61 protein-coding genes (2 of these 61 cut by a window edge) are annotated in these 54,168 nt (G+C 58.0%); 26 read left to right on the top strand and 35 right to left on the bottom strand.

All coding sequences use genetic code 11. The features are described 5' to 3' along the window. The 3 genes in view from ACR0M9_RS16190 to ACR0M9_RS16200 are tightly spaced (each overlapping or abutting the next) and all read right to left on the bottom strand, a layout consistent with a single transcriptional unit that may run on beyond the window. Positions 1-705 carry the 5' portion of a VOC family protein gene (locus tag ACR0M9_RS16190; RefSeq protein WP_480493885.1) on the bottom strand. Its footprint begins 33 nt before the window's first position, so only the first 705 of its 738 coding nucleotides appear in the window; its start codon is at positions 703-705; its stop codon lies beyond the left edge, outside the window. Further along, entirely contained in the window at positions 702-1,310 is a 609-nt protein-coding gene (locus ACR0M9_RS16195) for an enoyl-CoA hydratase/isomerase family protein (RefSeq protein WP_480774099.1), read from the bottom strand. Before ACR0M9_RS16195 ends, ACR0M9_RS16190 begins: the two co-directional genes overlap by 4 nt. Further along, positions 1,307-2,050, bottom strand: a complete 744-nt coding sequence (locus ACR0M9_RS16200; RefSeq protein ID WP_480539630.1) for an SDR family oxidoreductase — start codon at positions 2,048-2,050, stop codon at positions 1,307-1,309. The genes ACR0M9_RS16195 and ACR0M9_RS16200 overlap by 4 nt, the downstream gene beginning before the upstream one ends. Before the next feature lie 107 nt (positions 2,051-2,157). Between ACR0M9_RS16200 and ACR0M9_RS16205 the strand changes: the two genes are divergently transcribed. From ACR0M9_RS16205 to lpxK, 5 genes are all read left to right on the top strand, one after another. Next, on the top strand, positions 2,158-3,705 hold the full coding sequence (locus ACR0M9_RS16205) for a DUF2125 domain-containing protein (RefSeq protein WP_480774100.1): 1,548 nt from the start codon (positions 2,158-2,160) through the stop codon (positions 3,703-3,705). A 168-nt stretch (positions 3,706-3,873) separates the two neighbouring features. Then, positions 3,874-5,220: a TldD/PmbA family protein gene (locus ACR0M9_RS16210; protein ID WP_480774101.1), complete on the top strand. Its 1,347-nt coding sequence runs from the start codon at positions 3,874-3,876 to the stop codon at positions 5,218-5,220. Further along, entirely contained in the window at positions 5,207-6,007 is an 801-nt protein-coding gene (locus tag ACR0M9_RS16215; protein ID WP_480774102.1) for an inositol monophosphatase family protein, read from the top strand. The genes ACR0M9_RS16210 and ACR0M9_RS16215 overlap by 14 nt, the downstream gene beginning before the upstream one ends. Continuing rightward, complete coding sequence (locus ACR0M9_RS16220) at positions 6,004-7,242, top strand: 3-deoxy-D-manno-octulosonic acid transferase (RefSeq protein ID WP_480774103.1); 1,239 nt, start codon at positions 6,004-6,006, stop codon at positions 7,240-7,242. Before ACR0M9_RS16215 ends, ACR0M9_RS16220 begins: the two co-directional genes overlap by 4 nt. Beyond that, complete coding sequence (gene lpxK / locus ACR0M9_RS16225) at positions 7,229-8,230, top strand: tetraacyldisaccharide 4'-kinase (protein ID WP_480506434.1); 1,002 nt, start codon at positions 7,229-7,231, stop codon at positions 8,228-8,230. Before ACR0M9_RS16220 ends, lpxK begins: the two co-directional genes overlap by 14 nt. A 37-nt stretch (positions 8,231-8,267) precedes the next feature. Here lpxK and ACR0M9_RS16230 read toward each other — a convergent pair whose 3' ends face one another. Then, positions 8,268-8,930 carry a DsbA family protein gene (locus tag ACR0M9_RS16230; protein WP_480774104.1) on the bottom strand — a complete coding sequence of 221 codons (663 nt, stop codon included), beginning with the start codon at positions 8,928-8,930 and terminating at the stop codon, positions 8,268-8,270. Between the two features lie 13 nt (positions 8,931-8,943). Beyond that, positions 8,944-9,450 carry a DUF721 domain-containing protein gene (locus ACR0M9_RS16235; RefSeq protein WP_480484125.1) on the bottom strand — a complete coding sequence of 169 codons (507 nt, stop codon included), beginning with the start codon at positions 9,448-9,450 and terminating at the stop codon, positions 8,944-8,946. Positions 9,451-9,531: 81 nt separating this feature from the next. On the opposite strand from ACR0M9_RS16235, the gene mutY reads away from it, so the two are divergent. Next, positions 9,532-10,587 carry an A/G-specific adenine glycosylase gene (gene mutY, locus ACR0M9_RS16240; protein WP_480774105.1) on the top strand — a complete coding sequence of 352 codons (1,056 nt, stop codon included), beginning with the start codon at positions 9,532-9,534 and terminating at the stop codon, positions 10,585-10,587. Positions 10,588-10,648: 61 nt separating this feature from the next. Then, complete coding sequence (locus ACR0M9_RS16245) at positions 10,649-11,785, top strand: alkane 1-monooxygenase (RefSeq protein ID WP_480774106.1); 1,137 nt, start codon at positions 10,649-10,651, stop codon at positions 11,783-11,785. A gap of 65 nt (positions 11,786-11,850) precedes the next feature. Here the strand turns inward: ACR0M9_RS16245 and ACR0M9_RS16250 are convergent, their stop codons facing one another. The 4 genes from ACR0M9_RS16250 to ACR0M9_RS16265 form a co-directional block, all read right to left on the bottom strand. Then, positions 11,851-13,233, bottom strand: a complete 1,383-nt coding sequence (locus ACR0M9_RS16250; protein WP_480774107.1) for an adenylate/guanylate cyclase domain-containing protein — start codon at positions 13,231-13,233, stop codon at positions 11,851-11,853. A gap of 139 nt (positions 13,234-13,372) precedes the next feature. Next, the gene (locus ACR0M9_RS16255) at positions 13,373-14,476 is read right to left on the bottom strand and encodes a DNA methyltransferase (protein WP_480484129.1); all 1,104 of its coding nucleotides are present in this window, start codon (positions 14,474-14,476) and stop codon (positions 13,373-13,375) included. A gap of 107 nt (positions 14,477-14,583) precedes the next feature. Continuing rightward, positions 14,584-15,201 (bottom strand): ribonuclease HII, encoded by a 618-nt coding sequence (locus ACR0M9_RS16260; RefSeq protein ID WP_480506604.1) that lies wholly within the window; start codon positions 15,199-15,201, stop codon positions 14,584-14,586. A 110-nt stretch (positions 15,202-15,311) separates the two neighbouring features. Then, positions 15,312-15,770 carry a hypothetical protein gene (locus ACR0M9_RS16265; protein ID WP_480488575.1) on the bottom strand — a complete coding sequence of 153 codons (459 nt, stop codon included), beginning with the start codon at positions 15,768-15,770 and terminating at the stop codon, positions 15,312-15,314. 176 nt (positions 15,771-15,946) lie between these two features. On the opposite strand from ACR0M9_RS16265, the gene ACR0M9_RS16270 reads away from it, so the two are divergent. From ACR0M9_RS16270 to ACR0M9_RS16280, 3 genes are all read left to right on the top strand, one after another. Further along, the gene (locus ACR0M9_RS16270) at positions 15,947-16,234 is read left to right on the top strand and encodes a hypothetical protein (protein WP_480774108.1); all 288 of its coding nucleotides are present in this window, start codon (positions 15,947-15,949) and stop codon (positions 16,232-16,234) included. Next, complete coding sequence (locus tag ACR0M9_RS16275) at positions 16,206-16,907, top strand: winged helix-turn-helix domain-containing protein (RefSeq protein WP_267365085.1); 702 nt, start codon at positions 16,206-16,208, stop codon at positions 16,905-16,907. The genes ACR0M9_RS16270 and ACR0M9_RS16275 overlap by 29 nt, the downstream gene beginning before the upstream one ends. Before the next feature lie 104 nt (positions 16,908-17,011). Further along, positions 17,012-18,586 carry a DUF427 domain-containing protein gene (locus ACR0M9_RS16280; RefSeq protein WP_480774109.1) on the top strand — a complete coding sequence of 525 codons (1,575 nt, stop codon included), beginning with the start codon at positions 17,012-17,014 and terminating at the stop codon, positions 18,584-18,586. Between the two features lie 75 nt (positions 18,587-18,661). Here the strand turns inward: ACR0M9_RS16280 and ACR0M9_RS16285 are convergent, their stop codons facing one another. The 4 genes from ACR0M9_RS16285 to ACR0M9_RS16300 all read right to left on the bottom strand — a co-directional run bounded on the left by ACR0M9_RS16285 (position 18,662) and on the right by ACR0M9_RS16300 (position 21,517). Beyond that, complete coding sequence (locus ACR0M9_RS16285) at positions 18,662-19,456, bottom strand: DUF1217 domain-containing protein (protein WP_480774110.1); 795 nt, start codon at positions 19,454-19,456, stop codon at positions 18,662-18,664. Continuing rightward, positions 19,453-19,854 carry a flagellar biosynthesis repressor FlbT gene (gene flbT, locus ACR0M9_RS16290; protein ID WP_267366588.1) on the bottom strand — a complete coding sequence of 134 codons (402 nt, stop codon included), beginning with the start codon at positions 19,852-19,854 and terminating at the stop codon, positions 19,453-19,455. The genes ACR0M9_RS16285 and flbT overlap by 4 nt, the downstream gene beginning before the upstream one ends. Continuing rightward, positions 19,854-20,228, bottom strand: coding sequence for a flagellar biosynthesis regulator FlaF (gene flaF, locus ACR0M9_RS16295; RefSeq protein ID WP_480774111.1), 375 nt, complete (start codon positions 20,226-20,228; stop codon positions 19,854-19,856). Before flaF ends, flbT begins: the two co-directional genes overlap by 1 nt. Positions 20,229-20,305: 77 nt before the next feature. Continuing rightward, positions 20,306-21,517 (bottom strand): flagellin N-terminal helical domain-containing protein, encoded by a 1,212-nt coding sequence (locus tag ACR0M9_RS16300; RefSeq protein ID WP_209505009.1) that lies wholly within the window; start codon positions 21,515-21,517, stop codon positions 20,306-20,308. Here ACR0M9_RS16300 and ACR0M9_RS16305 point away from each other — a divergent pair. Further along, positions 21,507-21,632: a hypothetical protein gene (locus tag ACR0M9_RS16305; RefSeq protein WP_280922673.1), complete on the top strand. Its 126-nt coding sequence runs from the start codon at positions 21,507-21,509 to the stop codon at positions 21,630-21,632. The two genes, ACR0M9_RS16300 and ACR0M9_RS16305, sit on opposite strands and share 11 nt — an antisense overlap. Before the next feature lie 94 nt (positions 21,633-21,726). On the opposite strand, the gene ACR0M9_RS16310 is transcribed toward ACR0M9_RS16305, so the two are convergent. Then, positions 21,727-22,086, bottom strand: a complete 360-nt coding sequence (locus ACR0M9_RS16310; RefSeq protein WP_209505010.1) for a flagellar biosynthesis protein FlgN — start codon at positions 22,084-22,086, stop codon at positions 21,727-21,729. Further along, positions 22,076-22,351 carry a rod-binding protein gene (locus tag ACR0M9_RS16315; protein WP_267366596.1) on the bottom strand — a complete coding sequence of 92 codons (276 nt, stop codon included), beginning with the start codon at positions 22,349-22,351 and terminating at the stop codon, positions 22,076-22,078. Before ACR0M9_RS16315 ends, ACR0M9_RS16310 begins: the two co-directional genes overlap by 11 nt. Positions 22,352-22,461: 110 nt before the next feature. Between ACR0M9_RS16315 and ACR0M9_RS16320 the strand changes: the two genes are divergently transcribed. Genes ACR0M9_RS16320 through ACR0M9_RS16330 form a run of 3 tightly spaced genes read left to right on the top strand, consistent with a single transcriptional unit; the run spans position 22,462 to position 25,310 of the window. Continuing rightward, on the top strand, positions 22,462-23,706 hold the full coding sequence (locus ACR0M9_RS16320; RefSeq protein WP_480774112.1) for a flagellar hook-length control protein FliK: 1,245 nt from the start codon (positions 22,462-22,464) through the stop codon (positions 23,704-23,706). Between the two features lie 3 nt (positions 23,707-23,709). Continuing rightward, positions 23,710-24,372, top strand: coding sequence for a flagellar hook capping FlgD N-terminal domain-containing protein (locus ACR0M9_RS16325; protein WP_480506444.1), 663 nt, complete (start codon positions 23,710-23,712; stop codon positions 24,370-24,372). Between the two features lie 50 nt (positions 24,373-24,422). Next, the gene (locus ACR0M9_RS16330; protein ID WP_480484139.1) at positions 24,423-25,310 is read left to right on the top strand and encodes a phosphotransferase; all 888 of its coding nucleotides are present in this window, start codon (positions 24,423-24,425) and stop codon (positions 25,308-25,310) included. Here the strand turns inward: ACR0M9_RS16330 and ACR0M9_RS16335 are convergent. The 5 genes from ACR0M9_RS16335 to ACR0M9_RS16355 all read right to left on the bottom strand — a co-directional run bounded on the left by ACR0M9_RS16335 (position 25,303) and on the right by ACR0M9_RS16355 (position 30,591). Next, positions 25,303-26,607, bottom strand: a complete 1,305-nt coding sequence (locus ACR0M9_RS16335; RefSeq protein ID WP_480484140.1) for an NAD(P)/FAD-dependent oxidoreductase — start codon at positions 26,605-26,607, stop codon at positions 25,303-25,305. The genes ACR0M9_RS16330 and ACR0M9_RS16335 overlap by 8 nt on opposite strands. Then, positions 26,604-27,422 carry an ABC transporter permease gene (locus tag ACR0M9_RS16340; RefSeq protein ID WP_480474178.1) on the bottom strand — a complete coding sequence of 273 codons (819 nt, stop codon included), beginning with the start codon at positions 27,420-27,422 and terminating at the stop codon, positions 26,604-26,606. The genes ACR0M9_RS16335 and ACR0M9_RS16340 overlap by 4 nt, the downstream gene beginning before the upstream one ends. Beyond that, positions 27,419-28,309 (bottom strand): ABC transporter permease subunit, encoded by an 891-nt coding sequence (locus ACR0M9_RS16345; RefSeq protein ID WP_480484141.1) that lies wholly within the window; start codon positions 28,307-28,309, stop codon positions 27,419-27,421. Before ACR0M9_RS16345 ends, ACR0M9_RS16340 begins: the two co-directional genes overlap by 4 nt. Beyond that, positions 28,309-29,436, bottom strand: a complete 1,128-nt coding sequence (locus ACR0M9_RS16350) for an ABC transporter ATP-binding protein (RefSeq protein WP_480484142.1) — start codon at positions 29,434-29,436, stop codon at positions 28,309-28,311. Before ACR0M9_RS16350 ends, ACR0M9_RS16345 begins: the two co-directional genes overlap by 1 nt. A gap of 69 nt (positions 29,437-29,505) precedes the next feature. Next, the gene (locus tag ACR0M9_RS16355; RefSeq protein ID WP_267363696.1) at positions 29,506-30,591 is read right to left on the bottom strand and encodes a polyamine ABC transporter substrate-binding protein; all 1,086 of its coding nucleotides are present in this window, start codon (positions 30,589-30,591) and stop codon (positions 29,506-29,508) included. A gap of 140 nt (positions 30,592-30,731) precedes the next feature. Here ACR0M9_RS16355 and ACR0M9_RS16360 point away from each other — a divergent pair, with 140 nt between their 5' ends. Together ACR0M9_RS16360 and ACR0M9_RS16365 are read left to right on the top strand one after the other, a co-directional pair. Continuing rightward, positions 30,732-31,415: a GntR family transcriptional regulator gene (locus ACR0M9_RS16360; RefSeq protein ID WP_480484143.1), complete on the top strand. Its 684-nt coding sequence runs from the start codon at positions 30,732-30,734 to the stop codon at positions 31,413-31,415. Between the two features lie 77 nt (positions 31,416-31,492). Next, positions 31,493-32,890: an aspartate aminotransferase family protein gene (locus ACR0M9_RS16365; RefSeq protein ID WP_480488565.1), complete on the top strand. Its 1,398-nt coding sequence runs from the start codon at positions 31,493-31,495 to the stop codon at positions 32,888-32,890. Between the two features lie 50 nt (positions 32,891-32,940). On the opposite strand, the gene ACR0M9_RS16370 is transcribed toward ACR0M9_RS16365, so the two are convergent. Beyond that, a complete protein-coding gene (locus ACR0M9_RS16370; RefSeq protein WP_480774113.1) occupies positions 32,941-34,233 on the bottom strand; it encodes a lytic murein transglycosylase in 1,293 nt (430 codons plus the stop codon). An 87-nt stretch (positions 34,234-34,320) separates the two neighbouring features. Further along, positions 34,321-35,034 (bottom strand): helix-turn-helix transcriptional regulator, encoded by a 714-nt coding sequence (locus ACR0M9_RS16375; RefSeq protein ID WP_480774114.1) that lies wholly within the window; start codon positions 35,032-35,034, stop codon positions 34,321-34,323. 84 nt (positions 35,035-35,118) lie between these two features. Between ACR0M9_RS16375 and ACR0M9_RS16380 the strand changes: the two genes are divergently transcribed. Continuing rightward, entirely contained in the window at positions 35,119-35,817 is a 699-nt protein-coding gene (locus tag ACR0M9_RS16380) for a glutathione S-transferase family protein (protein WP_480774115.1), read from the top strand. After that, complete coding sequence (locus ACR0M9_RS16385; protein WP_480774116.1) at positions 35,814-36,200, top strand: DUF1801 domain-containing protein; 387 nt, start codon at positions 35,814-35,816, stop codon at positions 36,198-36,200. The genes ACR0M9_RS16380 and ACR0M9_RS16385 overlap by 4 nt, the downstream gene beginning before the upstream one ends. On the opposite strand, the gene rnr is transcribed toward ACR0M9_RS16385, so the two are convergent. The 3 genes from rnr to dapE are packed head-to-tail and all read right to left on the bottom strand — an operon-like array spanning position 36,191 to position 40,215. After that, positions 36,191-38,449, bottom strand: a complete 2,259-nt coding sequence (gene rnr / locus ACR0M9_RS16390) for a ribonuclease R (RefSeq protein ID WP_480774117.1) — start codon at positions 38,447-38,449, stop codon at positions 36,191-36,193. The genes ACR0M9_RS16385 and rnr overlap by 10 nt on opposite strands. Before the next feature lie 47 nt (positions 38,450-38,496). Continuing rightward, positions 38,497-39,072, bottom strand: coding sequence for a TIGR04282 family arsenosugar biosynthesis glycosyltransferase (locus ACR0M9_RS16395; protein ID WP_480774118.1), 576 nt, complete (start codon positions 39,070-39,072; stop codon positions 38,497-38,499). A 3-nt stretch (positions 39,073-39,075) separates the two neighbouring features. Next, positions 39,076-40,215, bottom strand: a complete 1,140-nt coding sequence (gene dapE / locus ACR0M9_RS16400) for a succinyl-diaminopimelate desuccinylase (protein WP_480488554.1) — start codon at positions 40,213-40,215, stop codon at positions 39,076-39,078. A 209-nt stretch (positions 40,216-40,424) separates the two neighbouring features. On the opposite strand from dapE, the gene ACR0M9_RS16405 reads away from it, so the two are divergent. Then, positions 40,425-41,483, top strand: a complete 1,059-nt coding sequence (locus tag ACR0M9_RS16405) for a transporter substrate-binding domain-containing protein (RefSeq protein ID WP_480488553.1) — start codon at positions 40,425-40,427, stop codon at positions 41,481-41,483. Here the strand turns inward: ACR0M9_RS16405 and ACR0M9_RS16410 are convergent. Next, a complete protein-coding gene (locus ACR0M9_RS16410) occupies positions 41,480-41,824 on the bottom strand; it encodes a hypothetical protein (protein WP_209598381.1) in 345 nt (114 codons plus the stop codon). The two genes, ACR0M9_RS16405 and ACR0M9_RS16410, sit on opposite strands and share 4 nt — an antisense overlap. Before the next feature lie 115 nt (positions 41,825-41,939). Here ACR0M9_RS16410 and ACR0M9_RS16415 point away from each other — a divergent pair, with 115 nt between their 5' ends. Then, entirely contained in the window at positions 41,940-42,275 is a 336-nt protein-coding gene (locus ACR0M9_RS16415; RefSeq protein ID WP_480774119.1) for a cupin domain-containing protein, read from the top strand. Positions 42,276-42,501: 226 nt separating this feature from the next. Continuing rightward, positions 42,502-42,906, top strand: a complete 405-nt coding sequence (locus ACR0M9_RS16420) for a hypothetical protein (protein WP_480774120.1) — start codon at positions 42,502-42,504, stop codon at positions 42,904-42,906. Between the two features lie 117 nt (positions 42,907-43,023). On the opposite strand, the gene dapD is transcribed toward ACR0M9_RS16420, so the two are convergent. The 3 genes from dapD to ACR0M9_RS16435 form a co-directional block, all read right to left on the bottom strand. Beyond that, entirely contained in the window at positions 43,024-43,851 is an 828-nt protein-coding gene (gene dapD / locus ACR0M9_RS16425; RefSeq protein WP_480506458.1) for a 2,3,4,5-tetrahydropyridine-2,6-dicarboxylate N-succinyltransferase, read from the bottom strand. Between the two features lie 109 nt (positions 43,852-43,960). After that, positions 43,961-44,560: a GntR family transcriptional regulator gene (locus ACR0M9_RS16430; RefSeq protein WP_209598385.1), complete on the bottom strand. Its 600-nt coding sequence runs from the start codon at positions 44,558-44,560 to the stop codon at positions 43,961-43,963. Positions 44,561-44,604: 44 nt separating this feature from the next. Next, positions 44,605-45,516: a threonine/serine dehydratase gene (locus tag ACR0M9_RS16435; protein WP_480539658.1), complete on the bottom strand. Its 912-nt coding sequence runs from the start codon at positions 45,514-45,516 to the stop codon at positions 44,605-44,607. A gap of 79 nt (positions 45,517-45,595) precedes the next feature. Here ACR0M9_RS16435 and ACR0M9_RS16440 point away from each other — a divergent pair, with 79 nt between their 5' ends. Further along, a complete protein-coding gene (locus ACR0M9_RS16440; protein WP_480484157.1) occupies positions 45,596-46,438 on the top strand; it encodes an LOG family protein in 843 nt (280 codons plus the stop codon). A gap of 3 nt (positions 46,439-46,441) precedes the next feature. Then, the gene (locus tag ACR0M9_RS16445; RefSeq protein WP_480484158.1) at positions 46,442-47,542 is read left to right on the top strand and encodes a cystathionine gamma-lyase; all 1,101 of its coding nucleotides are present in this window, start codon (positions 46,442-46,444) and stop codon (positions 47,540-47,542) included. Here the strand turns inward: ACR0M9_RS16445 and ACR0M9_RS16450 are convergent, their stop codons facing one another. Then, on the bottom strand, positions 47,543-47,926 hold the full coding sequence (locus tag ACR0M9_RS16450; protein ID WP_267363718.1) for a hypothetical protein: 384 nt from the start codon (positions 47,924-47,926) through the stop codon (positions 47,543-47,545). Positions 47,927-48,086: 160 nt separating this feature from the next. On the opposite strand from ACR0M9_RS16450, the gene ACR0M9_RS16455 reads away from it, so the two are divergent. The 3 genes from ACR0M9_RS16455 to ACR0M9_RS16465 all read left to right on the top strand — a co-directional run bounded on the left by ACR0M9_RS16455 (position 48,087) and on the right by ACR0M9_RS16465 (position 51,065). After that, a complete protein-coding gene (locus tag ACR0M9_RS16455) occupies positions 48,087-49,007 on the top strand; it encodes a DnaJ C-terminal domain-containing protein (protein WP_480774121.1) in 921 nt (306 codons plus the stop codon). After that, positions 49,004-49,342 carry a hypothetical protein gene (locus ACR0M9_RS16460; protein ID WP_480484160.1) on the top strand — a complete coding sequence of 113 codons (339 nt, stop codon included), beginning with the start codon at positions 49,004-49,006 and terminating at the stop codon, positions 49,340-49,342. Before ACR0M9_RS16455 ends, ACR0M9_RS16460 begins: the two co-directional genes overlap by 4 nt. A gap of 64 nt (positions 49,343-49,406) precedes the next feature. Next, positions 49,407-51,065 carry a U32 family peptidase gene (locus ACR0M9_RS16465; protein ID WP_480774122.1) on the top strand — a complete coding sequence of 553 codons (1,659 nt, stop codon included), beginning with the start codon at positions 49,407-49,409 and terminating at the stop codon, positions 51,063-51,065. On the opposite strand, the gene ACR0M9_RS16470 is transcribed toward ACR0M9_RS16465, so the two are convergent. The 5 genes from ACR0M9_RS16470 to ACR0M9_RS16490 all read right to left on the bottom strand — a co-directional run. Then, positions 51,062-51,682: a cytochrome P460 family protein gene (locus ACR0M9_RS16470; RefSeq protein ID WP_480774123.1), complete on the bottom strand. Its 621-nt coding sequence runs from the start codon at positions 51,680-51,682 to the stop codon at positions 51,062-51,064. The two genes, ACR0M9_RS16465 and ACR0M9_RS16470, sit on opposite strands and share 4 nt — an antisense overlap. A gap of 286 nt (positions 51,683-51,968) precedes the next feature. Continuing rightward, positions 51,969-53,156 carry a dual-specificity RNA methyltransferase RlmN gene (rlmN, locus tag ACR0M9_RS16475; protein WP_480774124.1) on the bottom strand — a complete coding sequence of 396 codons (1,188 nt, stop codon included), beginning with the start codon at positions 53,154-53,156 and terminating at the stop codon, positions 51,969-51,971. Between the two features lie 93 nt (positions 53,157-53,249). Then, positions 53,250-53,627: a lysozyme inhibitor LprI family protein gene (locus ACR0M9_RS16480; protein ID WP_480774125.1), complete on the bottom strand. Its 378-nt coding sequence runs from the start codon at positions 53,625-53,627 to the stop codon at positions 53,250-53,252. Positions 53,628-53,735: 108 nt separating this feature from the next. Then, positions 53,736-53,903 carry a hypothetical protein gene (locus ACR0M9_RS16485; RefSeq protein WP_267364300.1) on the bottom strand — a complete coding sequence of 56 codons (168 nt, stop codon included), beginning with the start codon at positions 53,901-53,903 and terminating at the stop codon, positions 53,736-53,738. 164 nt (positions 53,904-54,067) lie between these two features. Then, positions 54,068-54,168 carry the end of an invasion associated locus B family protein gene (locus ACR0M9_RS16490; protein ID WP_209505046.1) on the bottom strand. Its footprint extends 436 nt past the window's final position, so only the last 101 of its 537 coding nucleotides appear in the window; its start codon lies beyond the right edge, outside the window; the stop codon is at positions 54,068-54,070.

The raw sequence follows: 54,168 nt of genomic DNA on the forward strand, positions 1-54,168 counted from the left end.
TTTCAAAGGTGCGGCCAACCCCTCGACTACTATTCCCCGGTAATCCGGTACGGGCGCAAACTGCGCACCCGCAAGATGCTGGAACTCCAATGTCGTATACGGTCGCTTCCACAACCATTCGCGATTCTCGACGGCCCACAAATCGGGGTTTGGAGGGGTTTCGTCGGTAAAAGCGTAGAAATGCAGATCAAAGCCATGGGGGGCCACCTCCTGCATCGACAGCAAGGACACACCTTGCGCGCGCCAAAACGCGTCTTCACCTGCGATATCACCGGTCCGAAGGGTTATCTGACCGATCCCGGCCTGCGCAAACGGAGCGTCCCGGTCCGCCGCCTGCGCCGGTTTGTTACCTTCGAAATCATGTTGCAGCAATTCGATGACAAACCCTTCGGGATCAGCCAGATGGCACATGTACCCGATATCCAGAAACTGGCTCGGCGTGCTTACCGCAGTACCCAGCGCGCGCAGATGCGCTGCCGCAAGATCGACATCAGGAACGGTAATTCCGATCTTCCAATATCTTTGGCCCCGGTCATGGGTGTATCCGCCACCACCCGGCAATAGCAGAAGGTCCGCATCTTCCGAGTTGTAGCCGACGCGGTAACCTGACCCCTGCCGGTCAACCCGCATACCCAGAACGTCGCGATAGAATACGGCCAGTCTTTCCGGGTCAGCGACCCGCAACCGAACGGCCGAAATCCTCATGAACACATCCTTGCGATGTCCGCGGCGACAACGGGGTCAGCGTTCACGCAGTCTGTCACAAACTCACGCGCGGTTTGCATCAGGTGATCGGGCTCGACGATCCGGTCAACCAGACCAAAGTCATAAGCCTCTTGCGCGGTGATCTTCTGACCTGCCATCAGGATCAACTTGGTTCTGGCCGGGCCCACCAAAGCCGCCAACCGTTTCGGATCGGACGGTTGCGGCAGAAACCCCAGCTTCATCACCGGATAGAAAAACTTGGCCGTTGGCACCGCAATGCGAAGGTCACAGGCCAAAGCCATGCCATTGGCCCCGCCAGCCAAAGTTCCGTTCAACGCGGCAATGGTCAGACAGGGCAATGCGGCGATGGCACCGGACAGTCTTTCCCAGACGTCAGAGGTGGCCAGACCGGCGCGCGCCTCGTCCAGATCGGCCCCCGCGCTGAACACTTTGCCCGCGCCCGTCAGGATCAGCGCCCGCGCGCTGGTTGCGGCCTCTGCAATCCCGACCAGTTCATTCAGCATCGCTCCGGTCAGGGCGTTTGCCTTTTCGGGATTGTTGATCGTAACGACCCACAGGCCATCCTCTTTCCTCAGGTCGATCATATCAACCCAACCCTTTTTCGGATGTCTTCCAGACGCAGCGAGATTTCCGTTCCCAAATACTCATCCGCGTCCTTGGAACACATCCACAACAAGGCACGTGCTGGCCAGTCTGCGGGAATATGCGCGTCCCAGTCCAGTTGACTGACCGGATTGATGCCGCTTGCCTTGATGGACCGCTGCATATCCGTGGCAACCGTCCCCGGCGACAGCCCCATGGCGCGAATACCGTGTTGGGCTTCTTCCAGATGCAGGCATTCCGTCAGCATTTTTGCCCCGGCCTTTGACGCGCAATAATGGCTCCACGCCTCAACCGGGTTGGACGCCGCGCCGGACGAGACGGTCAGAATGCTTCCGCCGCCGGCGGCCCGCATCACCGGCAATGCCGCACGCATCCCGTAGAAAACACCTTTGAGGTTGATATCGATGGCTTTGCTCCAGGCCTCAGGATCGGCGTTTGTAAGATGAAAGATTGGATCGATCACACCGGCATTGCCAATCAGAACATCCAGCCCACCGAACCGATCCACACATGTGGCCACAGCCTGCTCGACCTGCGCGAAATCGCTGACATCGCAGGCCAGCGCGATGGCCTGATCACCCAGTTCAGCGGCCAAGGCATCAATCTGATTTCGGCTGCGGGCCACTAATGCGACATTGGCCCCGGCTGCGGCAAAAACGCGCCCCGCTTCGGCCCCGATGCCACGGCTGGCCCCGGTTATCAGAACTGTTTTCCCCTGCATTCGCCTCTCCTCACGCATTGTTATCGATCCCGGCAACAGCCGTAACGCGGAAACGGGGAAATGGTCCAGCCCTTGCCCCCTTGACGATAGGTGCCGCAACCCCGACCATGCGCCGCAAATTGATCAAGAAGGGTTACCTTATGTCCGTTTTCTTCCACCGCAGCTGCGGTGCTGTTCTGGCTTACGCCGTTGCGACCCAGGGCGCGTTCGCCGACCTTACTGCAAATGATGTCTGGTCCGACTGGAAAAGCTATTTCACTTCAATGGGCTACACCGTTACAGGTGACGAAAGCATCGCCGGTGACGTCACCACTATTTCGAACATGACACTTTCTTTGACCTTTCCGGAAGAAGACGGGCAGTTCCAGATGGTCATGCCGGAAATGACGCTGACCGAAAATGGTGACGGAACCGTTACCATCGGATTGCCCGAAAGCTTTCCCATGGACGTCACGGGAACAGCCGACGATGAAGAGTTTGCAGCCAAAGTGATTTATTCGCACAGCCAGCTGAACATGGTCGTTTCGGGTACACCCGAAGACATGACCTATGACTACACTGCTGACAAACTGGGCATTGCGCTGGATTCGATTGAAGTTGATGGCGAACCGCTGCCGAACGAGGTTTTCAGCATCGCGGTCGAGGCAGGTGATCTGGCCGGTCGGTCGCGGATGCAAATCGGCGAACACCGAAGCATCACCCAGACATTCAACAGCGATACACTGACCTATGACCTGAACTTTCAGGATCCGGAAAACGGTGAAAGCGGGCTGATCAATGGCCAACTGGGCCAACTGGCCTTTGAAGGCGAAAACGTGATCCCGCTGGATTTTGACATGTCTGATCCGCAGGCGTTTTACCAAGCGGGTTTCGCCTTTGATGGCACGTTTACCTATGCATCCGGCAGCACCGATCTGAGCGGGACCAGCGAAGGCCAGGCGTTCTCGATGAACAGCACCTCGGAAGGTGGACGCTTTGCCGCCAGCATCGACGCCGAGCGTATCGCCTATGACATCGCGCAGAACAGCACCAAACTGGCGGTTACAACAGCAGACCTGCCATTCCCGATCGAGTTGTCCATGGCCAGCGCAGGGTTGAATTTCGAATTCCCGATCCAGCAATCGGACGAAATACAGCCCTTTGCATTTGGCCTCAACATGACCGATTTCACCATGTCTGATGTCCTGTGGGGCATTTTTGACCCGGCAGGCGCGCTGCCCCGCGATCCGGCGACAATTGCGCTGGACACGACCGGCACGGCAAAAGTTCTGATGAACATCTTCGATCCAGAAATCGACGTCGAGTCGGACGAAGCTCCGGGTGAGCTGCATTCGCTGAAAATCAGCCAGCTTCTGGTTTCGTTGGTTGGTGCCAAACTGACAGGTGATGGCGATTTCGCCTTCGACAATTCGAACACAGAAGAGTTTGGGGGAATGCCCAGCCCAAGCGGCGTGGCGAACCTGAAACTTGTTGGCGCCAATCAGCTGATCGATACGCTGATCGGCATGGGCCTCATTTCGGATGACGATGCGCTGGGCGCGCGGATGATGATGGGTCTGATGGCGGTCCCCGGCGATGAGCCTGACACCCTGAACTCGACCATCGAATTCACCGAAGACGGCCAGATTTTGGCGAATGGCCAGCGTATCAAGTGATACCTATCTGAAAGGGCCGCGCAGTGCGGCCCTTTCCATTCCTGGGAACCTTGTGCAAAACTTGGTAGCGGCATGGATTAATCACGATCCACACAGCCCAATCCGGTCATAGGTCTTGCGGGGCGGGCAGTGCGAGGCTAGGTCCTTGGCAATCAACCCGGAGACCTCATGACCCGCACGCCAGAAGAAATCAGCCAACAATTGCTCGATGTCGCTCGCCGGGCAGGCGCAGAGGCAGCAGATGCCATCGTTCTCGAAGGGTCCTCGGTCTCGGTCGATGTGCGGGGCGGCGCACTGGAACATGCGGAACGCTCTGAAGGCGCCGATCTGGGTTTGCGCGTGTTTCTGGGTAAACACTCAGCCATTGTGTCCAGCTCTGACAGCCGCCCGGAAACCCTTGCGGCGATGGCCGAACGCGCCGTGGCTATGGCAAAAGAGGCGCCCGAGGACCCCTATTCCGGGCTGGCGGACAAAAGCCAACTGGCCAGTGACTGGGATATTCAGTCACTGGAATTGCTGGACACTGCCCCGGCCCCGTCCGCGGAAAGCCTGATGCAGGATGCGCTGGCCGCCGAGGCCGCAGCACTGGCGGTAAAAGGCGTCACGCAGGTGTCGGATGCTGCTGCAAGCTACGGAACGCACCGGGTGCATCTGGCGGCTACAAACGGGTTTTCCGGTGGGTATGAGCGCAGCAGCCGATCCATCTCATGCGTTGCGATCTCGGGTGAAGGCACCGGGATGGAGCGCGACTATGACGGTGACAGCCGGACGTTTCAATCCGACCTGCGCGACGCGGCTGAGATTGGGCGCACCGCAGGGGAACGCGCTGTGCAACAGGTTGGCGCGCGCAAACCTGCGACCGGCAGTTTCCCGGTGTTGTTTGATGAACGTATCTCGTCTTCGCTGATCGGGCATCTTCTGGCCGCCAGCAATGGGGCCGCTATTGCGCGGGGCGCGTCTTGGCTCAAGGATTGTCTTGGGCAGGATGTTCTGCCCGCGCATCTGTCGCTGATCGAAGATCCGCACCGCCCGCGTATCTCAGGCTCGCGCCCATTTGATGCAGAAGGCCTGCCAACGCAGCGCCGGGTGATCGTGGAAAACGGTGTCCTGACGGGCTGGACGCTGGATCTGTCGAGTGGCCGCAAGCTGGGCATGGACTCCACAGGCAACGCTGCGCGCGGGGTGTCCGGCCCACCCTCGCCCAGCAACTGGAACCTGAGCCTGACGCAAGGGACCCGCAGTCGCGAAGATCTGCTGCGCGATATGGGAACCGGTTTGCTGGTCACGTCCATGATCGGATCGACGATCAACCCCAATACAGGCGACTATTCCCGTGGTGCATCAGGGTTTTGGGTCGAAAACGGTGTGATCACGCATCCTGTCAACGAATGCACCATCGCAGGTAATCTGCGTGATATGTTGCGGCGGATCATTCCCGCCAATGACGCGCGCAGATATTTGTCGCGCGTGGTCCCGTCGCTGTTGATCGAAGGAATGACACTTGCCGGCAACTGATCTGCCCCTTCTGATTGAGGCCGCGATTGAGGCCGGCAAGATCGCTACACGCTATTCCGGGACGCAAGCACAGCGTTGGGACAAACCCGGTGGCGCCGGTCCGGTGACCGAGGCCGATCTGGCCGTCAACGCGATGCTGGAAGAAAAGCTGTGCGCTGCGCGACCGGGCTATGGCTGGCTCAGCGAGGAATCCGAGGATTCGCCCGAGCGCTTGGACCGCAGCAACGCCTTTATCGTTGATCCGATTGACGGCACCCGCAGCTTTACCGAAGGCGCGCGCACTTGGGCGCATTCGCTGGCCGTTGCAGTCGATGGCATTGTGACTGCCGCTGTAATCTACCTGCCGATGCGCGACTTGCTTTATGCTGCGGCGCAGGGTCAGGGCGCCACTCTCAACGGGCAAAAGATTACGACGTCGAAAACGCCTGAGCTACTGCAATCTCAGGTTCTGGCCGCCAAACCAAATCTGGACGCACAGCACTGGCGCAATCAGAATGTTCCAGCCTTCCACCGCGCATATCGACCCTCGCTTGCCTATCGCATGGCTCTGGTCGCGCAGGGGCGGTTCGATGCCATGCTGACCCTTCGCCCCAGCTGGGAATGGGATATTGCCGCTGGCGATCTGATCATCCGAGAGGCAGGCGGCGTCTGTTCAGACCGTTTGGGTCAACCGCTGATCTTCAACAATGCCCACCCCAGGCTGAATGGCGTAATCGCCGCCAGCACCGCGATCCACGGGCAACTGTGGGCTCAGCTGGACCCGATCGGGCCCGGAATCGGCGCATGAGCAAACCGCGCTCATTAAGCCTTGCCGCTTATCGGGTGCTGTCCTGGAGAATGCGGAACGGCGTTGGTGTAAAAACCGACCTGCCACGCCCCGAAGGCGAGGTCGTGTGGATGCACGTCGCCACGCCAGACCGCCTGCGGGCGGTGAGTGATTTTTGCCGCCGGTTGCTTCAGTCCCGATCCGAGCTGCACTTTCTACTGACCGCCCCGCCGGACGCGGAACTGTCTGCCTGGCCGGAATGCAGTTTTCCCCTGATCAACCTGCCTCAGGAACAGAGCGGGGCCGCGCGTGACTTTATCGAATATTGGCGCCCAGGTATCGGGATTTGGGTCGGTGGTGATCTGATGCCCAACATCATAACCCGAGCCGATGAACAGGCCGTACCCTTGGTGTTGTTCGACGCCCAATTTACCGTTGCACTGTCCAGGAACGCGCGCTGGCTGCCAGACATAACCAGAGTGACCTTTAGCTGCTTTCGCAAGATACTGACTGCAAATTCTGAAACCGCCCGGCACATCCGGAGACTTGGCATCCCGTTTTCAACAGTCGAAGAATCGCCACCTTTGCGCATCAGCCCAAATCCAAGACCTTGGCCAGAAGACGAGCTGATCGAAACCAACCACACGCTGGCAGGGCGGCCTGTTTGGCTGGCTGCCTGGGTGCAGGACAAAGAGTTCATTTCGGTTCTGACAGCACATCGTCAGGCATTGCGCCTGTTGCACCGGCTGGTTCTGGTACTTCACGTCGCCGACGTTCACGAGGCTGCCCCCCTAAAACGGCGGCTGGAGACGATGGATTTACGCTGTGTCAACTGGGACGATGGTGGCTTGATCGAAGACAGCACGCAGGTCGTTCTGACTGCCGACCCCGAAAATCTGGGGTTGTGGCACCGGGTGTCGGCAGTGACGTTCATGGCCAGTTCACTGGAACGCGGCGCTGGTGGTCAGGACCCGTCCGACGCAATCGCGCTGGGGTCGGCCATAATTTCTGGACCATTTGTGCATCGCCATCACGAGCTTTACGCCCACCTTCAACAGGCAGGGGCAGCCAATGAGGTCAAGTCAGCAACCGAGTTGGGCGATGCCGTCGTACAGCTTCTGGCACCAGACCGCGCCGCTGACATGGCTTTGGCTGGATGGCAGATAATCACCGAAGGTGCGCCGCAGGCAGACACCCTCATCGAAATGGTGCAGGATATTCTGGACCAGCGGAGCGCAGATCATGCGGGCACCTGATTTCTGGAACAGTCCTCCGGACCAGCCGGATCTGAGGGCGCGGCTTCTGGCCCCGCTGGGCCGCCTTTATGCTGCGGCGACGGCCCGCAGGATTGCCTCGAAATCAGGGGAAAATCCCGGTGTGCCCGTGATCTGCATCGGCAATCTGAATGCAGGAGGAACCGGGAAAACGCCCACCGTGATCTGGACCCTCGAACAACTGGGTAATGCCTGGCACAAGCCCCATGTCGTGACACGAGGACATGGCGGGTCACTGGAAGGCCCGGTGCAGGTCGATCCGGGCAGGCACTCCGCCGCCGAGGTGGGGGACGAGCCGCTGTTGCTGGCGATGTTTGCCGAGGTCTGGGTTGCCAAGGATCGGGCGGCGGGCGCGCGTGCAGCGGCCGCAGCGGGGGCAACAGTGATCGTTCTGGATGATGGCTTTCAGAACCCTTCGGTCGCCAAGGATTTCTCGATTATCGTTGTGGACGCCCAGCGCGGATTTGGAAACGGCTTATGCCTGCCAGCCGGTCCACTGCGAGAGCCCGTCGATACCGGCCTGCAACGGGCCGATCTTGTACTGTCCTTGGGGGAAGAGGCGGCACAAAAGGTATTTGCCAACAACTGGAAAGGCCGGTTGACCGTTCCTCATGTCACCGGGGCAGTCGAACCCCTGCAAACCGGTATGGATTGGTCAGAAACGCGTGCGTTGGCGTTCGCAGGCATCGGCTATCCCGAAAAGTTCTTCCAAACCCTGCGACGGCTGGGTGTGGATCTGGTACGGGCCGAGGCGTTGGACGATCACCAGCCGTTGACACAAGCCCTGATGACCCGACTGGAAAACGAGGCGCGTTTGCTGGACGCTCAGATGGTCACCACCGAAAAAGACGCCGTTCGCCTGCCCCCCGCTTTCCGAAGCAAGGTGATCACTTTGCCGGTTCGGCTTCAAATTTCAGATGCCGACAGGGTCAGGGACATGCTTTTGAAAGCCGCCCCTTCACCAAAGTAACTCAGGCTGGCCCCCGGCGGGGTCAGCTGGGGTCGAGTCAGCTGCCTAGCTCTGCTTCGATCAGCTTTTTGAAATCCGCGTAGGACTGATTGTCGACTTTCTTGCCGTTCACGATGAAGGACGGGGTTGCCTGAATTCCGTCGCGTTCAGCGTTTTCCTGATACCACGCGGCCAATGTCCGCGCTTTGGTGCCATCCTGCAAACAGGTCTCAAGCTGGTCGCCATCGATACCTGCCAGACGACCGATCTTGCGCAGTTCATCGACGATCTCGGCCGGGCCTCCTGCGCGCGTCCATTCTGCCTGACCTTCGTAAATCAGATCAGTGATGCCAAAGAATTTCTCTGGACCGGCGCAGCGGGCCACCATTGACGCCCACAGACCGTAGCGATCAAAATAGACCTCACGATAGGTGAACTTGACCTTACCAGTATCAATGAAATCCTTCTTGAGCTGTTTATACGCGCTCTTGTGGAAATTCGCGCAATGCGGGCAGGTGTAGGATGCGTATTCGATGATTTCGACAGGCGCGCCCTCGGCGCCCTGAACCATGTCAATGATGGTGGATGTATCCAGGTCCGCCTCTTGCGCCTCGGCGGCGCTGACCAGCGGAAAACTTGTGTTGGAATTTGACAGCGACACCCAATAGCCGCCTGCGGCCACGGCGACGGCCGCACAGATTACGGTTGCAATACGGCTCATTCTCAGCCCTTTCTCAGCGTTTCTGTTTGGATAAAACGTTGCGCCCAAGACGTTCAAGGGCCGCGCGCAAATCTTCATCATTTACACTGCGTGACACTTTGTCTGCCTCGGCAGCAATTTCAGGTGCAATCTCGGGTTTTGCTTGCTTCGGTTTATGGTCGAAACTGGCCTGCCCCTCGGCAAATCCGGTCGGAGCGGTCTGAGTAATGCGGACACGGCTGATGGCATTGTAACCGTAAACCGCGTTCACTTTACCACGCAGCTGTTCCTTCTGCATTTCCAGCATCGGGGCCTGCGGACCTGTGGTCAGAACGGTCAGAGTCGCGCCGAAACCACCTTTGCCATAGCCGACACTGACTGGGCGCGCGATGGCGGCGGTATCCTGACCCACGATCTCGGCCCAATGGGTCAACAGACGTGACACAGCAAAGCCCCGGCTTTCCCCGGCGCGCCTGATCTGGTCATTCAGCAAAGACGCGGTGCGCTTGAACCCGCGGGTTGACGAACGTCTGCGTTGCATCTGGTTTCCAACTCCTGCACCGCTATTGTAGTAGGCAGAACACCGGGTGCCAGCGAAACCTGACAGGGAGACGAATAAAACTTGCGTGATTCCTTTGAATTCACCGTCAGCGCTGCGCTTCTGGAGTGGTATGACCACAACGCTCGCGCCATGCCATGGCGCACAGGACCGGCAGAGCGCGCCGCCGGGGTACGCCCTGACCCCTATCGGGTCTGGTTATCCGAAGTGATGTTGCAACAGACGACTGTAGCAGCGGTGCGGGATTACTTTCTGCGCTTCGTGACACGTTGGCCTACGGTTCAGGCGCTGGCCGCCGCGCCGGATGAGCAGGTCATGGGGGAATGGGCCGGCCTTGGGTATTACGCGCGTGCGCGCAACCTCTTGAAGTGCGCCCGCGTTGTGACGCGGGATCACAATGGTCAGTTCCCCGAAACTTATGGTGCGCTGCTGAATTTACCCGGCATCGGCCCTTATACAGCTGCGGCAATCTCGGCCATCGCCTTCGATCAGCCTGAAACGGTTCTGGATGGCAATGTCGAACGCGTCATGGCCCGATTTTACGACATCCACGCGCCGCTGCCCGGCTCGAAACCCTTGCTGAAGGAAAAAGCCTCGGCGCTGACACCTTCTAATCGGCCCGGTGATTACGCTCAGGCGGTCATGGACTTGGGGGCCACAATTTGTACACCGAAATCCCCGGCATGTGGCATTTGCCCGCTGCGCGATCCATGCCAAGCGCGGCTTGCGGGAACACAGGCTGATCTTCCCCGAAAAACACCGAAAAAGCCCAAACCCACCCGTCACGGTCACGTTTACATCGCGCGCATGCCAGATGGGGCCTTGCTGCTGGAGCGCCGACCGGACAAAGGTTTGCTGGGCGGAATGCTGGGCTGGCCCGGATCGGAGTGGGCTGACGATCCGGGCGAGCACCCCCCGCTTGCGGCAGATTGGAAGATGGTGCCGGGCGAGGTGCGCCACACTTTTACGCATTTTCATCTGATTTTAAGAATCTGGACCGCAGAAACCACCGGTCAAGATGCTCCCGATCATCTAATCGCAGTGGGAAAGCACAGCTTCAAACCCAGCGACCTGCCCACGGTGATGCGCAAAGCCTATGATCTGTGGAAAGGACAATAAGACCGCTGTGCATTCCCTGGCCTCGCGGCTAGGCTGTCCCCATCTAGTAGGAGCACCAGAGATGAGCGCAACAGTCTCGTTGGCACGCTGGCAATCGGCATCACCCTTCTGGGTGTCCCTGCTGTTGATCCCACTGATCTGGTTCACTGCTTTCGCGGGCGGATGGTGGGTTCTGCTGATCCCGATCTCGACCTGGTGGGTCTTTGCCGTGCTGGACCGGATCACCGGGCTCAACGTGGAAAATGCGGACCCCGAGACGCCGGACGATGCTCTACAACGGTACATCCTGCTGACCAAGCTTTGGGCACCCCTTCAGTTCCTTACCCTGTTTGGCCTGATCTGGTACGCGAGCCACGGCAGTCAGCTTTCGACGCCTGAGAAAATCGGCCTGTTCTTTGGTATGGGTGTTATCTCGGGTACGGTCGGTATCAACTACAGCCACGAGCTGATGCATCAGAAAAGCCGTTGGGAACGCTGGCTTGGCGATACCCTTCTTGCCATGGTGCTGTATTCTCATTTCCGGTCCGAGCATCTGCTGGTCCATCACCGTCATGTGGGAACGCCACGCGATCCGGTGACGGCGCGATACAACGAAGGGTTTCACCGCTTTTACCCTAGGGTGTTGCGGCAAAGTCTGGTCTCAGCCTTCAACGCCGAACGCGGAAAACTGGCCCGCAAGGACCGCCCCTGGACCGACCGCTCCAACCCGTTCTGGCGGTACTGGGCGTTGCAAGGGGGGATGCTGGCACTGGCGGCGCTGATCGGAGGATGGTCCGGTCTGGCCCTGTTTCTGTTGCAGGCCGGGGTCGCGATCTGGCAGCTGGAACTGGTCAACTACGTGGAACATTACGGCCTGACCCGGAAACATCTGGGGGACGGGCGGTATGAGCACGTCCTACCCAGACATTCCTGGAATGCCTCGCAGAAAGCTTCAAACTGGTTGTTGATCAATCTGCAACGCCATTCGGATCACCACTACAAACCAAACCGCCGGTTCCCGCTGCTTCAACACCACACGCCCGAAACGGCACCGCAACTGCCCTATGGCTATCCCGTCATGACTGTGGCTGCGATGATCCCACCGCTGTGGCGGCGGGTCATGAACCCACGGGTCCGGGAATGGCGGCGCCAGTACTACCCCGAGATCACCGATTGGCACGCCTATAACAAGGCCCTGAACCCCGCACCTGATGCGTAACCGATGCACCGCCCGGCCCATCAGGCTCGGCGCTTTGGGTGCTGTTCTGGCGGGGTGTAAGGTCTTCAGCCTTTCATCACCCAGATATCCATCGGTGTTTCCACGCCGCGCACAGATTGATCGGTAAGCTCTGCAAAACCAGTCATGGCGGCAGACGCAGACTGGTTTTCCTCTGCAATCCGCGCGCGCACGGCATCGCTGACCACGATACGCGCCTGTAAATCACGCGTCAGCGCCTCGAGCTTGGCCGCGACGTTGACGGCATTCCCGATGACCGCGAATTCAAGCCGGTTCGCACCAATGTCGCCCAGCACGACCGAGCCATAGTGCACCCCAATCCCGACGCGGATTTCAGGCTCTCCCGCCCGGCGGCGGTCCAGATTCCATCGGTCGATCACGCTGACCATCGCGCGCGCACATCCCAGCGCGTTGCTTGCGTCCAACGGTGTGGGCACCGGGGTGCCAAAGGTCGCCATCAGCCCATCCCCCAGATACTTGTCCAGGGTCCCGTGGTGGCGAAAAACCTCGGTTTCCATGCGGGCGTGAAAGCCCCGCAGCACTTCGATCACGTCATAAGGGTCTCGCCCGGCCGCATATTTCGTGAACCCGACGATGTCGATGAACAGAACGGCCACATTCTCTTTTCGGACCTGTTTCAGCGGCTCGTCATTCTGGCTCAGCTCCTCCACCACGTTGGGCGAGAAATAGCGTGACAGGTTGGCCCGTTCCCGTTCCAGCCCTGCATTGCTCATCAATAGCCGGTTCAGCCGCTGCATCGAAAGGCCCAAAGTCACGGCCACCATCATGAAAACGATCACCTGCTGGATGCGCTGAGGCGCCATGAAACTGTTCGGATCCAGAAGCTCGGCAACATCCGGGTAGCCTTGCAAAGCAGTCGCAACTTTTTCGCTGATCCCGGGAATGGGCGTTGCGACCCACCAGGCAACGATCCACCCGATCGTCCACATCATCGCCGTCCAGGTCCCGATGGCGATCACGGTCCGCCAAGAATAGGCCAATGTGCCTGCCGCCAGAATGATGAAGAAGTACTGAAAGTTGTCGAACCGGTATTGCATGGCCAATGGCCTGACATCATCGCTGAAGGGATTTGGTACGATCATCCCAAGCGTCATGATCAGCAGGTCGACGAAAATCAAAAACAACTCGCCCCGCGATTGCCCGACACGACCTGCACGGCGGATCAACCACCCGTTGCCGCAGATCAGCAGCAGAATGAAGTGATACCAAAGCACCTCCCATTGCGGGTTCAGAAAAACCAGCAGCACCGCAGTCAGCGCCATCGCCACCCATCGCGCACGCACAGCCAGTTCCAGACCCTCGCGTTTGTGCCGTTCCAACGCGGCCTCGGTATATTTGTTGTCCAGATCAAACGCATCGGGCTGGGTGAAAAACAGGCTTCGGCGGGGCTGTGCGGTCGTCTCGGTCATGGCCGTGGTCTTTCTTGCGGAGGCTAGGCAGCCTTATGCAATCACTGTTGAAGGCAAAACAAAAGACCCCGCCGGTTGATCGGCGGGGCAAGGCATAGTGCCATGTGTCAGGCCACAGGCACCGGCGGTGTTCGTGAATTCAGTTGTGCATCTCTGCGCGGATCTGTTGCCGCAAGATGTCAATCGGTACGGTCTTGCCGTCCCGCTTGAAGCACCAGTATGTCCAGCCGTTGCAGGACGGGGCGTTTTCCAGATGCGCGCCGACCTGATGGATTGACCCTTTGACATTGTCACCCACCAGCGTTCCATCCGCACGCACCTTTGCCTTGTGGCGCTGGTTCATGGAATAAAGCTCTTCACCCGGGCGCAACATCCCGCGTTCGACCAGCTGGCCGAATGGCACGCGTGGCTCGGCACGTTTGCTGGCACTGACTTCCAGAGCTTCGCGATCAAACTTGCGGACCTTGGCGATGCGTTTTTCAGCCACCTTGCGATAGCTTTCCTCTCGCTCGATACCAATGAACTCGCGCCCCAGCATCTTGGCGACGGCCCCGGTGGTGCCGGTGCCAAAGAACGGGTCCAGCACCACATCGCCGGGGTTGGTCGAGCCAACCAGCACGCGGTGCAACAGCGATTCCGGTTTTTGCGTCGGATGCGCCTTGTCGCCGTTTTCATCCTTGAGCCGCTCATGCCCGGTGCAGATCGGCAGCACCCAGTCGCTGCGCATTTGCACACCCTCGTTCAGGGCTTTCAGCGCCTCATAGTTGAAGGTGTATTTCGCGCCTTCGCGCTTGGACGCCCAGATCATCGTCTCATGCGCATTGGTGAACCGTTTGCCGCGGAAATTCGGCATCGGGTTCGACTTACGCCAAACAACGTCGTTCAGGATCCAGTATCCGGCATCCTGCAGCGCTGACCCCACGCGGAAAATGTTGTGATAAGACCCGATCACCCAGATCGCGCCATTGGGTTTCAGCAGACGATGCGCCGCCTTCAGCCATTCGCGCGTAAACTGGTCATACGCCCCGAAGCTTGCGAACTGATCCCAGTGATCATCCACCGCATCGACCTGCGAATTATCCGGACGATGCAACTGACCTTTCAATTGCAGGTTATACGGCGGGTCCGCAAAAATCAGATCCACTGACGCCTCGGGCAGACTGTTCATCACATCGATGCAGTCCCCGGATAGAATCGTGTTTAAAGGGAGCGCTCTTGCGCCCTTTTTGGTGGTTGTTGTCATATCACTGCCTCAAGTGTCCACGGCGCTTTTGCGCTCATTTGGTTGAGACAAGGATGAGTCAAAGTCGATTCGCCGTCAAATTCTTTTTTGAATCAGCAGCTTACGATTTACTCTTGATACAAGATATTGTGCACTGGTTTGAACGAACGCCTATGGTGTGGGGTCACGCCAAGATTTCGCAGCGCTTCCTTGTGTTGTTTTGACGGATAGCCTGCGTTGGTTTCCCACCCATAACCCGGATGCTGTTGCGCTAAATCCACCATCACCTGATCGCGCCAGTTTTTCGCCAGGATCGAAGCAGCCGCGATCGACACCGATCGTGCATCGCCCTTCACAACGGCCTGTGACGGAAATCTCAGACCCTGCGGAATCAGGTTGCCATCGATCAACAGGAAATCAGGTGCCGGGGTCAACGCCTCCACCGCGCGCATCATCGCCAAGTGCGACGCCCTCAGGATATTGACCTCATCAATTTCGGCGACAGAGGCTTCGGCCACCGCGAACTCAGCAGTGTCCCGAATCTCGGCGTCCAGCACGGCCCGGCGTTTTGCGGTCAGCTTTTTTGAGTCATTCAACCCGTCAGGAAAGTGCTTCGGGTTCAGAATCACGGCGGCAGCCACAACCGGCCCGGCCAATGGGCCGCGCCCGACCTCATCCACACCGGCGATACGGATGTGGCCCATGTCCAGCAGCGCCTGCTCAAGTTCGAAGTTTGGCATTGTCATGCCCTTGGCAAACCGCGTTTCGCGTAGCACCGCAAGAAGAAAAGAGAGGGCGGCGCACACCACCCTCTCTCTCACGGCACTTCTTTGGCGCCGTTCCTGCTCAACCCGAACTACTGATAAACGACGCGGTATCCCTTCTGGCGCAGGCATGCAGGTTCATAGGCCCGCCTGACCTTTTTGCCATTCCAGAAACCGACCTTGCACTCTTGCGGCAGGCTATTGGCATGTTTGTAATGTTTCTCGAGGCATTTCGGCCCAAGCAGCGGATGGTCCTGCGAATACCCATCATAGGTGCGCAGGCAGCGCTGGGGCAGGTCGTAACGCGCCACATGCGGCGGCAACGGACGCACCGGCTGCGTCACATGTGGTGTATGGGTATAGGTCTGTTGACGCGTCGCCCGATCCTTTTTCTTTTCCTTGTTATAGTAATGAACGCCGGCACCGATAATAGCGATGGCCGCCAGCCCCCCAAGAATGTCCTTTGCGTCGGCCGCCTTCGCCTGAGAAGCCGACACACCGGTAATCGCAACCGCGGTCGCAATGATCAAAGCGATGAATTTCTTATGCATGATGCCTGTCCTTTCGGATGTTCGTGCGACCGTATGACGGACCGCGTGCTGATTGCCCTGAAAGTGGGGGCACCTGCCCAAGACAAGCAATAACGGCCCGGTGTTATCGGATATCAGGGGCAGCAAACCCCTTGGGTTATTGAATATCGCGGCAACTCATGCGCAGGATGCGGCCTATGAAACAGATCCTCTCTTCTCTGACCTTTGCGGCCCTGTTATCGCTTGGTTCTGCTGCGACAGCGGCAGATTGTTATGCGGACTACAAAGCCAAGAAGGACAACCCGCTGCGTTTGCATTACGGCGTCATGCAGGTCACAAGTTGCGACAAGGGGCAGGCCCGGGCAGATATCGCCCAGCGCCTGAACGCGTCAGGTTGGACCTTGCTTGAAGTGCAGTCCGTTTTCGGGCCGGAAGGGTTGGATCAGAGGAAAGGCAATGCCGGACAATTCTATCTCCGTTTCTGATGCACGCCGGTCGGGTGTCCGTCTGGTTGTGCTGGGCATCGCGGCCATTGTCGTCATTCTGATCACCGCTGCCGTTTTCCTGTTCTGGACCTTGCCGGACGCAAATGCGTTCAACGCACGTGTCGAGCGGCTGTTTGTCGAGGCCGATCTGACGTCACAGACCGAGATTCGCCTGCTTGAAATTCTGGCCCAGTCTGGCACCGCCTTTGCTGACACCCTGTCCAGTTACCGGATGGTAATCTATGTGCTGCTGGTTTTTGCCAGTGCGATGATGATCTCGGCACTGGTCTTTTTGGTGATGCTGGTCTTGTTGAACCGGCGCATGGCACAGATCGAACGTACCGGCATTCAGGTAACGTCGCTGCTGATCAGTCGCGAAGAAAACACTGTCTACCTTAACAACATGGATTTCAAACTGACGCCCGCCGCGATGGAAACCTTGTCGATTCTGGCGGAATCCCGGTTGGATGACGAGGTATTGTCCGGCGCCCAGATCGAGGCCATGATCTCCGGTCGCGATGCCGCCGATTGTGACGAAGCCGCGGGCGCAACACGGATCAAGCGGTTGCGCGACGCGCTTGGCAACCAGATGGTCAGCGAACTGCTGGTCAAGAATATTGCCAAGAAGGGGTATATGCTGTCGATCGAGAAGGACGTCATTCAAATGGTCTGACGTTTTGGCGCGTCGCTCGCGCCCGGTAAATTCCCGTTGCAGCCTCTTGGAATGTCAGGTGGAAAGCCCCATTCTAAACAAACCCCAGGCAGAGGAGGTCGCTTATGAACGTCCACGCCGCGCCACAGATGAATGGATATGGAATCTCAGTTGAGCCGCTGGAAGGCAGGATTGCCATTTACCGGAACGACATTCTTCTGGCTGAAAGCACAAACGCAAAGGTGATGTATGAAACGCGTTTGCCGCCAACGATTTACGTTCCCCGCGCAGATGTATGTGTGGATCTGAGCGAAGAAACAGACCTGCAAACATTCTGCCCGTTCAAAGGCACCGCCACTTACCACGACATCCAGCTGGCCTCGGGGCCTCTGACCAATTCCGTCTGGGCTTATGAACAAGCCCTGCCGGAAAGCGCTGACATCCGGGGCTGTATCGGGTTTGTGTCCGGCGCCTACACCCGGATTGACCTGGGCAACAATCGCCTGCGCGAGCCTGACGACGGCAATATCAGCGGACCACTGATCGACTGGCTGATGCGCGGTGCTTCCGCCGCGACCACGCCCGAAAGCTTTACCAAGGCATTGGCCGAGAAGATGCTGGAGCACGGCATCGCCATCCAGCGGCTGAGCATTCTGGCATGGTCCTTGCACCCCCTGATCGCGGGCAAACACTACATCTGGGAAAAGGATCAGGACGAGATTCTGACCCGCGCCCCGACCTACGAAATCTATGATCACCCGGCTTTCATCAACAGCCCGTTGCGCCATGTCTCGAACGGGTTGGGCGGCGTACGGCAAAGACTGAACGACGATAACCCGCATAACAGCTTCCCAATCATGGAGGAGTTGCGGGCAAAGGGTGCCACCGACTATGTCGCGATGCCGTTGCCCTTCTCTGACGGTCGGACCAACGTTCTGACCCTGACCTGTGACCATCCCAACGGGTTCACCACCGAGAATCTGGGTCTTGTATTCGAATGCTCTTCGGTAATCGCCCGCTTTTACGAAGTGTTCATGCAACGCGAGAATGCGCAGGTTTTGCTGGAAACATATGTTGGAAAACGCTCTGGCGCACGCGTTCTAGGGGGCGAGATCCGGCGCGGTGACGGGGATGAAATCGACGCTGCAATCATGTTCTGTGACCTCCGCAACTCGACAAGCCTCGAAGAGAAACTGGGGCGGGGCACATATATCAGTGTTTTGAACGAGTTCTTTGAAACCGTCTCGGGTATCGTTCACGAAAACGAAGGCGAAGTTCTGAAATTCATTGGTGACGCTGTTCTGGCGGTATTCCCGGCAGCCGATGAAAACGCAAGCGCGGCCCGTGCCAACGCCCAGCGCTCGGCAATCAAAATCGTCGAAACGTTGGGAGAGTTGCGCAAAGCAGGTACCGGCATACATTGCGACTGTTCTATTGGCGTGGCTTATGGGCGCGTCACCTATGGCAATGTGGGCTCTCGTGAACGACTTGATTTTACGGTTATTGGACAAGCGGCCAACATAGCAGCGCGGTTGGGCGAATATGGGAAAACCGAAGGCCATCGCATAGTCGTGTCCGAAGATATTGAGCCTGCTTGTTCCAACGCCTTACCATTGGGCGCGGTCAACCTGCACAACGTGACTCGACCCGTTATATGCTACGCATTGCAAACCACAGCCGACGAGATTTTGAACGGTTAACTTTTGGTTTGTGCAGGTCAAACGAGGGATGTCGGGTACTAGATTGCGACCCGGGCTTTTGCCCGCGTCTTCTGATTACACAGCCCCAAGCAAGATCAAAGCGGTCTGCGCTGGCGAAATCGTACTCTGAAGACCCGTGATTTGACTTCTGGTCAGATAGGTGTCGGTCAGTTTCTCAACCGCCTTCTGGTCGGAAAACTGTGCCAGATCATCCGATCCAGTCAGACGGAATAGCCGGCTTTTGAACTCGACCAATTGCTTGTCGATATCCAGTTGGGCGAATGATGGCGGTAGCCCAAGCGCCGTTTCCATCATTTTGCGCAACGGTGGCAATCCCATAAGATCGAACCATTTCGTATCTCTACTGCTTCCGCTTTTCGCCAGATCAGACAGCTCGCGCTGGGCATAAAGCGAAATGCGCATCGTCTCATCTGACTGTCCGACCGCGATCTCAAACCGCGCTGACAGGCTGGCCTGAGCTATCTCTTCCATATTTGTGACCAGCACCGTTTTTCGAACAGCTCCCGGACCAAACCCGAAAGCATCCGAAAATTCCCGGTACCGTTTATCCGCCAAACGATTGGACAAAGCGTCATCCGCCTGTGTTCCGTCCTCCAGGATTTTCCGGATAAAGAACCGGTTATCCACATCCCCTTCCAACCCAAAGGCACCCAAAGCGACCTGCAACAATCTGCGGTCAGAAACCAGCTGTTCGGCGGTCTTCACTTCCCCAATGTTGTCCAGGAAATACTTCGTCTCCCTCTCATTCACTGCCGAAGACGAGAAACTTTGAAACTGACCTTGATAAGTACGTTGCAGAAACCGCCAGCCGACGATTCCGCCAATCGGAATGACAGGTTGAAAGCTCATTGCTGATAGGCCATCAACCGTTCTTCGCGCGGAAGAAGCGAGCGAAGTGACTTGAGGCATTTATAGTATTGCTCGGCCACCAGCGCGTCTGTCGCCTCGGACAATACACGGCGGCTGTCTGTATCTGTAAAAACCTGGCTCAGCTCTTCGACGCTGCGCAACAGATGTTGACGTGCCCGAGCCGGATCCATGTCTCCGGACAGAACAAGCTGTGCGGCATAGCAGACACGGCGCACCGGAGTATTTACTTCATCCGGGTGTATCGCATCGCGCAGCCGCAGGACATTGGCCTGCGGCGTCATGATCGAAAACCGGCCACGGCGGTCGCCGTTTTCGATCACAACACCATTGATCAGCACCCTTTCCTTCGGGGCGAGTTTCAAAACCAGCCCGCTCATCAGGTTGCCCTCATCTGGCGCAATCCGCGCAAAATCGCCGTGTTTATTTCAAGCAATGGTTCGATGGACGCGCCATCCGCCAAAATGCGGCTGCTGTGCAGTTCCGTAAACTCGGCAAGGAAAAAGATCCTGGCGCGAATATCGTTTGGCAACGCGTTTGCCGAATCCGCGACACCCGTCGCCAACACGCCCCATAACCGGCGGTTTTCGTGCACGGCCTGAACAAACGCCGAGAAATCCGTTGCCTTGCGCGCTGTAGCCGCCTTGAGACGCCGTGTAATCCTGGAAATTGCCTCATATTCAGTGTCACGGGGCGTTCGCGTCGGCGCGGCGGCTTGCGCATAGGTGTATTGAGCGAGGGTTTGCGGGGTCACTTGAAATCCTTCCAAAAAGCCGTCGTCAGGTGGTCACGACCGGGGCGCGAAAACCGCGCCCCGGACCGCGTTGCGTATTAGCGGAACAGCGACAGGATCGACTGCGGGGCCTGGTTTGCGATCGAAAGCGATTGTGTTGCCAGCTGCTGCTGCACTTGCAGAGCCTGCAAACGCGCCGAGGTTTCTTCCATGTCAGCGTCGACCAGCGCGCCGATACCGGATTTGAACGAGTCAGAGAGATTCGAAATGAACTCTTTCTGGGTCTCGATCCGACCCTGTGCCGAGCCAAAGGCCGCCGAAGCATCAATCGACGTGTCGATCAGCGATTCGACAGCCGCCAGCGCAGCGGTTGCCCCCGCACCGGTCGACACATCAATACCTGCCAGCGCACCCAGACCACCGGCACCCGCATTCACGAACTGAGCCGAGAACGAGATGTCAGATCCTGTGCCGTTTGTAACCGACAGCGTACCCGCAGTGCCGGAGTCGTAATCGACGGTCAGACCGGTAATTCCAAGCTCTTCGATCTTCGATTTCAATCCGACAGCAACAAGGTCACCGGTCGTTGTCGCGGCAGCGTCTTCCGCGGAAACGGTATAGGACACAACCTGATCGTTAATGGCGACGACAACCTTGTCTCCGGCCGCGAAAGCGCCACTGGATTCATCGGTAACCAATGCCGTTGCGGCCGTTGCACCATTGTCAATGGTTGCCCCCACGCGGTCATTGCCGGTCGATGCGCCGGTAGAGCCATCGAAAACCTGTTTGGTGACATAGCCACCGGTCGACAGGTTCTGCCCCGAGACCGAAATTGACGACGCAGTCACCGCCCCGGTGTTGTCCCGATCCAGCGATGCGAGGATCGATGCAGAGCCGGTCGAGCCGTCGACAAGGTTCAAACCGTTGAACTGGGCCGCGCTGACAACCGATGCGATCTGATCCTTCAGTGCAGTCACATCGTCATTGATCTTACCGCGGTCAACGTTGTCTTCCTGCGCCGCGACGATCTTGCTTTTCATCTGAGTCAACAGGTCGGTGACTGTTTCAGACGCATTTCGCGCAACCGCAACAGTCGATTCGCCCAGCGCGAGGCTGTCTTTGATCGCGTTGAAGCCCTTGACGTCGGATTCCATCACCTTCGAGATCGCCCAAACCGCCGAGTTATCCTTGGCAGTCGCGACGTCCTTACCGGTCGAAATCGCGTTCTGGGTCATTGCCAGGTTCTTGTTGACCGACTTGAGAGTTTGCAGCGCAACCATCGCGCCATTGTTTGTCAGAATGCTGGACATTGCCTTTTCCTTTTGCCTTCGGGCCATTTTCGCCCATGTTCACCCCGCTGTATCTGCGGGCATTGGTGTCTTTCTGACTTGTGCGACGCGCCGCGTGGCTGTTCGCGCCACCTGATGTTTTCAGGTGCAGCATCACTTTTGAGCCCGATCCCCTAACGGAGTGCTAAAACGCCCGGACCAGAAGTTTCAGATTTGAATTAAACCCAGGCCTATGCGCGTTTTTCCAGCTTTGGCGTGTTACGAACGGGAAACTCACTTCGTTGCCCATCAGCGCCGTAAGTACTGAACTCCTGCCGAACCCGCCGCAGTTCAGCCATGCGGCTGGCGACGGCCCGAATCCCCTCGGCGGCACTGTTCAGCAATGCCTGGTTGCGTTCGACTTTCTGCTGCACTCGAACCAATGCATCACTGTCAAGCACCTGAAGGTCGTTGATCGCGCCGATCAGTTTTTCTTTTTCCGGCACCATATGCGTCAGACGATCCAGATCACCCTGGACAAGCGCGGCACGCTCCAGATCCAAAACTTCTTCCAGAGATTTGATCAGTGCCATGTCGACTTCAGATGTCATCGGTTTTCTCCATCAGTGATTTCAGCAGAATTTCTGACAAACCCACCCCGCCAGCCCGGGCCAGTTCGCGTGCCTGATGCTGAACAAGAAACGAAGAAAACTGATCTTCACCGGCTCCTCCTCCAAAAGACTGGCGCGTTTTGCCCAATCCGGCCGACTTCATCATTTCGCTGAGGAATGCGGCCTCCAACTCGATGGCCGCGTCTTTCAGTCGTGTCTGGGCCAATGGCGTTTGAGCCACCTGGGGAATTGCTGAGACGTGCATGGTTTTCTCCGAAAATGCTTCGAACTTTCTCGATCAAAGGTGAAAGCGGTTAAAATAAACGTAACTTCCTGCGGGCAGAGTTCTGATCAATCACACGGAGCCAGAGCAAAATGCCCAACCCACTAACGCTGGCAGCCGCAGCGCCAACAGCAACTGCGAAACCCAGTTCGCCCGCCAAAGATCCGGGTCGTACTGCCGGGTCGGACAGTTTCGAGGACATCCTTGAACAGGGAAACCAAACACATCCTCTCCCCGGCACCACGGCTTTGGCCACTTCTATCGAAACCACCGACGAAACTGCCGAGATTGAGGTTGAGGCCGTTCTGTCAAACACGGCTGAGGCATCTGTCGAGGCGATTTCACCTCGGGCACCAGAGTTGGCAAACAACATTTCGTCGCAGACCGAGATGGCCGGGACATCCGAAACGCCTGGGGCAGATACAGTGCATCCCGCGCCGTTTGTTCCTGCCGCAGCGGATATCCCCGCAACGGGTACGACAGAACCGGAACAAACCGTTGCGTCAATGGGTTTGCCCCGTCAGACCGACATTCAACCCTTTGTGCCCGGGCAACCAATCGAAGAGCAGGTTCACACCGCTTCGACCCAGGTCACGCCAGCCCAAAAACCCTCAGAGGCTTTGCCTGTGCTGAGCCAGCCAACCCGATCAAAGGACCAGACAGCCGGGTTGAAAGCCGAACCCCTCCTTGAAAGCGCAAAGACGGCGCCCGAGACAGCGGAAGTCGCTGCCACGCCCAATCCGACAAGTCCAAACCGCGCGACACCCGTTGCGCAGCTTCAGCTGATCCTCAACTCAATCGAAGCGGAACAGGCGGCACCGGTTCATGAGGTTGACTCTGTGCCCATCGCCTTAGACGAACCCGTTCAGCAAGCCCCCCGCGAGGTGGCACAACACTCGGCGATGCCCTCTCCGTTCGCCCGTGCTGAAATTGCCCGTGCCATAGCCGGGCAATTGGCGGCAACGATTCAGACCCGACCGGGAACCGGCATCATGGAAATCTCGCTAAGCCCCGAAGAATTGGGGCGCGTATCCATTGTGCTGAACGGTCGGGATGACGGGCTCCAGATGACAATCGCCACCGAACGCCCGGACACGATGGAACTTTTGCGCCGCCACCTGTCCGTTCTTACGGAGGAGTTTCAGAAACTGGGCTATGGGAACCTGAACATCGATCTGGGGACTCCGTCGGATTCAGGTGCACGGGATCAGTGGACAGATGAATTCGACGCTCAGGCCGCACCGGAATCCGAACCGGTTCAGAACGTACACCTCGCGCAAGCCACGCCGCTTCCACAAACTCCTGCTCCGGTCAGGGGCATCGATATGAGATATTGAAAAATGATCACACCCGTCACCGCCACACAGGCTGCCACCTCTCAGCAAACTGCCGGTCCGTCCCGGAGTTCTGCGATCACCTCGGATTTCGAAACGTTTCTGCTGATGCTGACCGCGCAGGCCCAGAATCAGGACCCGCTGGAGCCGATGGATTCAACCGAATACGCATCGCAACTTGCGCAGTTTTCGATGGTTGAACAACAGGTTCAAACCAATGACCTGCTTTCCGCCCTGACCAGCACGCTTGGCAGTGTCAATCTGAACGACCTTGCAAGCTGGGTCGGAATGGACGTCCGATCTGCATCGGGGTTCCATTTCAACGGCCAGCCGGTGACCCTGTTCTCGAACGCGGATTCTGACGCGGACGCAACCAGACTGGTGATCCGTGATCATGAAGGCACAGTCGTCGACACGGTTTCTGTTCCCACAACAGCGACGGAGTTTGCTTGGGCAGGTGTGAATTCCTCAGGCGATCCGATGGCCGCTGGCAACTACACCGCGACGCTGGAAAGCTATAAGAATGACCGGCTGATTTCCGAGAAACCGGTTGCTGCCTATAACCGCGTCGTCGAAGCGCAGGTGGGAGAGGATGCTGTTCTGCTGACCCTGCAAGGTGGTCAAGTGATTTCCGCAGATCTGATCACTGCGGTCCGAACGGGCGCTTGATCTGTCAGGCAGTACGGGCCAAAGGTTGGCAACTCGACTCGCCAGAAGAAGTGAAAAGACCTCTGCCCGACCTGCCTGCCCCCCCTCATGATCTGGTTGAACACCTCAGCACTATGGGGTTGGTCAACATGTACGCGCAGTTCGAAATCCTGTATGGTGGTCGGACCAACAGGGTGTGGAAAGTGCTGGGGGACAACGGCGACAAAGTACTGAAGCTCTACAGCCCGACCTTACGCAACCCCTTGTTTCGAAATGATGCAAAGCTGGAAGCTCTCTGCCTCAAGGCGCTTGGACCGACCGGATTTGTACCAAGGCTGCGCGCCGCAGGACAGCACAGGAACGCGCATTGGGTGTTTTACGACCACGCACCCGGAACACCTTGGCGGAATGGGTCGGACAAGGTTGGTGAACTGCTGCGCAGGTTGCACTCGCTGCCCAACACCATTCCAGCGCCCGCCGGGTGTAACGGCAGCGCGGACCTGATGGCCCATGGGCACAGAATTCTGCAAGGGTGCAGGTCAGAAACCCGAAACGAACTGGCAAAACTGCAACCTTCGATATCCGTCCCCCCCACGACCAAGACTTGCCTGATCCATGGCGATCCGGTCGCTGGAAATATTCTGGTCGCGTCCCGCGGCCTGACCTTGATCGACTGGCAATGCCCGGCCTTTGGCGACCCGTGCGAAGACCTTGCGCTGTTTCTGTCCCCGGCAATGCAAAGGTTGTACCGGGGCTCACCATTGTCGGACGCGGAAGAAGTTCAGTTTCTGTCCGCCTATCGCAGACCCGAGATTGTTGCCCGTTATCAACGGCTCAAGCCATGGTATGCTTGGCGCATGGCCGCTTATTGCCTGTGGCGCGCAGAAAACGGTGCACCCGACTATTCCGAAGGGTTGAAACTGGAAATCGAAATCCTGAAACCGATTGAGTTTACCTGAGGTCGGAAAGCGCAAAGAGGGCGTATGCCGGTGGCATCAATGCGCGACGCCAGCGGCCCATCGGAAACCGTTCAGGAGTTTGCCTCATCGGGGCTGGCAAGTGGGCCTCTTTGCCCAATGCCAGCCGCGCCAATGCGCGCCCGCTGTAAGTCCCCATAGCGACGCCGTTGCCATGATACGCAAATCCGGCAAACATGCCTGGCTGCTTGGGCACGGCACCGACATAAGGCATCAGGCTTCGCGAAAGGCACACCATCCCCGACCAGATATGAGTCGCCTCAACCGCTGCCCAGGCCGGGAACATGCGTTTGAAATCCTGTTGAACCTTTGCCCGGATCGCGGCCTCGGACCGGGGCGACGACAACAAGCCGCCTCTCATTCCGAACAAAAAGCGCCCATCCGGCATCAGGCGAAAATAGTGCAGAAGATTGCGCGTGTCGTAACATATCTGGTCCGAGTTCCAGCCCTGCGCCAATAGTTCTGCCTGGCTAAGTGGGCGTGTTACCATAACCGTCGATTGCGCAGGCAAATAGCGTCCGGACATCCAATCGGGGATGTCTTCGCTGGAATACCCGTTGGTACAAATCAGCACGACCTGTGCGTTAACCTGCCCCGCGCTTGTTTGCAGCCTGAAGCCGGACGTCGTTTTTTCAATGTTCAGAACGGGGCTGTTCTGGAAGAAATTCGCTCCCGAAGCTGCCGCAGCGCTTGCCAGCCCGAACAGGTATTTCCGGGGATTGAGCCCGAAGCCAACCGGCAGAGTATACCCACCGAAAAATGCACCACCCATACCGAGCGCTGGTAATTCAGCGGCTTGGTGCAGAATGCCGGTCTCGTCCGCGTATCGGCGCAGGACATCCATCGCATGCCGCGAATGGGCCAGTTGAGTCTCACCGTTGGAATGCGTATCGGCGTCAATCCGATGCCGCGCCAGCAGATCGGCAACAAGCTGGACCGCATCCTGTTCAGCCGTCTCATAGGCTTGCGCCGCTTCGCGGCCATAGCGGCGCACCATAGACTTTTGCCCAAGCTTCGATCCGCCAAGACAGCAGAAACCGCCATTGCGACCTGATGCGCCCCACCCCGGCGGGCCTGCCTCGAACACAGCTACCGAGGTCGCGTTTTCGGCCAGATGCAAAGCCGCTGAGACCCCTGTAAAGCCGCCACCGACGATGGCAACATCAACGTTCAGATCGCCCTGAAGCTCTGGCCAGTTCGGGTTTGCAATGGTTTCGTCCCACCAGCAACCACCACGAGGACCTGCGCCATAGGTGTATTCGGGAAATATCCGTTTCATTCGGTGCGCGCAGCGGCCTGCTCGTCCTGCCGTTGGCGCATCATCGCGCGTTTGGTCACAAGTGAGGCCGTGATCACCCCAACCGTCACGACCGCGATCATAATCGTCGACAGCGCGTTTATCTCGGGGCTGACGCCCAGCCGCACGGCCGAAAAGATCTTGATCGGCAGGGTCGTCGCCGACGGGCCCGATGTGAACGACGCGATAACCAGATCATCCAGCGACAATGTGAAAGCCAGCAGCCAGCCCGAGATTACCGCAGGCGCGATGATCGGCAGGGTGACCAGACCAAAGGCCTGCGCGGGTGAACAACCCAGATCCAAAGCGGCTTCTTCCAGCGATTTGTCGAATGTCACAAGCCGTGACGAGACGACAACCGAGACAAAACACATCGAAAATGTTGTGTGAGCCAGAACGATTGTCAGGATACCCCGGTCCAGCCCGATCCCGATAAACAGCAACAACAGCGACAGGCCGGTGATCACCTCGGGCATCACAAGTGGCGCGTAGATCATGCCGGAAAACAGTGTCCGGCCAAAGAACCGCTTGCCCCGAACCAGCACATAAGCGGCCGCAGTCCCCAGAATCGTTGCCAGTGTCGAAGAAAACACCGCAACCCGGACCGTGACCCACGCGGCATCCAGAAATGCCTCGTTCTGAACCAGTTCGCCATACCATTTGGTCGAAAACCCGGCCCAGACCGTGACCAGCTTGCTTTCGTTAAAGCTGAAGATGATCAGGATGATCATCGGAATATAGAGGAACGCAAAACCCAGCGTCAGCGAAACTGTATTGAACCAGCTTAATCTGTTCATCCGTCAGCCTCCGCCTGTTTCTGCTGGTTGCGCTGGAACAGCACAATGGGAACGACCAGAATAAGCAACAGCACGATCGCGACAGCACTTGCCACGGGCCAGTCTCGGTTCGAGAAAAACTCTTCCCACAGAACCTTGCCGATCATCAACGTGCCGGACCCACCCAGTAGTGACGGGATCACAAACTCACCGATCACGGGGATCATCACCAGAAAACAACCTGCGATGATGCCCGGTCTGGACAGTGGAATGGTGACCAGCCAGAAGGCTTGTGCCCTCGAGCAACCCAAATCCTCGGCCGCCTCGATCAACGAACCATCCATGCGTTCCAATGACGAATAGATCGGCAGGATCATGAACGGAAGATAAGTGTAGACAATACCGATATAGACGGCAGTCGAGGTGTTCAGGATCGTCAAAGGCGTCGAAATGATGCCCGTCCACAGAAGCAGTTGGTTAAGGTACCCTTCATTCGACAGAATGCCCATCCACGCATAGACCCGGATCAGGAATGACGTCCAGAAAGGCAGGATCACCAGCATCATCAGTGTTGGCCGCCATTCCTCGGGCGCACGGGCCATGCCATAGGCGATGGGGTAGCCAACCAGCAAAGTCAGGAAGGTTGAGATCAAAGCGATCTTGACGCTGGACAGATACGCTTTCCAGTACAGGTCGTCCTCGGTCAGCCAGATGAAGTTTTCAAGATCAAGCTGGCTGAAGAACTCTTTGATCCCCGACCAACCAGCTGAAAAATCCAGTGTCGGTGTATAGGGCGGGATCGCAAGCGCGGTGTCCGACAGCGAAATCTTCAGAACGATGAAGAATGGCACCATGAACAGCGCCAACAGCCAGACATAAGGTATGGCGATCAGAACAGCGCGGCGCATCAGTCGGCCAGCAGAACCGCAGCCGTGGCCGTCCAGGACAGCCAGACCGGGTCTTCCCAGGTGAATGAACGGCGCGAGATGCGGCGGGTGTTGGCCGTCTGTGCCTTGATGATTGTGCCGTTTGCCAACTCAACGTGGTAAGTGGACAGATTGCCCAGATACGCGATGTCATGAACCTTGCCTTGCACCGCATTCACTGCATCTGCCGGACGCTCGGCCGAGATTGTCACTTTTTCCGGGCGGATCGCCAGATGGCAAAACTGACTTTTTTCAAAGTTCTTCGCTGATGCGGCGGTCAGCGGCGCTTGCCCTTCGGCCCAGTCTACCTGATAGGTATCCTCTCCGACAGATGTCGCGCGCCCTTCGATGATGTTCACGTCCCCGATGAAATCAGCGACATAGACCGAGGCGGGGTTCTCATAAATCCGGTCCGGAGTGGCAACCTGCATAAGCTGACCCTGATCCATCACCGCCACACGGCTGGCGACTGTCATGGCCTCTTCCTGATCGTGCGTAACGATCACGAATGTGGTGCCGGTTTTTTCCTGAATATCCATCAGTTCGAATTGGGTATCCTGGCGCAACTTCTTGTCCAGCGCGCCCAGCGGTTCATCCAGCAGCAAAAGCTTGGGCGCTTTGGCAAGTGAGCGCGCCAGCGCCACACGCTGCCTCTGCCCACCCGATATCTGATGCGGTTTGCGGCGGGCGAACTGTTCAAGCCGGGTCAGGCGCAGCATCTCTTCGACCCGGTCTTCCAGATCGTGTTTGGGCATTCTGTCCCGGCGCAAGCCAAAGGCGATGTTTTCCCAGACGCTAAGATGAGGAAAAAGGGCATAGGACTGGAACATCATGTTCACGGCCCGCTTGTTGGGCGGGATCGGGTCGATATCCTTCCCCCCAAGCAGGATTTGGCCTTCGGTCGGTGTTTCGAACCCGGCCAGCATCCGCATCATCGTCGTTTTGCCACATCCAGACGGACCAAGCAGGGCAAAGAACTCTCGCTCGAAGATATCCAGAGACAGGTTGTCGATGGCAGTAAATTCACCAAAACGCTTGGTCACGTTTCGGAACTGGATCAAGGGTTTCGCCTGCGGGTCATCCCATGGCGCAAAGACGTCAGAATTCACTACGGCCCTCGTTCGAATAGCTGGAAAGAGAGGCAAGGCGGCGGCGCCGCCCTGCCGGTGCAATTCGGATCAGGTACCCGATTTGACCTTGGTCCACAGACGCGTCACGACCCGCTGTGTTTTCGCCGGATAAGGTGTCGTGATGTACAGGTTCTGCATCGTGGCATCATCCGGATAGATGGCCGGATCGCCGATCACGTCCTCTTCCAGAAATTCCTGAGACGCTTTGTTGCCATTGGCGTAATACACATAGTTCGATGCCGCCGCCATGTTGTTGGCGTCCAGAATGAAGTTGAGGAACGTGTGTGCGCCTTCGGGATTTGGAGCATCGACAGGAATTGCCATCTGGTCGAACCACATCAGCGACCCTTCGGCGAAGGGGTGGTATTCAATCTCTACACCGTTATCTGCTTCTGCAGCACGGTCGCGTGCCTGAAGGATGTCACCCGACCAGCCCACAGCAACGCAGATATCGCCGTTTGCCAGTGCATTGATGTATTCCGAGCTGTGGAATTTCTGGATATGCGGGCGGACCGCCGTCAGAACCGCTTCGGTCTTGCCAATCACGTCCGCGTCGTGGCTGTCGGGGTTTTCACCAAGGTATTGCAGCACCATGGGAATGATCTCGGCCGGGGCATCCAGGAAATGCACGCCGCAAGTGGCCAGCTTTTCCATGTTCTCGGGCTTCAAGACCAGATCCATGCTGTTCAGAGCAACGTCGTCGCCCAGAACCTCTTTGACCTTACCGACATTCACGCCGATCCCGGTTGTTCCCCACATGTAGTTGATCGAATACGCGTTGTCCGGGTCATAACCGGCGGTTCGCTCTTCGATTACATCCCAAAGGTTTCCGGCGTTCGAAAGCTTGCTTTGGTCCAGCTGCTGAAACGCGCCGGCCTGGATCTGGCGCTGAAGGAATGTACCTGACGGCACCACCACATCATAGCCCGAACCACCAGCCAGCATCTTGGTTTCCAGAACCTCGTTGCTGTCAAACACGTCATAGATCAGGGTCAGACCTGTTTCTGCTTCGAATTTGCTCAGCAGTTCTTCGTCGATGTAGTCGGACCAGTTGTAAACACGCACCTCTTCAGCAAATGCCGCCGAAGTCCCCAATGCGATGACCGCCGTCATAGTCAGCGTTTTGATTGTCATATTCTTCTCCCTGCAAGTGTACGGGTATTTTCCCGTTTTTTTGGATTTGATCAAGTTTTGCGTTTTCCCTCGATCCAGCGTATGGTTTCACGTGGCCAGTCACCTGACAAGTCAGGCTTAGTCGAAATGGGAAGAACCAATTGGATTTGATCAAAAATAAGGCATATGCGCCGTCGACCGAAGGGGGCAAACAACCCGCGCATGAGCAGGTTTACCAAACACTCAGATCACAGATTCTGTTCGGTGAACTGGTCCCAGGTCAGCCCGTCACAATCCAGGGCCTGACTGATTCGCTGGGTGTTGGGATGACTCCGGTCCGCGAAGCGATTCGCCGGTTGATCTCGGATGGAGGGTTGGTTTTCCAGGGCAATCGGCGCGTCAGTGTACCGCTGCTGAACTCGAACGATATTGAAGAGATGATCTTCGCCAGAATTTCAATAGAATCAGAGCTTTCCAGACGTGCAACCGCCAACCTGAAAACGCAGGACATTGATCACCTGGAACGCCTGGACAGGCATTTGGATCGCATGATCGCCGATGGTGATGTCGGTGGCTATCTGCGTTTGAACCAAGCTTTTCACGAAACGCTGTATTCTTACGCAAACGCGCCGATCCTCAGTGATCTGGCTGAAAGACTTTGGTTGCGGTTTGGCCCCTCTTTGCGTGTTGTCTGCGGGCGCTTCGGCACACAGAGCCTTCCGGATCGGCACAAGGACATTATTGCCGCTTTGCGCGCCGGTGACGCAGAAATGACTGCAAAGGCAACCGCTCAGGACATCGAACAGGGTATGGACCTGATGGCGGAGGCATTGACGTCTGTCTGATCTAACTTGATTCGATTGACAGGAAAAAATTTGATCATATTGTGTTCGCCAACTGCGTTCTTGTAGGAGATTCTCCGATGTCTACCATCACCAACCACATGCCGACCGCCGAATTGCAGGCGCTGGATGCCGCGCATCACATTCACCCTTTCTCGGCCAATGGTGCGCTGGGGAAGGAAGGGGCGCGCGTGATCACACGTGCCAATGGTGTTTATCTGACCGACAGCGAAGGCGAGGAAATTCTGGATGCGATGGCGGGCCTGTGGTGCGTCAATATCGGATATGGGCGTGATGAGCTGGCCGATGTTGCCGCGCGCCAGATGCGCGAGCTGCCCTATTACAACACCTTCTTCAAAACGACCCACGTCCCCGCGATTGCTTTAGCCGCCAAGATTGCCGAACTGGCACCGGGCGATCTGAACCATGTCTTTTTCGCAGCAGGCGGGTCCGAGGCAAACGATACCAATATCCGCCTCGTGCGCACCTACTGGGCCCAGAAAGGCCAGCCTGACAAGAACATCATCATCAGCCGCAAGAACGCCTATCACGGCTCATCCGTGGGTTCGGCCTCGCTGGGTGGTATGGCCGGGATGCACGCGCAGGGCGGCATTCCGATCCCGAATATCCACCACATTAACCAACCCAATTGGTGGGCCGAAGGCGGCGATATGTCGCCCGAAGAATTCGGTCTGGCCCGCGCGCGCGAGCTGGAAGAGGCGATCGAAGAGTTGGGCGAAGACCGGGTCGCCGCCTTTATCGCCGAGCCGGTTCAGGGCGCAGGCGGTGTAATCGTGGCGCCCGATACATACTGGCCGGAAATTCAGCGTATCTGCGACAAGTACGATATCCTGCTGATAGCTGACGAGGTCATATGCGGATTTGGCCGGACAGGCAACTGGTTCGGGTCGCAAACCGTTGGCATCAAGCCGCATATTATGACCATCGCCAAGGGCCTTAGCTCGGGCTATGCGCCCATCGGCGGGTCCATCGTAAACGACGAAATTGCCGAAGTAATCGGCGGTACCGAATTCAACCACGGCTATACCTATTCCGGCCACCCGGTCGCGGCCGCCGTGGCGTTGGAGAACCTGCGCATCCTCGAAGAAGAGAAGATCGTTGAGCATGTGCGCGACGTTGCAGCCCCCTATCTGAAAGAGAAATGGGAGGCACTGGCAGATCATCCGCTGGTGGGTGAGGCCAAGATCGTTGGCATGATGGCATCCATCGCGCTGACCCCGGACAAAGCCAGCCGCGCCAAATTCGCATCCGAACCCGGCACGGTCGGCTATATCTGCCGTGATCGGTGCTTTGCCAATAACCTGATCATGCGCCATGTTGGCGACCGGATGATCATTTCACCCCCGCTGATCCTGACACCTGCGGATATCGACGAGATGTTCGTGCGGATCTACAAGTCGCTGGACGAAGCGCAGGCCGAGATCATTGCACAAGGGCTGATGAAAGCCGCATCTTGATTTAGCGACTTATGCGTCTTCAAAGGCGGCCCATTCGGGCCGCCTTTTCTTTACCGTAACCTCTCCAGCAGGTTTGGCGTGGGGTATCCGTCCGGGACCAGCCCCTGCGCCATTTGATACGCCCGAACCGCGTTGATCGTATTTGGCCCGGTACGCCCGTCGACACCCTTTGTGTCAAAGCCCGCATCCGTCAGACGGGTCTGAAGTTCCTTTTTCTCGGCAAAGCTCAGCACCCGGTCGCCGCGCGGCCAGTCGGATTGAAACGGTGCGCCCCCTGCAAGCCGGTCGGACAGATGCCCGATGCCAATCACATAGGCGTCGGCCCCGTTATACGCCTCGATCACGCTGAAATTTTCGAAAATCATCAGCGCAACGCCCTGACTTCCGGCCGGAAGCAGGATCGCGGCCTTCCCATGATCCGGCACGACGGTGCCATCCCGCGCCACGACACCCCTTGCAGCCCATTCGGTCGGCATCAGCGTAAAATCACGACGGGCTGAGGCGTAATCGAAATCGGCGGGCAAACGCACCTCCACGCCCCATGGCTGACCCCTGGTCCAACCATGCCGCGCCAGATAAGACGCCGCCGAAGCCAGCGCATCCGTCGGGTCATCCGACCAGATGTCCCGCCGGCCATCACCGTCAAAATCCACCGCGTGATCCAGATATGACGTGGGCATGAATTGTGTATGTCCCATTGCGCCCGCCCAACTGCCAAGCATGTTGCCGGCGCTGATATCGCCAGCCTGCACGATCCGCAGAGCAGCGACCAGCTGCGTTTCAAAGAATTGTGCCCGCCGCGCATCAAAGGCAAGCGTTGCCAATGAACGAAGCGTTGGACTGCTACCGCGATAGGACCCGAACGAGGTTTCAAGCCCCCAGATGGCAGTGACCACCTCTTTTTCGACGCCGTATTCCTCCTCGATCCGGTTCAACACCTGCCGATGCCGCTGCATGGCCGCACGCCCGTTCGACAGGCGCGTTTCCGACACTGCGGTCTCAAGATACTCCCAGATGGGTTTCGAAAACTCGGCCTGATTGCGATCCCGTTCCAGGACATCTTCGTCATAGCTCATCCCCGAAAACACCTGATTCAGTGTTCCCTGCGAAATACCCTGCCGTCGCGCACGGCCCTGAAAGGCGCCGAGCCAAGACTGAAACCGTGCCTTTGTCGCAGAAGTCACGGGCAAGGCCTCAATCAACGGGCGCGGGACCGGACGGATCGAAACGGTTACATCCGCCGAAGCCAGTTGCAGCACATCGCGCGATTTCCCGCCGTCTGCCCATCTGGAGTTTTCTGTTGTTTCCGCCTGCACTATGGATGCCCACAATGCGACGGTCATGACGCCGCCTACGCATTTTCGCATTCCGTTTTTTCCTGATTACTGCTCGACCACAGGGTAGCGCAAAATCGGAAATTCACAAAGTGCTCAGACGTTCGCCTCACGCTCCTGCGCAGCACGCTCTGCCCGAATGCGTTCCAATGCCTCGCGCAGCAGGGGCACGCGGTTCGGCCTGAAGCTTTGTTCGGTCACTGACATGTCCTGCAACCGATCCAACCGGAAAACGCGGAAATCCTGTCGCAGGTGGCACCAGCCCAACAACACGTTCGAGTGATCCAGATAGACGATACTCAACGGGTTGACGCGCCTGTGCGTAGCATCGCCTTTCGCATCTGTATAGAAAAACTCGACCGCGCGCTCATCCCACGTCGCCTGCCGCAGAGTGGCCACGTCAATCGAGGGTTCAGGCGGGCGGTTGAATCGCGTAGCCGCCAGAACCGCATGGCTGAGCCGATGGGACTGGCGTTGCGGCAAGCGTCCCTGAAGTTTCCGCAGGGCCGTACCCGCCGCGCCCGACAAAGCCGGATCGCCAATCACCTGAACTTCGCGCAGGCCCAGAACCAACGCTTCAAGCTCATCATCAGTGAACCCCAATGGGGGCAGGGTCGCGTCCTCGATCAGGGTAAAGCCAAACCCCGCTTCGCCGTCGATCACGGCACCCAGTCCGCGCAATGCATCAATATCCCGATGAATTGTTCGGGCCGAAACACCCAAATCCTGCGCCAACTGTTCGGATGTTCTGGGCGAAGGACCAGAACGCAGGGCTTGCATCAGTTGGAACAATCGGGCGGTGCGGGACATGATGTACAATAGCTTACCCCTAATGACAGAAAATGTCATTAGGTCCCGATACTCAGTCAGCACACAATGACACGGAGCCTCATAATGCTGACCCTTCTCACCTTCCCCTCTGCCTTCGGCCTGTTCAGTGCCAGCCCCTTCTGCGTCAAGACAGCATTGATGCTTGAGCAGTCCGGTCAGACTTGGCAACGCTCGGATATGCTTGACCCCCGCAAGATGCCCCACCAGAAGCTGCCCGTTTTGCGGACGCCGGAACGCCTGGTTCCGGACAGCGACCTGATCCGCGAATGGTTGGAACAGCAGGGCGCGGATTTCGACAAAGGGTTGACGGATGTCGAAAAGGCGCAGTCCCGCGCACTGGTGCGCATGGCCGAAGAGCATCTGTATTTTCACATCGTTCTGGATCGTTGGGGCAATGACGAAGTCTGGCCAGTCTTACGCGATACGTTCTTTACCGGAATTCCGGCGTTGATCCGGAAACCGGCATCCAATGCGATCCGGAAATCCGTTCTGAAGGGGATTACGTCACAGGGAATCGGGCGGTTTTCGCTGTCCGAACGGCTGGACCGGATCGAACGTGACCTCGAGGCGATCTCGGCCTATCTGTGGCAATCCTCTTTCCTGCTTGGGGACCGTCCGACATCGGCTGATATGAGCGTTGGTCCTATGCTTGCCGCGATGCGCGCCACACCTGCGGACACCCCCCTGACCCGCCGGATCAAACAGGATAACCTGCTGAACAGCTACGTGGATCGGTTGGAACAGGCGATACCAATTGCATGAAACCCTTTGAAAACCCTTTGGTCGCTTCGGCCTTTGAGACCCTGCCCCCGCAAACCCGTGCGGGGGCTCTGGCCTTGCGGGCGCTTGTGTTTGACACGGCAGCCTCTCTGCCTGCCGTCCGCACGGTGCGAGAGGAACTGCGCTGGGGTCAGCCCGCCTATCTTGCGCCCAAAGGGTCAACGATCCGGCTGGGCGCGCACAAATCGGCACGTTTCGCCTTGTTTGTGCATTGTCAGAGCCGGTTGATAAGCGATTTCACATCCGCCTTTCCGGGCGAGGACCGGATCGATGGGAACCGTGCCGTTCTGTTTGATGACACCGCACAAATCGATCCAACACGCCACGGATGGCTGATTGCCCGCGCGTTGACCTATCACCTCTGACGACGCTTGCGTTCGACCTTGCGCTTGATCTTGTCTTTCTTGCGCTTGGTGCTGATCGCTTTGCGCCGGGATGATCGCCCTTTTGGCCCATGTCCGCGCGGCAAGGCCTGGTCATCGATGGACAGCAGCTCCAGCTCCAACCCGCCGGTCACAGGTGTCGCTTCGGTCAGTCGAACGGTGACACGTTGGCCGATGGCGATAATCAGCCCCGTGTCCGCCCCCATAAGGGTCCCGGCCTCGCGGTCGAAATGGAAGAACTCGCGCCCCAATGATCGCACCGGAACCAAGCCATCCGCGCCGGTTTCGTCCATTTTGACAAATGCACCAAACCGGGCAATGCCGCTGATCCGGCCTGTGAACTCATTGCCAACCCGTTCGCTGAGATACGCGGCCAGATAACGGTCAGTCGTGTCCCGTTCAGCCATCATGGATCGGCGTTCGGTATCCGAGATATGAGTGGCCGTTTCTTCGAGCCGGGTAATCTCGTCTTCTGTCAAACCGTCCGTGCCCCAACCGTGGGCCGAGATCAGCGCCCGATGCACGACCAGATCGGCATAGCGCCGGATAGGAGAGGTGAAATGCGCGTAGTTCCGCAGCGCCAGCCCGAAATGGCCGAAGTTTTCTGGGTTGTAATATGCCTGTGCCATTGACCGCAGAGTGGTCAGGTTGATCAGTTCCGCATCCTCGGTCCCGGCGGCGGCGTTCAGCAGCGCATTCAGGTGGCTGGTTTGCAGCACCTGCCCCTTGGCAAGGTTCAATCCGGCGGCCTGCGCCGTTTCACGCAGGCTTTCCAGCTTCTCGGGCGCGGGTTCCTCGTGCACGCGAAACAGCAGCGGACGGCGCTTGGCGATCAGTGTCTCGGCAGCCGAAACATTGGCGAGGATCATGAACTCTTCGATCAACCGATGCGCATCCAACCGGTCGCGGAACGCCACGCTTTCAACATGACCCGTCTCGCTGAGCACGATCTTACGCTCGGGCAGGTCCAGTTCCAGTGGCTGTCGCACAGCCCGCGCTTTCTTCAGCGCGGCATAGGCGGCATAAAGCGGTTTCAAGACCGTCTCCAGCAATGGCCCGGTGCGGTCGTTCGGGTTGCCGTCGATGGCCTCCTGCACTTCGGCATAGTTCAGCGACGCGACCGAACGCATCAACCCCCGCACGAAACGATGACCAATCTTGTTACCGTCCGCGTCAATCTGCATCCGCACAGCGACACAGGCGCGCGGGACACCTTCATGCAGGGAACACAGATCACCCGACAGCCGATCAGGCAGCATCGGCACCACACGGTCAGGGAAATAACTTGAATTGCCCCGCTTGCGCGCCTCGCGGTCCAGGGCCGAGCCGGGCAGCACATAAGCAGCAACATCGGCGATAGCGACCCAGATCACATGTCCACCAGGGTTCTTGGGGTCTTCATCCGCGTGCGCGTAACAGGCATCATCACGATCGCGCGCATCCGAAGGGTCGATGGTCAGCAGCGGCATGTCCCGCAGGTCCTCGCGGCCCTTCAGGCCAACGGGTTTGGCATTGTCTGCTTCAGCAATGACCTTGTCGGGAAAGTCATCCGGGATACCGTGCTGGTGGATCGCGATCAGCGAAACAGCCTTGGGCGCGGTCGGATCACCCAACCGTTCAACAATGCGCGCACGCGGCAGGCCCATGCGATTTTTCGGCCCGGCCTGTTCGGCCTCGACCAATTCGCCGTCTTTGGCACCATGCACCGCGCCATCGGCAACCAGCCATTCAGTCTGGCCCGCCTTGTCGATAGGGACGATTCTGCCCCCTTCGGCCCCTTTGCGGAATATGCCCACGATCTTGCGCGGGTTGGTCCCGATTCGGCGGATCAGGCGGGCTTCGTAATTGTGATCTTCTTCGTGCACGACGGTCAGGCGGGCCAGAATGCGGTCACCCTCACCCAGGGCCGGGTCGCTGGCCCGCGCGATGATCAGAACGATGGGCTCGACGCCTTCGCCATGCCATTCCAGTGGGCGGGCAAACAGATCACCATCGGCATTCGGGGCCTTCACCTGCAAGACACTGACAGGTGGAAGACGGTCTGGATCGCGATAGCTGCGCTTGCGTTTTTCAAGGTGTCCTTCGGCCTCAAGCTCTTTGAGGATGCGCTTGAGGTCAATGCGATCCGCGCCCTTGATACCAAAGGCTTTGGCGATGTCGCGTTTCGAGGTCAGGGTGGGGTTCGCCGAGATCCAGTCAAGGACCTCCTGCTTGGTGGGGATGCGAGTCATGCTTCCGGCGTAGCACGCGTTTGCGACCGCGTCATGACCAAAAAACCTCAGGGTTTCAGATCAGCAACTGTATCCACATCGCGTAGCTGGTCCAGCAGGGTCACACGGCAGTTTGGGATTGAGGCAAGTGTGTCGCCCAAAGCATGTTCTGTCGACCAGCGCACATCGTGGAACAGACCTGCGGGCAGCGCGCCATAACGCTGCGCACCGACCAGCCAATAGCCGCCATCCGGCGCGGGGCCGAACACCATCTGGGATCGCCCAAGCGCACCAAATGCACGGGCAATATGTGCACACGAAATACCCGGAATATCCGCACCAATCAGGCAAACCGGCCCCTTGGGCATTCCGCCCAACATCCGCTTCATCCGGCCACCCAGGTCGCCGGACCCCTGCGGCGCGCGTGGCAGGTCAACGGGCCAGACGCGGCTTACAAGGCCCTCCGCATCGGGCGACACGGCCAGCACAATCTGCCAACGGGGATCACGTAGCCTGCGGATCAAGGCGCGGGTCTGATGCCGAAACCACCACGCGGCACCAACCATGCCGATATCGCGCCCCAGCCGCGTCTTGACACGACCCGGTCTGGGTTCCTTGACCATGATCACCAATGTGCGTTGCATGGATCAGGCGAAATAATCCGTCAGGATACGGGTATAGATCGATTTGAGCTGCTCGATCTGCGCAACCTCAACACACTCGTCCACCTGATGCATCGTGCGCCCGACCAAGCCGAACTCCACCACCGGGCAATGGTCTTTGACAAAGCGCGCGTCCGAGGTGCCGCCGGTTGTCGACAGCTCAGGCGTAACGCCGGTTTCGGCTTCGACCGCTTTGGCCACCAGATCCGACAAAGGCCCCGGCGGGGTCAGAAAACTTTCACCCGAAATACTGATCGTGACACCGATTTCGACACCGTACTGAGCTGCCACCAGATCCGCTTCTGACTGCAACCAGTCACTCAGGCTGGCTCCGGAATGCAGATCGTTAAAGCGGATGTTGACCGCGCCGCTGCATTGCGCCGGGATCACGTTGGTCGCGGCGTTTCCAGTGTCGATGGTGACAACAGCCAGCGTGGAGGCGTCGAAATGGTCCGTGCCCTGATCCAGTTCATGGCTGGCAAGCCGATCCATCAGCCGCGCCATGGCGGGCAGCGGGTTTTTGGCCCGATGGGGATAAGCCGAATGCCCCTGCACACCTGTAATCTTAAACCACGCAGTCATTGAGCCCCGACGACCGATCTTGATCATCTCACCCATTTTGTTCGGGCATGTTGGCTCTCCTACCAGACAGACCGACATACGCTCACCCGCGCCTTTCATGTAATCGAGAAGCGCAGTGGTGCCGTCCAACGCATCGCCTTCCTCATCACCGGTAATTGTCAGGACAATTGCCCCATCCGGAGGGGTGTCACGCACGAAATCCATTGCCGCAGCCGCAAAAGCCGCAACTCCGGATTTCATATCGGTAGTGCCGCGCCCATGCATCACCCCATCCCGCACTTCGGCCCCGAAGGGCGGCGCAGTCCAGGCAGCTTCGTCGCCGACAGGGACGACGTCCGTGTGACCATTGAATCCGAAACTGCGCGCATGACCTTTCTGCCCCCAACGCGCGAAAAGGTTGCTGATGCCGCCGCGATCAACGCGCGTGCATTCGAAACCTGCCTCCGACAGCACCGCCTCAAGCAAAACAAGTGCTCCGCCTTCTGAAGGTGTGACCGAAGGGCAACGGATCAGTTCGGCTGTCAATTGGACGGGATCAGTCATGCGGGGGCCTCTGGAACTGTGTCTGACGCGGGTTCGCGCACAGATTCAACGATTTGGCCGGTTTTCCAACCCCAATCCGTAAAAAAACGGTCATCCGAATATTTAGATGTCAAAGCGACACCCCAATAAAACATGGCACTTTACCCTGCGACCACCTTGCCGCCCGCCACAAATTCGCGTTACAGGGCCGCGAAACAGGTGAATTGAATATGAAGCGCGCCTTCTTCGCACTGATCTGCCTGACTTTCGCCGTCATCGCACAGCAAAGCCTGGCACAGTCCCTTTCGGTCACAACCGTGACCCGCCCGCCATTTTCCTATGTCGAGGATGGCGACGAAACCGGCTTCTCTATGGATTTGCTGGCGGCTTTGGCCAAGGCTCTGAACTGGGACTACACGGTCAACCGCGTCGAGGCGTTTTCTGACATGTTGGGTGCCGTGCAGAGCGGATCTGCAGACCTTGCCATCGCCAATATCTCGATCACCGCCCTGCGTGAAACGCAAATGGATTTCTCTCAGCCGATCTTCGAAGCGGGTCTTCAGATCATGGTACCCTCGGACGCGGTACGAAAACCATCGCTGTTGCAGGCCCTGCTCTCGAAAGAACTGTTCATCGCCATAGGGCTGGCCTTTGCCATTCTCCTCGGTGGCGGCATGTTGATGTGGAGCTTTGAACGCCGCGCCCAACCCTATTTCGACCGCGACTTGAACGAAGCGTGGTTCCCATCGTTCTGGTGGGCGCTGAACTTGGTTGTGAATGGCGGCTTCGAAGAGCGAATGCCGCGCACTCCGTTCGGTCGAATGTTGGGTGTCGTGCTGGTGGTGTCATCCTTGTTCATCGTTTCGGTGTTCACCGCCCGTATCACCTCGGTCATGACCGTGGACGCCATTACCGGCAGCGTGAATTCGGTGAACGACCTGTACGGCAAGACTGTCGGGACAATATCAGGGTCGACAGCGGCCAGTTTTCTGAACCGGCGCGAGATCGAGTTTACCAGCTATCCGGGGTTGAATGAGATGCTGGACGCTTTCAAGGCCGAAGATCTGGATGCCGTCGTATTCGACGCGCCGATCCTGTCCTATTTTGCGGCCCATGAAGGGCGGCGCATTGCGTCGATGACAGGTGGTGTTTTCCTGCGCGAAAACTACGGCATCGCTTTCCCGACCGGATCACCTCTGGTCGAGGATGTAAACCAGGCATTGCTTGGCTTGCGCGAAGACGGAACCTATGACGAAATCTATCGCAAGTGGTTCGGATCGCGGAACTAGGCCTGCGCCTCGTCTCCGAAAAACGGTGTCATCTGCGCGACGATCACTGCGTTTTCATCCAATGCCCTCTGCATCAGCGCACGTTCGTCCGCCTCGATATCGTGACCTTGCGCTTCACGCTCGGCCAATGTGCCGTATCCGGTGACATCCAGCGGTGCGGTGTCGGCCTGCTTCAGGATCGCGACCGTCTCACGCACGGCCTCGGCCTCATCCACGCCGCTGGCATAGCACATTAGCGCCGCGCCGGTCGCCCCATCGGGCAGCCCGTCGCCCTCCTTGCGGCCAATCTGGACCAGAAGGGTATAGACTTGCTGACGCGAGGGTTTCTTTTGCTTCTCCATGCACCGGGCCATAGCCCCGCGCCAGTTCGCGGTCAAGCAGCCAACAATTGCAGGAGCCCCGCCTTGCCCCCATAGTACCCGGAATAAACCGATCCCGAATACAAAGGACGCCTTCATGCCCTACCCAGATTTCATAGCGAGTTTTCCCAGCCTCGACGTACCGTTCCCCGACGACGTGGTGCAAACGGCCGTGATCCGGTCGGATGCAGGATTGGTGGCGTTCTTTACGTTTCTTCAGGATTTCGAATTGCCCTTACATTCTCACAAAGCCCAATGGGGCATAGTGGTGGAGGGTGAGATTGAATTGACCATCGACGGGCAGACCCGGACCTACCGCTCGGGCGACAGTTATTCGATCCCATCAGGCGTGGAACATGGCGGCAAAATCAAGGCTGGCACACGGGTCATAGATGTTTTCGAGGAACCGGACCGATATCCGATCAAGGGATAAGCTGGGTGAGAGACTCAGTGAACGCGAGTCTCGGCCTCCCTCATTGATTGAAGGCCTCCGGCCTGAAAAGCTGTTGAGTTGAATCCGGCACTTTTGCGCCAGTCTTCCTCTTCATTTTGGGCCAATTCCCGCTAGCCGGGACACGACGCCAGCAATTCACAACTAAGCGTCGATGCCGGCCCTACGCTGCGGGTACTGCATAAGTCATTTTCAAAGGAGAGTTGAGATGAGTGTTCTGTCCAGATTGATGACAACAACAGCAAGCGTGATTGTACTTTCCGGTATACCGGCTGTTGCAATTCTGTCCTTTGTAACAAGTGATGCTGCTTATGCCCAAGAAGCGGGCGGTGAAGGCGGCGAAACCACCGGTGGCGGCGAGGCCGAAGGCGGCGCGCAGACCGAAGGCGGAGGTGAATCCGGCAGCGATGGTGAGGCCGAAGGTGGCAGTGACACCGAGGGCGGTAGCGATTCCGAAGGCGGTAGTGAGGCCGAAAGCGGAGGCGAATCCGGCGGCGATGGTGAATCCGGAGGTGGCAGTGAAGCCGATGGCGGCGGCGAGGCCGAAGGCGGTGGTGCGGAAACCAATGCAGGAAGCACAGAAGTGGAAGCCATGCAGGGTGAGAGCCGCTAAGCAGCACTTCAAGGCAGGCTAGGACCACAAGCTTGGTATCTGCCTTAGCCGACCTGACCCAAAGAACAAATAAGGCCGGAGCGTAACTGCTCCGGCCTTATGACATTCCCAGAACGATCAGTCCCGCAGCAATTCGTTGATGCCCGTTTTCGAGCGGGTCTTTTCGTCGACCCGCTTCACGATCACAGCGCAATAGAGGCTGACGTTGTTCTTCGACGGCATGGAACCCGCGACCACAACCGAATAGGGCGGAACCTCGCCATACATGACTTCTCCGGTTTCGCGGTCCACGATCTTAGTGGACTTACCAATGAACACGCCCATCCCCAGAACCGAGCCTTCGCGGACGATACATCCCTCGACCACTTCCGAGCGCGCGCCGATAAAGCAATTGTCTTCAATGATGGTGGGGCCAGCCTGCATCGGCTCAAGCACTCCGCCAATACCAACGCCGCCCGACAGGTGCACATTCTTGCCGATCTGCGCGCAGGACCCGACAGTGGCCCAGGTATCAACCATCGTGCCTTCGTCAACGTAGGCCCCAAGGTTCACGAAAGACGGCATTAGCACCACGCCCGGTGCAATAAATGCCGACTTGCGAACCACGCAGTTTGGAACCGCGCGGAACCCGGCAGATCGCCACTGGTTTTCACCCCAACCGGCGAACTTGCTGTCCACCTTGTCCCACCAGCCGCCGTCCTGCGGACCGCCCGGCTGGATTTCCATGTCCTTGATACGGAAGCCCAGCAGAACCGCCTTTTTGGCCCATTGATTTACGTGCCAGTCACCGGTTTCCAGCTTTTCCGCCACGCGCAGCGAGCCACTGTCCAGCGCATTCAGCGTATCCTCGATCGCCTCGCGCTGCTCGCCAGTTGTGGCGGGCGTGATTGTCTCGCGTGCCTCCCAGGCGGCTTCGATGGCGGCTTCCAGTTGCGCGTTGGACATGGGGTGTCTCCCTACAGAATCTGTTCACGTTGATTTGGCCTATACGCAAGCCGGACCCATGGCGCAATGCGACGTAGACGGGCCCAATTGCGTCTGAGGCAGAGGGTCATCAGCTCGCGCGCCGAATATGGCGGGTCAGGATCGCCGTTGCTGTGGCCATTTCCTTGCGCTTCAAAGCCCGCACAATGGCCGCATGATCCGTGTCAGCCCGTTGCACCCATTTCAACCGCCATTGCGCGAACAGATGGCGTGCGCTTGCAATATGCAGATCGTCGATTGCGTGCAAAAGCCGAGGCAGCCCGCAAGGCGTCAGAATGGCGCGATGGAACGTTCTGTTCAGAGCCTCCCATTGCGGCATCGACTGCGCCTCATCACAGGCGATGCGTGCGTTTTCGATCTTTTCCAACGCGACCGGAGACATGTTTTGCATCGATTGCTGCAACGCCAGCGTTTCCAAGGCCACCCGCATTTCGATCACCTCCCGAACTTCTGCCGGGTCCAGCGCCGTAACCCGCATTCCCTTGCGCGGTTCATGCCGGGCCAACCCATGCGCCTCAAGCCGCAACAAGGCTTCGCGCACCGGAACATGGCTGGTGTCGAAGGTTCGGGCAATATGGTCTTGCCGCAGCTTTTCACCAGCTGCCAGCTCTCCGGTGATGATCCGCTGGCTGAGGCTTTGGTAAATCGTGTCGGAAATCATTGCAGTCATGGATTATAGATAAAATCCACCATCCACATCCACAACCCGATAATTCACCCAGCGAACGGGTCCGGCGCAATATTTGCACCGCACACCAGAACACCCACGCGTTCACCCTGTTCGGGTCGATACGCACCCGAGGTCAAGGCGGCCAATGCGGTCGCGCCGGCAGGTTCTACCAGAATGCGATGCGCGCGCCAAAGCGCCTGTTGTGCCGCCGCGATGGCATCGTCTGACACCAGAACCGAACTCATACCCTGCGCCAGTTCAAAACAGATTTCGCCGATCCGCCGCGCGCCCAGCGCGTTTGCGGCGATGCCCGACACGGAAACATCAACCGGCTCACCAGCGCACAATGCTGCATTCAACGCACAGGACGTTTCCGGCTCGACCGCCACAACCTTGCGCGCGCCACCGAACCAGGCCAGCGCCCCGGCGATCAGCCCGCCGCCGCCAACAGCGACCAGTACCGTATCCGCCTGCAAGCCCTGGGCGTCCCATTCGGCAAAACAGGTTCCTTGCCCAGCCACCGTGGCCGGGGCGTCGTAAGCATGGATCTGCATTGCCCCCCTTGTTGCCTCATGCTCCTGCGCTGCGGTCAGCGCGTTCGCGTATTCACCGGAAACAACGCTCAGGTCGGCGCCGGTTTGCCGGATCAGTGCGATCTTGGACGGGCCTGCCAGTTCCGGCACAAATATCTTTGCAGGATAACCCAGCGTCTGCGCTGCATAAGCCGCCGCCGCACCATGATTGCCACCGGATGCGGCGACCAAGCCTGCGGGCGGCACATCCGAGCTGAGCAGCGTATTGAACGCACCCCGCGCCTTGAAACTGCCAGTATGCTGCATGTGCTCGAGTTTCAGCTCAACCGGATAGCCGGGAATGTTGCTTTCCATAACCGGGGTCACTTGCGCATATCCCGCGATGCGGTCCCGTGCCGCCGATATTTCACTTTTCCAATTCATTCTCGTCTTTCCGTGACTGGCACTCTGCCCGCGAACCCTATAGCTGTTTGTCAAACACGCAAGCAGGGATCAATCACCGATGAGAGAAGACCGTCACAGTCCGTTTCGCGATGCGCAGACCGACCGCTCGACCGCGAAAGAGGTTCCGGACACACCGCAAACACGCTCTCCGGCCTACCGTCTGGCTTTCGCGGATGACGAGTTTCTGTGCCGGGACGAGCTGCGCCCTGTACGCTTGCAGCTTGAGTTGCTGAAACCCGAAATGATCATGACCGAGCGTGAGATCGCGTCGACCATCGTAATGTTCGGCGGCGCCCGCATTCCCGAACCCTCGCAAAAGCACACCGCGCGGACAGAGACTCTGGCCAGCCTGTCGAAATATTATGATGAGGCGCGCGAGTTTGCCCGGCTGATGACCGTAAAATCAAAAGAAACCGGCTGCCGCGAGAATGTGATCGTCACTGGCGGCGGCCCCGGTGTGATGGAAGCTGGCAATCGCGGTGCACACGAAGCGGGCGGGTGCTCGATCGGGCTGAACATCGTGCTTCCGCACGAACAGGCGCCAAACAGTTTCGTGACGCCAGAGCTCAGCTTTAATTTCCACTATTTTGCGATCCGCAAAATGCACTTCCTGATGCGCGCCCGCGCCATCACCATCTTTCCCGGTGGGTTTGGGACGCTGGATGAACTGTTCGAATCCCTGACCCTGATCCAGACCGGCAGAATGGATCGCGTGCCATTCCTGCTGTTTGGCCGCGCGTTCTGGGAGAAGGTTATCAACTGGGACGCACTGGCGGATGCCGGTACGATCTCGGAGGAGGATTTGGACCTGTTCCGCTTTGTCGATACCGCGCAGGAGGCGGCCGAGATCATCGAGAACTGGGAACCCGCCCCGCCCCGCGACGAAATTCCGGGGCGCTGAGCGATGAAACCCCCAAAGACAGGCGAAATGCTCCACCTACGTGGCAACGCGTTGTCAAAAGGCGAACCCGTCGCCCTTCCACTGACGCAAAGCAGCATGTTCCATCTGCCGGGCATGCCGGACGGTCACCCGACCTATGGCCGTGTCGATAACCCCACCTGGGTACATCTTGAGCATGTTTTGTCCCATCTGGAAGACGCGCCCTGCCTCAGTTTTCCTTCAGGGATGGCCGCAATTTCTGCGGCTCTTTTTGCAACGGTGCAAGCCGGGTCGCGCCTTCTGATTCCTTCGGACGGGTACTATGTCACCCGTCTGCTGGCCGACCGGTTCCTTTCGCGTCTTGGCGTGACAGTTGAAGAGCGCCCGACCACTGCGTTTGCCGCAGGTGGTTTTGACGGGTTTGACGTTGTGTTCGTCGAAAGCCCTTCGAACCCCGGTCTGGACATGATTGACCTGAAAGCCACAGCCGAACAGGTGCGGTCTGCTGGCGGGGTGACGATTGCCGACAATACGACGATGACGCCGTTGGGTCAGCGTCCGTTGGATTTGGACATCGACGTGGTCGTGTCGTCCGACACCAAAGCGATGGGCGGGCATTCCGACATGCTGATGGGCCATGTGGCCAGCCGCAACAGTGACATCATGGAACGGGTCGAGGAATGGCGGAAGGTCTCCGGCTCGATCCCCGGACCGCATGAGGCATGGTTGCTGCATCGCGGGTTGGAAACGCTGGATGTCCGGTTCGACCGGATGTGCAATTCGGCTCAGGTAATCGCAGAACGGTTGGCAGTTCACCCAGCGGTCAAACAGGTCCGCTATCCCGGGCTGGCCAATGATCCATCGCACGCACTGGCGCAGGCACAAACGGCACGGTTCGGATTTCTGCTATCCTTGACTTTGGAGAGCGAAGACAAGGCCGAAGCCTTCATCAACACCTGCCCGCTTTTGCGCCCCGCCACATCCTTCGGAGGTGTTCACAGCTCGGCCGAACGCCGCGCGCGATGGGGTGATATGGTCGACCCGGCCTTCATCCGCCTGTCCGTTGGATGCGAACCGGTGGACGAACTGTGGCAGGCGATCGAGGCCAGCCTGAACGCGCTGTGATTACTTCTTCGCGGCACGCAGGTCCTTGAAAACGTAGATCGGCAGTACCACGCTGGCGATCAGCGCCCCCAGCCAGACAAGCAGCGTCGCCGCCAGCAGGTTCGAGATACCGCCAACGGTCAGCCCCGACGCGATGAGGTCGGTCACCAGCAGGCCCACAAATGTCACGACCAGGGCGATCCCGCCTTTCAATGCGGGCGCTTTCTTTTCGCCAAGCTTTAGTATCAAGGGCTCGGCGATCACCTGAACGACGGTGAAAACGATCACAACCACGATAAATGAGATCGGTTTGATCGCGAAACCGGACAGTATCAGCGAAGCCAGCAACAGCCCGATGGCATTGCCGGCCAGCAGGGCCAAAGCGGATTTGATTCTGCGCGACATGGGATGGCCTCCGTCAATCTACAATCAGAAATATGAAGATATTAGCAGGCTTCTGAGTTTTTTCGAGACAATTCAATCGCCTCTTCCTTTTGACCCGTTGAAAACACGTGGTAGAACACATTCATCAAGATCAGACCTGTCCCTGACCCGTGAGTGTGAGATGAGCGACGATCCCTATTCCGTCCTTGGCGTATCGAAAGACGCCAGTGCCGACGAAATCAAGAAAGCCTACAGGCGTATTGCTAAGGAGTGCCACCCGGACCTGAAACCCGGCGACGCCAAGGCCGAGGCCAAATTCAAGGCCGCCGCCGCTGCGTATGACGTGTTGAAAGATCCTGAAACCCGCGCCCGTTACGACAATGGCGAAATCGACGCATCGGGTCAGGAACGCCCGCAACAACACTATTACCGGGACTATGCTGAGGCCGCTGGAAACCCCTATCGCGGGCGTCAGGCGGACCCGGACGACATGTCGGACATCTTTGCCGAATTCATGCGCGGCCGCAGTGGATTTGGCGGCCAGCAAAGGCATGAGTTTCATGCGCCAGGGCATAACCTGAACTATTCCCTGCAAATCAGCTTTCTGGATGCCGTGTTTGGCGCCAGTCAGAAACTGACGCTACCAGACGGCAACCGGATCGAGGTCAAGATCCCCGCCGGGATAACCGAAGGTCAGACCATCCGCCTGCGCGGCAAGGGTGCTCCGGGTTATGGCGAAGGCCCTCCGGGGGATGCGTTGGTGACCGTCACGGTCGCCAAACATCCGGTGTTTGACCGTCAGGGCGACGACATCCATATCACGCTGCCGATCAGCATCGATGAGGCCATTCTGGGCGGGAAAGTCGCCGCCCCCACCATCGATGGCGGTGTGAACGTCAATGTTCCGGCGGGCACAAGCAGCGGCAAAACCCTTCGCCTGCGCGGCAAGGGGGTGAAGAAACGCGGCTCGTCCCTGCGCGGCGACCAACTGATCGAATTGACTGTCTCGATGCCCGACAAGATCGATGATGATCTCAGGCAGTTCATGGAGACATGGCGCGAAACGCACCGCTACGATCCGCGGAAAGGAATGCCGTCATGACCCTGACCGAAAAGGAACTGATCGAAACCGTCTCGCGCCTGACCTCGGACCGCCTGACCGAGTATCTTGCGGCCGAGATCGTGATCCCTGAACAATCGGAGCAGGGGCTGGTCTATCACAGTATCGACGTTGCCCGGCTGGAACTGGCTTGCGAGTTGCACGAGCAATACGACATGGAGGCCGATGCGCTGTCGATGATGATCTCGCTGATTGATCAGATGCATGGGCTGCGCGCCGAACTGCGTGAGGTTCTGAACGCAGTCGAGGCGCAACCCGAGCCGGTGCGCCAACAACTGATCGAAGTTATCGGCACAGCGCGGTTCCGTCGCAGATAACAGGGTTTTGGGCGCAATGATTATGGCGTAGAAGGCCGCCTTGATCCTTTGTCAGGTAGCTTCCATGACCCAGCCCAGATCCGAGTTGCTGATGCCTGCGGGCAATCTGCGCAAACTTAAACTCGCCATCCTCTATGGGGCAGACGCCGTGTATCTGGGCACGCCGGATATGTCGCTGCGCACCAAGTCCGAGTTTTCGCTGGACGAGGTAATTGAAGGGGTCGAGTTCTGTCACAGCCATGGTCGGCGCGCCTACCTGACACTGAACTTGTTCTCGCATAACAAAGACATCCCGAAGCTGGACGAATACATCGACACGGTGCGCAAGGTGCAGCCCGACGGGTTGATCATCGCCGATCCAGGCGTGTTCCAATACGTCCGCGAGCGCGCGCCCGAACTGCCGCTGCATATCTCGACCCAGGCCAATATCTGTTCGTGGCTGTCGGTGAAGTTCTGGCAGGATCAGGGGGCCGAGCTGGTGGTTCTGGCGCGTGAGGTTTCCTATCCCGAACTGGTCGAGATCCGTGAGAAGTGCCCTGATATCAAGCTAGAATCCTTCGTGCACGGTGCTATGTGCATGACCTATTCGGGCCGTTGTCTGCTGTCGAATTTCATGGCCGAACGCGGGGCCAACCAGGGCAACTGCGCCAATTCCTGTCGCTGGAACTATGGTCTGAAACTGCGCCTCAAGGATGGCACACATCAGGAGCTGCGTATCACCGAGGAAAACGCCGACCTGTTCGAATTCCTGCTGGAAGAAGGCTGCCGCCCCGGTGACCTGATGCCCATCGAAGAGGATGATCGCGGCTCGTACATCCTCAACTCACGCGACCTCTGCATCATGCCGAAGCTGGATGAGTACCTGAAAATCGGTGTCGACAGCCTCAAGGTCGAAGGGCGCGGCAAATCGGAATACTACGCCGCGATCGTCGCACGGGCCTATCGTATGGCGATAGATGACTATTTCGCGGACCCCGAAAACTGGGACCCCAAGCCTTACATGCGTGAGCTCGAAACCGTCGGGAATCGCGGCTATACGCTGGCCTTCCACGAAGGGCGGCTGACCAATTACGCCCATGATTACGAACACACCGCATCCATCGCGCAGTGGGAATATGCCGGGATCGTCACCGAAGTGACCGAGGATGCTTTTCTGGTCGAGGTAAAGAACAAGCTGGAACCGGGCGATGTGCTGGATTTCGTCTCGCCCACCTCGCGCGAGACGGTTCTGCTGCGGGTCTATGATTTCGAACGCGCCCATGATGGTGCGCGGTTGGACGTGGTACATGGTAGCACAAAAACCATCATTCGGATGCCTTTCACCCTGTTCGATCACGAGGATATCGACGATCTGCGCGCCCGTTTTCCGGTCTATTCAGTGCTGCGCAAGGAACGCGCCCTGACCGACGAACACTGGAGCCGCATTCGCTTTGACAAGCTCGTGCAGGGATTGGAAACCTCCGGTCGCGACAATTCAACAGCTTATGCACGCCGTCGCGATGATCTGGTTGAAAAGATTGGCGAAGACGGTAACGAACGCCGGTTCAAGACAAACCGCATCGGCACGGAAGGATGCTGCGGCAAGGGCTGCAACGGATGCCTGATCTTCTGGCAGGATGACAAATACGCGTTGGCCCGCGAGGTACTGTCCAAACGAAAACAAGGCGAACAGCTCAGCCGCCGTGAGGCGACAGAACTCAAGCTGCCGGGTGAACCGGCTTAGTTTCCCACCCGATATTCTTCGGGGATAAAGAACGTATAGTCGCGATCCGCCACTTGCTCGTGACAGACATGGCAGTACGCGACCTCACTGGCGCGGTCCCCCATAGTATCCCCGAACACCGACCCGTCCGGCAGCACCATTATATAACGCCAGTCAGCGGTGATCGGGCTGGTACCGTCTGGCAATTTTTCCATTATGAACATGGCGCCTGGATGTATGTGACCTTCATCGGTCACCGTCATGCTGTCCTTGGCAAGCACCGATCCCATGGGAAGTTTTTCGCCTTGCTGCAATGTCCCGTAGTTATGTGCCATTCGGTTGGCATACGAGTTTACGTAACGCTGCCCGTGCGTGGCCGAGATATAAGGCGCGTCGTTAAAAAGCGGCCAGCTTTGGTAGTTGAGGATCAGATCCAGTTGCGCCGCGGCATACCCCCGTGCCATGCGACGGCTTAGTGAATGGTAGTGGGCCGCGGCCTCATCCTTGCTCAGCTCTGCCGGATTTTCGATCGCGATATGAGCGTTGTGACCATCCGCCGTTGCCAATCCTGAAGAAATCAGAAGTATCGCGCACGCAATGGCCTTGTGCTGGAGAAAAATTCGAAGATACGAGTCCATTATTACGACCCACCTGAAAATCAGTTCGCCTGAGCGCCACTTGACGGCAGTATTCGCATTTTAGCGGCTCCGGGATCTCTTACCAGCTCAGGTCCCGGAAACTCACCGCCTTGTGCATCGATTTGAACCTGCATCCTGCGGCATTGAATCATTAAAATATAGCAAACTTTGCATATTGAATCAGTACCTGAAACATTAAGTTTACAGGCACACTTCATGCGTGCGGGCGGTCATCTTTGACAATCAAAGCGCGACCATCCAAACCATGATGAATCCAACAGAAAAACTACCGGGTTAAACCGGCTTCGGACTCAATCTGTTTGCGCGATTTGCGGGCGCGTTCGGTTGCCGATTTCAACTGACCGCACGCCGCCATGATATCCTCGCCCCGTGTCTTGCGAATGGGAGAGGCGTAGCCTGCCTGATAGATGATGTTGGCAAAAGCGCGGATGCGGTTGTTCGAGCTGCGCTTGTACGGTGCACCGGGCCATTCGTTGAACGGGATCAGGTTGATCTTGGCCGGAATCTTGTGACGCTTGATGTGGTCGATCAAACGATGGGCATCCGCGTCGCTGTCATTCACACCATCCAGCATCACGTATTCGAACGTGATCCGCTCGGAGTTCGAGGCATTCGGATAGCTGGCCAGCGCCTGCAACAACTCCTCGATATTCCAGCGTTTATTGATCGGAACCAGAACGTCGCGGGTTTCATCCGTGGTTGCATGGAACGAGATCGCCAGCAGACAGCCGATCTCCTCGGCGGTGCGCGCAATTTCGGGCACCACTCCGCTGGTTGACAGCGTAATGCGGCGGCGCGACAGGGAAATCCCCTCGGGATCCATCGCGATCTTCATCGCATCGCGGACGTTTTCGAAATTGTATAGCGGCTCGCCCATTCCCATCAGAACGATGTTCGACAGAAGGCGCGTTTCATCCTTTGGCGCACCGGGGGTCGGCCATTCTTCAAGATCGTCGCGCGCCATCATGATCTGCCCGACAATTTCTGCAGATGTTAAATTACGTACAAGTTTCTGGGTGCCGGTATGACAAAACGAACATGTCAACGTACATCCGACCTGAGACGATATGCACAGCGTTCCGCGATCTTCCTCGGGGATGTAGACCACCTCGACCTCGTGCCCACCCGCGATCCGGCACAGATATTTGCGGGTGCCGTCCTCGGACACCTGTCGGGTCACCACCTCGGGTATCTCGACCACAAAGTTGTCGGCCAGTTGCGCACGGTAGGCTTTGGCCAGATTCGTCATCTGGGAAAAATCACGCACACCCCATTGATAAATCCACTGCCAGATCTGACCGGTGCGCATCTTTGCCTGCTTTTCCGGCGTGCCATGTTCGATCAGGACCTCGCGCAAACGGTCGCGAGTGAGACCGACAAGGTTCACCTTCCCCTCGGGCAATTTGCGAGGGAGGGTCATGAAGTCTTGAGTGATCGGCGCTTTGGGCGACATTGTGGTACCTGCTGAGGCGTATCTTCAAGGATTCTGGCTTGGAATGCGCCTCTATATAGGAACCTGTGCAAAGATCAAAAGGAATCGTTTCAGTCAGTTGGCAAAACTCAACAGTTCTTCAACGCGTGCCCGCCCTAAATTCACCCGGCATGATGTGATTGCGATACCTGTACCCGAACCGCCACCAAACGACGCGCCGACGGCGGTGCAATGCGTGTCACGATAGGTTTCCCAGGCCTGCTGCGCCGCCATGAGGGCAGGTTCAGCCTCTTTCCGCCCGGTGACCTCGTCCAGCTCCTTGGCAGATTGTACCGCCAAATCAAAACTCACCTGCAGAGCGCGCGAGACCCGTGCTTCCATCTGTCCGACGCAGGATCCGATTTCGACTTGTGATCCGGCGTCGGAACATTCCAACGCCGGGTCGGCGGTTGCGGTGGCTGGCAAAAGCAGCGCGATCAAGATCAGACGCATGGCCGTCTCATTCATCTATTCAGCAGGGATCAGGCCAGAGTAACATGTTTTGCCAGAAAGGTTTAGATGCCGGTTGGCCCCCTAAACCAACGGAAATGCAGTTCCGCGTCAGACACCCGCGGGTGGGACATAGCAATCTTCGGCATCCAGGGTCTTGACCGGATCGTTCGGTCCGCATTGTTCGCCGGTTACAGGATATGTCTCGCCCTTGTTTTCGCAGGCGCTCAGCAGCATGGCTGATATCATCATCAACGCGACAAGAGATTTGTTCAGCATGGTGGCAACTCCTTGGTTTCTCTTGAACTGATTAGTTCGGAAATCGTCAGAGCTCACATTGATACGGATCAAGTAAACGGGTTGATCCTGCGTAAAGGTACAGGGGAGCGTAAAAACAAAAAAAGCCCCGCCAAAGACGGGACCATTTGCTTAGGTCGGGGTGCTTACTTGGTGCAGCGCTTTTCGGCGTCTTCGATTGCTGCGGTAAAGCCCAGCAGCGAGAAGGTGTCCTTGGTTTGTGTGCCGCGTTCGGACCGGGCAGTCA

This window comes from Ruegeria sp. CH2, assembly GCF_056537065.1.

Excerpts from the sequence above, each read along its gene's own strand:
- ACR0M9_RS16440 (WP_480484157.1), top strand. The coding sequence starts at position 45,596 with ATGAGAGAAGACCGTCACAGTCCGTTTCGCGATGCGCAGACCGACCGC.
- ACR0M9_RS16450 (WP_267363718.1), bottom strand. The coding sequence starts at position 47,926 with ATGTCGCGCAGAATCAAATCCGCTTTGGCCCTGCTGGCCGGCAATGCC.
- ACR0M9_RS16465 (WP_480774122.1), top strand. The coding sequence starts at position 49,407 with ATGACCCAGCCCAGATCCGAGTTGCTGATGCCTGCGGGCAATCTGCGC.
- ACR0M9_RS16210 (WP_480774101.1), top strand. The coding sequence starts at position 3,874 with ATGACCCGCACGCCAGAAGAAATCAGCCAACAATTGCTCGATGTCGCT.
- ACR0M9_RS16265 (WP_480488575.1), bottom strand. The coding sequence starts at position 15,770 with ATGCATAAGAAATTCATCGCTTTGATCATTGCGACCGCGGTTGCGATT.
- ACR0M9_RS16280 (WP_480774109.1), top strand. The coding sequence starts at position 17,012 with ATGAACGTCCACGCCGCGCCACAGATGAATGGATATGGAATCTCAGTT.
- ACR0M9_RS16320 (WP_480774112.1), top strand. The coding sequence starts at position 22,462 with ATGCCCAACCCACTAACGCTGGCAGCCGCAGCGCCAACAGCAACTGCG.
- ACR0M9_RS16395 (WP_480774118.1), bottom strand. The coding sequence starts at position 39,072 with ATGCAACGCACATTGGTGATCATGGTCAAGGAACCCAGACCGGGTCGT.
- ACR0M9_RS16250 (WP_480774107.1), bottom strand. The coding sequence starts at position 13,233 with ATGACCGAGACGACCGCACAGCCCCGCCGAAGCCTGTTTTTCACCCAG.
- ACR0M9_RS16285 (WP_480774110.1), bottom strand. The coding sequence starts at position 19,456 with ATGAGCTTTCAACCTGTCATTCCGATTGGCGGAATCGTCGGCTGGCGG.
- ACR0M9_RS16355 (WP_267363696.1), bottom strand. The coding sequence starts at position 30,591 with ATGACAATCAAAACGCTGACTATGACGGCGGTCATCGCATTGGGGACT.
- ACR0M9_RS16260 (WP_480506604.1), bottom strand. The coding sequence starts at position 15,201 with ATGACAATGCCAAACTTCGAACTTGAGCAGGCGCTGCTGGACATGGGC.
- flbT (WP_267366588.1), bottom strand. The coding sequence starts at position 19,854 with ATGAGCGGGCTGGTTTTGAAACTCGCCCCGAAGGAAAGGGTGCTGATC.
- ACR0M9_RS16195 (WP_480774099.1), bottom strand. The coding sequence starts at position 1,310 with ATGATCGACCTGAGGAAAGAGGATGGCCTGTGGGTCGTTACGATCAAC.
- ACR0M9_RS16255 (WP_480484129.1), bottom strand. The coding sequence starts at position 14,476 with ATGACAACAACCACCAAAAAGGGCGCAAGAGCGCTCCCTTTAAACACG.
- ACR0M9_RS16235 (WP_480484125.1), bottom strand. The coding sequence starts at position 9,450 with ATGCAACGCAGACGTTCGTCAACCCGCGGGTTCAAGCGCACCGCGTCT.
- ACR0M9_RS16365 (WP_480488565.1), top strand. The coding sequence starts at position 31,493 with ATGTCTACCATCACCAACCACATGCCGACCGCCGAATTGCAGGCGCTG.
- ACR0M9_RS16420 (WP_480774120.1), top strand. The coding sequence starts at position 42,502 with ATGAGTGTTCTGTCCAGATTGATGACAACAACAGCAAGCGTGATTGTA.
- ACR0M9_RS16220 (WP_480774103.1), top strand. The coding sequence starts at position 6,004 with ATGAGCAAACCGCGCTCATTAAGCCTTGCCGCTTATCGGGTGCTGTCC.
- ACR0M9_RS16345 (WP_480484141.1), bottom strand. The coding sequence starts at position 28,309 with ATGCGCCGCGCTGTTCTGATCGCCATACCTTATGTCTGGCTGTTGGCG.
- ACR0M9_RS16410 (WP_209598381.1), bottom strand. The coding sequence starts at position 41,824 with ATGGAGAAGCAAAAGAAACCCTCGCGTCAGCAAGTCTATACCCTTCTG.
- ACR0M9_RS16335 (WP_480484140.1), bottom strand. The coding sequence starts at position 26,607 with ATGAAACGGATATTTCCCGAATACACCTATGGCGCAGGTCCTCGTGGT.
- ACR0M9_RS16480 (WP_480774125.1), bottom strand. The coding sequence starts at position 53,627 with ATGCGTCTGATCTTGATCGCGCTGCTTTTGCCAGCCACCGCAACCGCC.
- ACR0M9_RS16275 (WP_267365085.1), top strand. The coding sequence starts at position 16,206 with ATGCCGGACAATTCTATCTCCGTTTCTGATGCACGCCGGTCGGGTGTC.
- ACR0M9_RS16205 (WP_480774100.1), top strand. The coding sequence starts at position 2,158 with ATGCGCCGCAAATTGATCAAGAAGGGTTACCTTATGTCCGTTTTCTTC.
- rnr (WP_480774117.1), bottom strand. The coding sequence starts at position 38,449 with ATGACTCGCATCCCCACCAAGCAGGAGGTCCTTGACTGGATCTCGGCG.
- ACR0M9_RS16370 (WP_480774113.1), bottom strand. The coding sequence starts at position 34,233 with ATGACCGTCGCATTGTGGGCATCCATAGTGCAGGCGGAAACAACAGAA.
- ACR0M9_RS16310 (WP_209505010.1), bottom strand. The coding sequence starts at position 22,086 with ATGACATCTGAAGTCGACATGGCACTGATCAAATCTCTGGAAGAAGTT.
- ACR0M9_RS16445 (WP_480484158.1), top strand. The coding sequence starts at position 46,442 with ATGAAACCCCCAAAGACAGGCGAAATGCTCCACCTACGTGGCAACGCG.
- ACR0M9_RS16380 (WP_480774115.1), top strand. The coding sequence starts at position 35,119 with ATGCTGACCCTTCTCACCTTCCCCTCTGCCTTCGGCCTGTTCAGTGCC.
- ACR0M9_RS16470 (WP_480774123.1), bottom strand. The coding sequence starts at position 51,682 with ATGGACTCGTATCTTCGAATTTTTCTCCAGCACAAGGCCATTGCGTGC.
- ACR0M9_RS16385 (WP_480774116.1), top strand. The coding sequence starts at position 35,814 with ATGAAACCCTTTGAAAACCCTTTGGTCGCTTCGGCCTTTGAGACCCTG.
- ACR0M9_RS16435 (WP_480539658.1), bottom strand. The coding sequence starts at position 45,516 with ATGAATTGGAAAAGTGAAATATCGGCGGCACGGGACCGCATCGCGGGA.
- lpxK (WP_480506434.1), top strand. The coding sequence starts at position 7,229 with ATGCGGGCACCTGATTTCTGGAACAGTCCTCCGGACCAGCCGGATCTG.
- ACR0M9_RS16230 (WP_480774104.1), bottom strand. The coding sequence starts at position 8,930 with ATGAGCCGTATTGCAACCGTAATCTGTGCGGCCGTCGCCGTGGCCGCA.
- ACR0M9_RS16200 (WP_480539630.1), bottom strand. The coding sequence starts at position 2,050 with ATGCAGGGGAAAACAGTTCTGATAACCGGGGCCAGCCGTGGCATCGGG.
- ACR0M9_RS16375 (WP_480774114.1), bottom strand. The coding sequence starts at position 35,034 with ATGTCCCGCACCGCCCGATTGTTCCAACTGATGCAAGCCCTGCGTTCT.
- ACR0M9_RS16405 (WP_480488553.1), top strand. The coding sequence starts at position 40,425 with ATGAAGCGCGCCTTCTTCGCACTGATCTGCCTGACTTTCGCCGTCATC.
- rlmN (WP_480774124.1), bottom strand. The coding sequence starts at position 53,156 with ATGTCGCCCAAAGCGCCGATCACTCAAGACTTCATGACCCTCCCTCGC.
- ACR0M9_RS16430 (WP_209598385.1), bottom strand. The coding sequence starts at position 44,560 with ATGACTGCAATGATTTCCGACACGATTTACCAAAGCCTCAGCCAGCGG.
- dapE (WP_480488554.1), bottom strand. The coding sequence starts at position 40,215 with ATGACTGATCCCGTCCAATTGACAGCCGAACTGATCCGTTGCCCTTCG.
- ACR0M9_RS16305 (WP_280922673.1), top strand. The coding sequence starts at position 21,507 with ATGCTGGACATTGCCTTTTCCTTTTGCCTTCGGGCCATTTTCGCCCAT.
- ACR0M9_RS16315 (WP_267366596.1), bottom strand. The coding sequence starts at position 22,351 with ATGCACGTCTCAGCAATTCCCCAGGTGGCTCAAACGCCATTGGCCCAG.
- ACR0M9_RS16300 (WP_209505009.1), bottom strand. The coding sequence starts at position 21,517 with ATGTCCAGCATTCTGACAAACAATGGCGCGATGGTTGCGCTGCAAACT.
- ACR0M9_RS16245 (WP_480774106.1), top strand. The coding sequence starts at position 10,649 with ATGAGCGCAACAGTCTCGTTGGCACGCTGGCAATCGGCATCACCCTTC.
- ACR0M9_RS16340 (WP_480474178.1), bottom strand. The coding sequence starts at position 27,422 with ATGAACAGATTAAGCTGGTTCAATACAGTTTCGCTGACGCTGGGTTTT.
- ACR0M9_RS16415 (WP_480774119.1), top strand. The coding sequence starts at position 41,940 with ATGCCCTACCCAGATTTCATAGCGAGTTTTCCCAGCCTCGACGTACCG.
- dapD (WP_480506458.1), bottom strand. The coding sequence starts at position 43,851 with ATGTCCAACGCGCAACTGGAAGCCGCCATCGAAGCCGCCTGGGAGGCA.
- ACR0M9_RS16325 (WP_480506444.1), top strand. The coding sequence starts at position 23,710 with ATGATCACACCCGTCACCGCCACACAGGCTGCCACCTCTCAGCAAACT.
- ACR0M9_RS16270 (WP_480774108.1), top strand. The coding sequence starts at position 15,947 with ATGAAACAGATCCTCTCTTCTCTGACCTTTGCGGCCCTGTTATCGCTT.
- ACR0M9_RS16460 (WP_480484160.1), top strand. The coding sequence starts at position 49,004 with ATGACCCTGACCGAAAAGGAACTGATCGAAACCGTCTCGCGCCTGACC.
- ACR0M9_RS16455 (WP_480774121.1), top strand. The coding sequence starts at position 48,087 with ATGAGCGACGATCCCTATTCCGTCCTTGGCGTATCGAAAGACGCCAGT.
- ACR0M9_RS16485 (WP_267364300.1), bottom strand. The coding sequence starts at position 53,903 with ATGCTGAACAAATCTCTTGTCGCGTTGATGATGATATCAGCCATGCTG.